This is a genomic window from Ottowia massiliensis, from assembly GCF_900240305.1.
In the GTDB taxonomy this organism is placed as follows: Bacteria; Pseudomonadota; Gammaproteobacteria; order Burkholderiales; family Burkholderiaceae_C; genus Ottowia; species Ottowia massiliensis.
Map to the genome: position 1 here is coordinate 1,317,607 of NZ_LT964854.1, position 56,649 is coordinate 1,374,255.

Below are 56,649 nucleotides of genomic sequence, written 5' to 3' on the forward strand. Positions count from 1 at the left end.
TGATGGAATCCTTGCTGCCCGTGGAAGTGGGCGACAAGCTGATCAATCCCACCGACATGGAAGGCGCCGACATCGTGAACTGATCCGGCGGGCGTGCCGCGCCGCATTCCTGCCGTAACCGGTTTTCCCAACCGTCTTTCCGCGCCCGCCGCCCGGCCCCTTCCGGACGGCGGGTTTTTTCATTCAGCTGCGCCATCTTTTGCCCCGCCATGCCTCCTGACGAACTCGCCGCCTGGCTGCGCCTGACGCTCACCCCTGGCGTTGGCAATGCCACGGCCCGCCGGCTGCTGGCCGCCTTTGGTCTGCCGCAGCGGGTGTTTGCGCAAAGCGCCAGCGCCTTGCGGCAAGTCGTCACGGCCGCCCAGGCTTCGGCGCTGCTCCAGGAGCCGCCCGGGCTGCCCGCCCAAATTGAAACCACCTGGCAATGGCTGATGCAGCCTGGCGAAGAAGCTGGCGGGCCGCAGGATGCCGCCGTCACGCGCAGCATCGTCACGCTGGGCGATGAGAACTATCCGCCCAGCCTGCTCGCCACGGAAGACCCGCCCCTGCTGCTGTATCTCATGGGCCGCTGCGACTGGCTCCAGGCCACGGGCTGGCCTGCCGCGCTCGCCATCGTCGGCAGCCGCAATCCCACGCCGCAAGGGCAAATCAACGCCCGCCAGTTTGCGCAGGCGCTGGCCGGGCAGATGTCCGTCGTCTCCGGCCTGGCCCTGGGCATCGACGGCGCGGCGCATGAAGGCGCGCTACAGGGCGCGCAACCGGAGCGGCTGGCCACCATTGCCGTCATCGGCACGGGGGCCGATCGCGTCTATCCGGCGCGCCACCGCGATCTGGCCCACCGCATCGCCCGGCAAGGCCTGCTGGTCAGCGAATACCCGCTTGGCACGCCGCCAGTGGCAGCCAACTTTCCCAAGCGCAACCGCATCATCTCCGGCCTTTCGCTGGGCGCGCTCGTGGTGGAGGCAGCGCTGCAATCGGGTTCGCTCATCACGGCGCGGCTGGCTGCGGAGCAGGGCAAAGAGGTCTTCGCCATCCCCGGCTCCATTCACGGCACGCAATCGCGCGGCTGCCACGCCCTCATCCGCCAGGGCGCCAAGCTGGTGGAAACCGCGCAAGACATTCTGGAAGAGCTGCGCCTGCCTGCCTCCCGGCCCGCGCCCGCTGCACCCGCCACGCCCGCCCCATCCACGGCGCCCACCGTCAGCGCCCCGCCGCCAGCCGGAGGGCCGCACGCCAGCCTGCTGACCGCCCTGGGCGCCGACCCGGCCAGCCTGGACGCTTTGCAGGCACGCACCGGCTGGCCCACGCCCCAGCTGCAAGCCGCCTTGCTGGAGCTGGAACTGGCCGGCCAGGTTGGCCGCCTGCCCGGCGGCTTGTTTCAGCGCTTGGGCGCGGCCTGAGAACCCCGGTTCGCAATCTGTCCGTGGCAGCAAAAGGCGCGAAGCCGGGCCGTCTCGAGCGTTGCGAAGCCGGGCCGCGCCAGCGTCAGAACCCGGTTGCAGCCTGGCTGCGAGCCTGGGCAGGCAGGCAAAAGGCTGCGCCCCGGAACGGGTTTCACAGGCTGAATGGCATCAAAAACAGGAGCAAATTTAGGGGATATAAAAATGCCTCTCGCGCAGTTTCCACTAGGACGTCATGCTATGGATAGAGAAGCAAATATCGCCCTCTACGCATGTCTGATCCTGCTCAAGCCGCCCTTTCACTCCTTCCACCCCTCCACAGTCAGCCTCTGAACAAGCTCCAGGGCCGCCGCACACCGGCCTGCGGCCCACCGCTACGGATGAAAACAGGCCCGGAGCAAGAAGCGAAGCAACAAAGCATTACATCCCGGCTGCCGCCACAGTCTTGCAAGCGGCCCAATGCGGGGCATCTGCGCAGGCGGCGCATGGCAGACATGCGCGCGGCCGGGCCGCCCGGCCCGGTCTTTTCCCCGCTTTTTCCCAACTGCAAACAAACCCTGAAAGGAAGCCGTCCCATGAACAAAATCCTGGTTGCCGTGTTTGACACCGAAACCGCCGCCTATGAAGGACTGAGCGCCCTCAAGGAGCTGAACGCCAGCGGCGACATCACCCTCAACGCCACGGCCGTCATCGCCAAAAGCGCCGACGGCGCGCTCGGCCTGCGCCAGGCCGCCGAACAAGGCCCCGGCAGCACGGCGCTGGGCCTGGTCACCGGATCGCTGATCGGGCTGCTGGCAGGCCCTCTGGGCTTGGCGCTGGGCGCCACCGCTGGCGGACTGACGGGGCTGCTGCTGGACTTGCGCCGCGCAGGCATGAGCGAGGAATTCGTGCAGGAAGTCAGTGAAAAACTGGCGCCCGGCAAATCCGCCGTGCTGGCCGACATGGATGAAACCTGGACCGTGCCCGTGGACACCCGCCTGGAGCCGCTGGGCGCCGTCGTCGTGCGCCACCTGCGCGCCGAAGTGGAAGAAGACCAGCTAAACCGCGAAGCCGCCCAGATCAAAGCCGAGCGCGCGCAGCTCAAGGCCGAACTGGCCGAAGCCAGCGACGAAGCCAAAACCAAAGTGCAGGCGCATTTGCACGCGCTGGAAAAAAAGGCCCAGGCCCTGCAAGCGCGCGCGCAAGCCGCCCTGGAAGACATACGCAAGGAAGCCGAACACAAAACCACCGCCATGCAGGCGCAAATCCAGACGGCCAGCGAACGCCAGAAAGCCAAGGTGGAACAACGCCTGAGCGCAGCCAAAGCCAGCTATGAAGCGCGCACCGCCAAACTGAAGCAGGCTTGGGAAAGCTTCAAACAGGCCCTTTCATGAGAGCAGGGAAGGTGCTAATTCAGCTCCCATTTCAATAGCGTGATGTCCTAGAGAAACGGGCGCAAACGGCATTTTCTTAACCTCAGAATTTGCTCCTGTTTTTGACATTCTCAGCCCGGTCCGCGTCCCGCCGCGCGCCGGGCTTTTTCTCGCCAGCCAGCCTGCGCCGCCTTGCGGACAGGCCATGAGAAAAGCCGCTTTCCCGCCGCTTTTGTGCGCGGCCCTGCGCCGCCCAGCAGCTTTGGGGCGGCGGCATCTTTGAGCAGCGGCATCCGGATCAGCCCGTCGAAAAAGCCCGACTGCCCCCCAAGGCGGGCTTGCTCCCTCGCTATCCATTCAAAAAAAGTACACCGCCTGCCCAAAAATGTGAAACATTTCAGCGCCAAGGCCTCTGTCGCAGCCGAACGCGATTAGCACACGCACTCGCACGCATTCATACGCATGCCGTAACGGCCTGCGCTGCTTTCAAACCATCTTTCCGCTGAGGCCCTTCATGAAGGTGGCCTCGCTCCAGCCGCTGCAACCACTGCCGCCACCGCCGCCGTCACCTGCCGCTCCCAGCGCCGCGCCCGCCCCGGCAGCGCCCCGGCGCGAGCCGCACGGCCATGAGCAGCCGCCTCATTCAAGCCCTGAACCTGCGCTCCAGCCTTGCCTTGCCGAGTCTGACGTACCGCTCACACCTGGCGCCACGCTGTCCGGGCTGATCTTCAATCACAAGGCTCCCGTGCAAGTGCCGCTGGATCTGGAGCCTATTGCCTACAAGCCTTCGCTCCCCATCATCGGCGGCGAGCAGCTGGCGCCCGTTTCGCCCGTCGGCGCTCCCGGCGCTGCTTCCAATTCGGCGCCCACGGCCAGCCGCGAGGAGATTGCGGCGCTGGAGCTGCTGCTGCGCTCGCCCGAGAGCCAGGCCATCGTGCGCGACTTTGGCAGCGCCAGCGCATCCGCGTCCGGCGTGCCCGGCGGCAATGCTGTGGCCGACAGCATCATTCAGCGCTACGGGCCTGATCTGGCCGCGCGGCTGAACCAGCTGCATCAGGCGCAAAACGCCGTGCGTCAGCAGTATCTGGATGCAATGAATGCCATGCGGCAGGCGCGGCTGCCCACGCAGAGAACGCCTGAGTGGTATGAGGCGGCAAATGGCAGAAGTCTGCCGGGCTGGCACTTTGTTGAAAACGGCGTCAGGTTCGCTGGCAGCCCCACGGATATTCCGACGGGGTTCAGGTTTGGCGACACGGGGCACTGGGAGTTTGACCCCATTGACTTCACCCGCCACTGGGCCGCAGGCGATAGCCCGGCGCAGCGCGCCTTTGCCAGCCTGTATGGCCCTGATCCGCTGGAGTTCCGCTACGAGCGCCGCGACAGCCTGAGTGCGGGCATGAATGTGCGGCAGCACTACTACCTGGGCGAGCAGCAGCTGGACATATCGGACGTGCGCAACCACGGGCGCGGAGAAACTTTCAGCGAGCCATGGCGGCATCTGCGCGATCCGGCCACGGGCCATGAATACATCGTCACCAACACCCGCCCTGACAGCCGCCTTGAGCCGCTCGGAGGCGCCATTGATCCGGCGCGCCCGCCCAATCTGTATCACCCCGAAGCGGTGTGGTTCGACCCCGTGCATGGCTGGGTGACCGACCCGGGCAACATCAAGGTCAAGCGCGACTGGTTTGACCGCCTTGTGGGCTTTGCCGCCACCTCCTTTTTTGCCGTGGTCAGCGGCGGCGTGGCCGGGGCGCTGACTTCCAGCCTCATCGGCCAGGCGGCCTTTACCGCAGCGGCCACGGGTCTGATGCAGCAAGGCACGAGCGGCGATGGCTTTAGCTTTCGCGACGTGCTGCGCGGCGCTGTGGGCGGGGCGCTGACGGCGGGGCTGACGCAAGCGGCCGGACTGGGCGGCGCGGCCAGCGCGGCCAGCGCAGGCGAGCGGCTGATGCGCATCACCGGGCAGGCCACCATCCAGGGCGCCATTCAGGATGTGCTGGGCGGCAACTTCCGAGACGGCTTTGTGCAAGGCATGCTCTCGGGCGCGGCAGGCGAAGTGCGCGCGCGCATTGACGCCAGCATTGCCAGCCAGCTGAACCTTTCGGCCAGCCAGCGCAGCATGATGCACCTGCTCTCGCGCGCCACAGGCAGCGCCTTGCAAGCGCTGGGCAATCCCAATGACCCGGCCGCCGCCTTCGCGCAGGACTTTCTGGGCAGCGTCATGAGCGGCCTGCCTATGCCGCAGGCGCAAAGCCGCGCGCCTCAGGCGCCGTCACAAGATGCCGCCGCGCAGGGGTCGCGCCAGGGCGCCAATGCACAAGAGCGCCCCGCCGCGCAAGCCGCGCAGCCGCAGACCAAACCAGCCGCGCAATCTGTCACCGTGGCCGCAGGCGACACGCTGGAGAGCCTGGCGCGGCAGCTCTACGGCAGCCGCTGGAGGGCGGGCCTGCCGGTGCTGATGGCCGACAACCAAATCACCACCAACGCCTGGGGCAGCCCGCTGATTCGCCCCGGGCAAAGCCTGCAAGCCAGGCCTCTGGATGGCTTGCGCGCCAGCCAGATCGAGCAACTCTCGCGCCTGGGCGGACAAGTCATAGGCCGCAACGCGCGCGGGCTGAACTTGAGAGAGCAGATCGAGCGCATCCGCGCGCAAGCGCCTGCTGCGCCTGCAACGCCCATGCGGCCCTCAAAGCCAGCGCTGCCAGAGTGGGCCAGGCCGCAGGATTTGGCTCCGACCGTGGAAAACGCCAGAAGGCTGGGGCTGCCGGAGACAACTCGGCCTGCAGCAAACCGCAGGCCTTCCGCTGAAAGGCCTGCAAACGAGCCGCCTGCCTTGACTCGCTATCTGGATCACGCAGGCCGGGCGGTCAATGCTGCTGTCAATGCCATTGCCGAGCCGGTGGCGATGGCCGTTGATCTGGGAATGGCTGGAGTGGGCGCTGCTTACACGGCAACTACGGGCAAGCCCGCAGACATGCCTTTCATCAGTTTCGCCAGCCAGGATGTCGCAGACGGAGCCACGGCGGCAGATTTGCTCAATGGCATGAATCCGGTCTATGGCCTGATGGTCACGGCGCATGAAATTGGGCGCGCCATTAGTTTCAATGACACCGGCGCTCTGGCGGAAATCGGCGGAGGAATGGTTGGGAGCATGGTTGGTCCTAATAGAACACCGAGACCCTTTACTCCCACAATGAGAGGAATTACATCTCTTTCTGCACATAACGTACGTTTTTCTCAAAGCACGATTTCGTATCACAGAATTGATCGCTCTACAAACTTGCCATATACTTATGACGATCTTGTCGATAATATGAGAAATTATGGTTGGAGAGGTGATCCAATAGATGTGGTTCATATGCCAGACGGCATTTTGACGAGTGTAGATAATACCCGTTTAGCCGCAGCCAGAGAAGCAGGGATCAATATTCAGGCAAATATTCATGGTTTTAATGATCCATTACCTGACGAGTTTTACCTGACCAGACGCTTTGGCGATGCGAGAACTTGGGGGGAGGCTGTCCTGTATAGAATCAGAAGGCAGCGTCCTCCTGTTTTTGAAATTGACAATCCGAATGGTGCAGTCAGACGCCCGGTACTAAATGGAGGAAAGAATGAATAATTCAATAATAGGCATGGATTTTTTTAAAACGGAGACATTGCCGGAATATTTTTCTTTTCCGCCTGATTTCGTTAATTTCATATCATTAAAAAAACCGCCTAATTTATTTCCATGGTGGCTTATGTGCCATTATCCAGGCACATCGGATGCTTGGCTCAAGCTACTCAGAAGAAGTTATCCGGCGCGGCAATTAATTCCTTTTGCCAAATATGATTATACAGATGACATTGCCTGCTTTGATGCAAGTTTACCTTCTAAAAATCCAAGCGTCTATTATATTCACATGTTTGCCACACCAGGCTGGGAAAATCGTGGAAATGTCATTGATTTTAATGCTTGGCTGCAAGCTGCTTTAGAAGATGCACGTCGCGATAAAGAAGACGTGCAATAAATAAATATGTATACATATTTGATCTGGGATCACTCTCATGTGACATATTTTAATAAATATTAGCTTTTAAGGAGTTTGTCGGACCGGAGGATGAGCTGTTCACCAGCCAAATGGAGTGCGCCCACATTGCCAGCCGGCTGAACCTTTCGTCCAGCCAGCGCAGCATGATGCGCCTGCTCTCGCGCGCCACAGGCAGCGCCTTGCAAGCGCTGGGCGACCCCAATGACCCGGCCACCGCCTTCGCGCAGGACTTTTTGGGCAGCGTCATGAGCGGCCTGCCCATGCCGCAGGCACGCCCTGCCGCCGCACGGGATGCGCGCGAAGCCACTCTGGCGCTGCTGGACGAGACCTTCGGCAACACCGCGCGCGATCCGCGCGACACCTTGCTGCTGGCTGCGGGGGCGGACGCTGGCGTCTGGACAGAATCGCTCAGCCGCAGCTTTGGCTTTGGCCGCGGCTACGCAGAAGGCCGTGGCATGAGCCTGCTGCAAACGGGCGATGCCGTCGTCAGCCGCATCAACTTTCCATTTTGGCCGCCTGAATTGCGAGCGGGCTTTGTTTGGCGGGATTGCTCCGCCGCCGTTTTGGATTCAGTCTCAGATGGGCGCGGGCGCTGCTGGCGGGGTTGTTTCTTCCTGCACCCATTGGGCGAAAGCGGGCAGGGCCGCCGCCAGAGGCCAGCCTACGATGGCGGGCAGTTCATACGGATGCCACTGTGCCAGCGCCGTCTGTAGCGCGGGCCAGGCGCGTGCCGTGGTTTTGAATAGCACGCGCCACTCGGCTTCTTGCAGCACCTCGCCTTGCCAGCGGTACACACTTTCGATGGCGCTGATTTGCACGCATGCCGCAAGCCGTGCCTGCACTGCGGCTTGCGCCAGTTCGCGTGCTTGGGCGGCGCTGCCTACGGTGGTCATGGCCAGCCAGAGGGCATGGGCGGGTTCTTGCGCGGAGCGGGGCATGACTGCGATGGTTTCCTGTAAACGCGCAGATCAGCGTTGTGGCGCGGCAGCGTGTGGGCATTGGGCCAGCAATGCTGGCAGTGTTTGCTGATCCAGCTGTCCTGCGTGGCGGGCGCAAGGCCGCCCGTTCGTCATGAGCACGGTAAATGGCAAGGTGCCACGGGTGTTGCCCGCCGCGCGCATGAGCGCCGTCAGGCCTTTGCCGCCGCGCGCGACGGGCAAAGTGCTGCCCACGCGCTGCATCGCGCGAGCTGCGGCGGCAGGCGTGTCTGCCGTGACCAGCAGCACGCGCCAGCCGCTGGGGCCGTCGGCCAGCTGTTGCAGCAGGGGCATTTCGGCCAGACACGGAGCGCAGTCCACGCTCCAGAAGTTGATGAGCAAAGGCCCCGGTTCCTGGGAGGCGGTGATGAAACGCCCGCCATCCAGCGAGGGCAGCGTGAAGTCCCAGTCATCTGGCAAAGGCTCAAGCGCTTGCGCGCGGGCGGTCAGAGCCGCGCTTAAAGCCAAGGCCGTGAACAAAAGGCGTATCAGGGCGCGTGTGAAAGGAAAAGGCATGCGGAGAAAAAGCATGAACGCAGTCTGTTATGTGGCAAATATGTTTTTGCGAATCGGCGTTGAATGCAGGATTTTCTTTCGCAAATCATACCCATTGAGGCGTATGGCGGCACGGCATGCTTTTGCGAGTTTTCAATATTCAGGAATTCCTAAAGCGGGGATTCATTTTCGCGATACGGGTCACTGATACTGTGTGGCTGTGATGCCGGGCATATTTGCTCAGACATGCCAATACGGCAATAAAAATATTGGCGTTTATGTTTGCTGTGAAACGACTGGCCGTTTTCGCTGGCAGCGTACATTGAACGGGCTGTCAGAGGCATCAGCAGCAGACGGTGCAGAGGCGAGATGCTTTCAATTCAAAGCACTGAAAAGGCATATCGCGCAGTATTGGCGCTGAGGTCTAGCTATTGAATAAGGAGCGGATTGAGATGCTGAGCTAAGCTTTGCGCCGGGCGCAGCTTTCGGGCTGCGCCCTGGAGCCGCCGTTCGCACTTTTTCATGTGAACGGTGGCTCTGAAAAGCATGGTCAGAAGTCCAGCTTCACCCCTGCGTAGATGTAGCGGCCCCGGTTCGGCCCCCACAGGTGGGTGACGTCCATTTCGCCGTCGCCGTTGATCCACAAAAAGCTCTCTTTGTCCACCTGGCGGTAGTTGAAAAGGTTGTCCACGCCCAGGTAGAGGGAGACGTTTTTGCTGATGCTGTATTGGCCGCGCACGTCCACGGTGGCGAAGGTGGGGCTTTTGTCGCGTTTTTTGGTGCCGTCGAAGTTGTAGCGGCCTTGCTCGCCGCTGCCGTCGCCGTGGAATTTTTTCAAGTCCATCGGGCCGGTGACATTGACTTTGGCGGTCAGCGTCCAGGGACCTTGCTCAAAGTCCACGCTGGCGAAAAAGCGCGATTTGGGGCGGGCAAAGACGAGGGTGCCGGGGTCGAACTTGTAGTGATACAGCTCGCCGCCCGCTGAAAGGGCCAGCGAGGGCGTGAGCTGGTAGCTGGCGTTCACATCCACGCCTTGCACGGTGACGGGGCGTTTGGCGCTGGTGAACAGGGTGATGGGGTTGCCCTGCGCGTCTTGCGCGCCCGAATCGAGCACGGCCATGTGCTTGATGCGGTTGTAGTTGTAGGAGGTGGTGACTGCAAAGCGGTCGTCGGCAAAGTTCAGGGCGTAGCTGAGGTTTTCGGAGACTTCGGGCTTGGTGACTTCGCGCACGATGCGCGTGGTGCTCAGGATGCCGTGGTCTTGCTCGAAAAAGCTGGTGGGCGCGCGAAAGCCCTTGCCCGCGCTCAAGCGGCTGGAGAGGTGCGCGGTGTGGTGGTAGAGCAAGTTGGCGCGCGGCGAGACGATGGTGCCGTATTCGTTGTGCCGGTCCACGCGCACGGAGGCGTTCAGCTCCAGCCGGTCGCCCAAAAAGGTGCGGTAGCCCTGCAAGTAAAGGGCGGGGGTGCGGAAGGTGTAGTTGTCCAGCCCCACAACGGGCGCACCGCCTTGCGCGCCCAGCGTGCCGTGGCTGCGCAGGTCTTCATAGCGCCAGCTCGCGCCAGCGGTGATCAGCCAGCCTGCCGCCGGGAACTGGTAGTTGCCGTCCAGGTAGTACTGGCGCTGCTTGGCAAAGTAGTAGTCGCCTTCGTAGAAGCTGTCTTGCTTGTGCTGGGCCGCGCCCATGGCCAGGCGCAGGCGGCCATCGCCCAGGCGGCGTTCGCCCTGGTGCACGATTTGCGCGCGCTTGGTGAAGATGATTTCCGAAAAGCCCCCGCGTCCGCTGTCGTAGGGCAGGAAGTCGCCCGAGTCGGGCGCGTACCAGCCATCGGGCCGCGGCGAGCCGCCCGCGCCCCGGCTGAAGTCGAAGGGGTTGCCGCTCATGTTGTCTTTGATGGCCTGGTAGTCGCGGCCCAGCGCGCCGCCGCCGCGCTTTTCGTCCACCAGGTCGAAGCGGCCGCGCATCTTGAAGCCGCCCACGTCATCCAGGAACCAGCCCATGCCGCCCATGCGGCGGTCGTATCCGGTGTATTCGGAAATGCCGTCGCCGTTGCCATCGACCGAGTTGTGGCGGTCGTAGTGCACGGCGGCCGTCACGGCGCCGCCTTGCAGGGGCTTGGCCAAAAACACGTCCAGCCGCCGGGCGCCGAAGTTGCCGCCTTGCACGCGCATTTGCGCCTCATCGCGCGTGGGGCGCTTGGTGACGATGTTCACCGTGCCGGCCAGCGCTTCGGGCGCAATCAGGCTGGCGCCCGCGCCGCGCGCAATGTCGATGCGCTCCACGCCATACAGGCCCACGCTGTCCAGCCCGTAGGCGGAAGACACGGAGGAATACATCGGAATGCCGTCAATCAGCAGCGTGGTGTAGCGCCCGGGCAGGTTGTTGAGCAGCACGTTGCGCACGTTGCAAATGGAGCATTCCACCTGCACGGCCACGCCGGGGTTTTTGTCCACGGCCTCGTTCACGTTGGTCGCGCCGGTTTTTTCGATGGCGCGGGCGCTCACGCTCTCGGTCATCACGATGTCATCGCGCAGCGCGCCGGGGCGCATCTGGCGCTGGGTGCTCGTGCCCAGGCTGTGCACCGTCACTTCGGGCAGCGTGCCGCCTTCTTTGGAGGCTGTGGTTTTGACGCGGGCCACGCGCTCCGGCTCATGGTGATGTCCGTCATGCGCCTGTGCGCACATGGCCCATGAAGCCAGCGCCAGCGCCGTGGGCGCAGCCATGAAAAAACGCCGCAGAGCGCGGCGGTCGGATGCAGACATGTGTGTACTCCTCTTATCCAGATGAAAGCAAAACGTTTGGGGCGGATTCTCAAGTTGCGAGCGCTTCGCATTTTTGAGAAATATCAAAGGAAGTTACGATATCACTTGCGTGGTATCGAGATTTTGCCAGCATCCGGCCCGAAGCGTTTTTTCTCCCTGGCGCAACCGGCCTCGTCCGCTCTCTTTTTGGGGCGCCTGCGTACGCCGCCGCGCGCGCCTTCAAACTCACCGCGACGGCAGTGGTGGCATTGCCGCGTGGTCAAAAATGGCTGCGTGTGTATCGCCAGGCCACATCAGGAAAGCCGCCCATGCGCCCTCCCAAAAACCGCCCCGCCAGCAACACCCAAGTGCTGCACTTGCGCCCCGCCGTCGCTTCCTCTCTGAGCTTGCAGCACGCCTTCAACTTCTTGCGCCAGGGGCAGGGCGAGCGCGCCATGCCCCTGCTGGAAAAGCTGCTGCAAAACGATCCGCAGAACTTTGACGCACTGCACCTGCTGGGCCAGCTGCACCTGCAACGGCGCGAGGCGGCGCAGGCTTTGCAGTGCCTTGAAAAAGCGCGCGCGCTCAAGCCCCCTGCGGCCGCATTGCTGAACAACCTGGGCATCGCCCTGCGCCTGCTGGGCCGCGCCAGCGAGGCGCTGGATTGCTACGCGCAGGCATTGGCGCAGCAGCCTGATTACGCCGAGGCGCTCGTCAATCAGGGCAACGCCCTGCGTGACCTGGGCCAGAGCGCCCAAGCGCTCGCCAGCTACGAAGCCGCGCTGGCCTTGCGGCCCGCGCACCCGCAGGCACTCAACAACCGCGCCCTCGCCCTGCGCGAACTGGGCCGCCTGCCCGAAGCGCTCGGCTGCGCCCGCCAAGCCGCCAGCCAGCACCCCGGCTACGCAGAAGCCCGCTACAGCCTGGGCCTGCTGCTGCAAGAAAGCGGCGACGGCCTTGCCGCCCTTCAGGCCTACGAGCAGGCGCTGGCGCTGGCGCCGGGCGACCCCGAAACGCTCAACGCCAAAGGCAGTGCGCTCGAAGCGCTGCAACGCCCGCAAGAGGCGCTGGACTGCTACGCGCAGGCCCTGCGGCAAGCGCCCGCCCACCCGGACGCGCTGGCCAACATCACCGCCTTGCTGGAGCGCCTGGGGCAGCCGCAGGAAGCGGCGCGCTACCGGCAAAAAGCGGCCCAGGCTGGCGGGCCGGCGTCAGGCTGAAACCGCTTGATTGATGCTCCTTCTTTTAGAGCATGATGTCCTAGTGGAAACTGCGCCAGACGGCATTTCACACCCCTTATATTTGCTCCTCTCTTTAATTCTTCCTGGCGGTTGAATGCGGGAAAAAAAGCGGGCGCGGATTGCTCCGCGCCCGCTGCCGTCATGCAAGCGTCAGGCTGAATCAGTCGTCCAGGCGCTCGCGCTCAATAGCGCCCGTGTAGGGGTTGATGTGCAGCTCCACGCGCTGGCCAGCAGCGTTCACGGCGTCAGCTTCCCAGCGGCCATGTTCAAACTCCAGGTCATGCACGTTGCGGTAGCCCGCAGCTTGCAGGGCCGCCACAACTTGCTGTGCCGTCAGAATGGGCGTGGGGTTGGGGTTGCCCGGCTGGGCCGCATTGCCGCCGCGAGACACCTGGGAGATGACTTCCAGCGTGACGGGGTGCAGATGCAGCTTCACCTTGGCGCCGCGCTCGTTCTGGCGAACCTTGGCTTCCCAGAGGCCGTCGTCAAACTCCACGTCGTTGATGACGGCGAATCCCAGCTGGCGCAGCTTCTCAATCACTTGGGAGATGCCCGGCAGGCGCGTGCCGATGTCGGCGCGCGTGAAAGCCAGGAATTCACCTGTGGCATCGTTGAGCAGCAGGTAGTGGCGCACGCCTTCCTTGGAGAGGGCCTTGGCTGTCCAGTAGCCATGCTCGCGGTCAAAGTCTTTCACGCCGTAAAAGCCGTGGGCCTGCATGGTCTGCAAGGCTTCGGGCGCCGTCAAGGCAAAGGCCGGGCTGGATGCCAGCGCGAGGGCGGCGGCGGCGGCGGCGATGAATTTCTTGGCTTTGGTCATTTGCTTGCTCCTTTCAGGTGCGGTTGAGAAAAAACATGGTTGAAAAACCATGGCTGAATGATGAATCGATGCATCTAAATGCAATATGAAGACGCCGTTCACGGGGCATTTAAAAACCGTCTCCACAATCAGGAAGAGGTCTGTATCCACATGAAACACACCAAACTTTTTCTTTCGTGCCTTGTTTTCAGCCTCTTTTTGGGCGCTTTGGGCGCGGTCCAGGCGCGCGGCAGCGACCAGGAGCAGGCGCGCCTGGGCGTTATCAGCGGCGCTTATCGTCCGCTGGCGGCCATCCTGGATGAGGTATCGGCCCAGCACGAGGCGCGCGTGGTGGATGTGGAGTCGCGCCAGGGCGCGCGCGGCGAGCTTCAATATGAAATCACGCTCATCACCCGGCGCGACGGCCAAAAGCGCGAGCTGCTGGTAGATGCCGCCACGGGCCGCGTGCTGGCGCAAGAGCAGGACTTCTCCCGCCAGGCGGCCTCCTTGTCGGCGCTGGCGGCCTGGCTGCGCCCGCTGGAGCAGCATGACCAGCGCGTGGTGGAAGCCGAATTCGAGCTTTCGCCGCAGGGCCTGCCCGCCTACCAGCTGCAAATCGCTCCGGCGGCGCAAGCCTCGCAGCGCATGCTGCTGGATGCGCGCAACGGCGCCGTGCTGGAGCGCGGCAATCAGTCCGCCGCTGGCGTCATCCGCCCCATGCATGAAATGCTGGAGACGCTGTCCCCGCGCTTTTCAGGCCTGGTTCGCGAGGTGGAGCTGGAGCACGACACGCGCAACCAGCCTTTCTACGAGCTGGAACTGCTCCAGCCGGACGGCAACACGCTGGAGCTGAAAGTGCACGCCCACACGCTGGAAGTGCTGCAACGCAAGATCAAGCGCGACTGAAACCGGCTTCACTCCTGCCAATTCACCTCTGCCAAAAAAAGACCTTTCCCATGCGAATCCTCATCGTGGAAGACGACGCGGCCCTGGCCGAGCAAATGCGCCAGGCCCTGGCCGAAGCGGGTTTTGTGCCGGATGTGGAGCACGACGGCGAATCCGCCTCCTTCGCAGGCAGCGTGGAGTCTTACGACGCGGCCGTGCTCGACTTGGGCCTGCCCGCCAAAGACGGCCTTTCCGTGCTGCGCGACTGGCGCGAGGGCAACTGCCACTGGCCCGTGCTCATCCTCACCGCCCGCAACCGCTGGAGCGACAAGGTGGCCGGCTTCAACGCAGGCGCTGACGACTACCTCACCAAGCCCTTCATGATGGAAGAAGTGGTGCTGCGCCTGCGCGCCATGCTGCGCCGCCAGACCGGCAGCGGCTCCACCGTGCTGCGCGCGGGCGGGCTGGAATACGACGTGAGCGCAGGGCGCTTCACCTGGCACGGCCAGCCCTTGGGCCTGACGGCGCAGGAGCACAAGATACTGGCCTATCTCATGCACCACCCGGGCCAGGTCATCACCCGCGCCCACATTGGCGAACACGTCTATGCCCGCGATCTCGATCCTGACTCCAACACCATCGACGTGCTCATTGGCCGCATCCGCCGCAAGCTGGGCGACCCCAGCCTGATCGTCACCGAGCGCGGCCAAGGCTTCCGGCTGGTTGCGCCATAGCCTCGTGCATTCCGCCGTTTCGCCTGATGGCGGGCAGCGCGCTCCGCTCTTTTATCCATAGCGGCTAGCGCCCGCTCCACAAGGGCTTGCGGCCAATTCGGCATCTGAATTCAGGGCACTGAAAGTGCCTGCCAGCAGCTGCGAGAGGAAGGGGCGGCTTTGTAAAATTTGAAGCTTTTCACTTCCCACACCTTGCTAGCGGAGCTGAATCTCATGGCAGACCCGACCCTCATGGCCAACGCCATCCGCGCCCTTTCGATGGACGCCGTTCAACAAGCCAAGTCGGGCCACCCCGGCGCGCCCATGGGCATGGCCGACATGGCCGTGGCGCTGTGGAGCCGCCACCTGCGCCACAACCCGGCCCATCCGCAATGGGCGGGGCGCGACCGCTTCGTGCTCTCCAACGGGCACGCTTCCATGCTGCTGTATGCCCTGCTGCACCTGACGGGCTATGACCTGCCGCTGCATGAGCTGAAAAACTTCCGCCAGCTGCACAGCAAAACGCCGGGCCACCCGGAGCACGGCGTCACCCCCGGCGTGGAAACCACCACCGGCCCGCTGGGGCAGGGCCTGGCCAATGCCGTGGGCATGGCGCTGGCCGAAAAGCTGCTGGCCGCCGAATTCAACCGCGAAGGCCACACCATCGTGGACCACCACACCTACGTCTTTCTGGGCGATGGCTGCCTGATGGAAGGCATCAGCCACGAAGCATGCAGCCTGGCGGGCGCGTGGAAGCTCGGCAAGCTCATCGCCCTGTATGACGACAACGGCATCAGCATCGACGGGCAAGTGGCCCCCTGGTTTGCAGACAACACGGCGGAGCGCTTCAAGGCCTACCACTGGAACGTGATCGGCCCGGTGGACGGGCATGACGCCGCCGCCATCGACAAGGCCATCGCCCAGGCCAAAAAAAGCGCCAGCCAGCCCACGCTCATCATCTGCAAGACACACATCGGCAAAGGCAGCCCCAACCGGCAGGGCACCTCCAAAGCGCACGGCGAGCCGCTGGGCGCGGACGAAATCGCGCTGACACGCCAGGCGCTGGGCTGGCAGCATGGCCCCTTTGAAATTCCGGACGAGGTCTATGCCGCCTGGGACGCCAAAGCCATCGGCGCCAAAGCCGAAGCGCAGTGGGACGCCGCCTTTGCCGCCTACGCCAAGGCTCACCCCGAACTGGCCGCCGAATTCACCCGCCGCATGGCCGGCGAGCTGCCCGCCAGCTTCCAGCAAGTGGCCGTCGATGCGGCCATGCACGCGCATGAAAGGGCCGAAACAGTGGCCAGCCGCAAGGCCAGCCAGCAGGCGCTGCAAGCCTTGACCGCCGCGCTGCCGGAGCTGCTGGGCGGCAGCGCCGACCTCACCGGCTCCAACCTCACCCAGACGGCCGCCACCGCGCCGCTGCGCATGAACGCCCAGGGCGAAGTCGAAAAAACGAAAGACGGCCAGATTGGCCGCCACATCAACTACGGCGTGCGCGAATTCGGCATGGCCGCCATCATGAACGGCGTGGCGCTGCACGGCGGCTTCATCCCCTACGGCGGCACCTTCCTCACCTTCAGCGACTACAGCCGCAACGCCATCCGCATGGCCGCGCTCATGAAGCAGCGCGTCATTCACGTGTTCACGCACGACAGCATCGGCCTGGGCGAAGACGGCCCCACGCACCAAAGCATCGAGCACGCCGCAAGCCTGCGCCTCATTCCCAACCTGGATGTCTGGCGCCCGGCCGACGCCGTGGAAACCGCCATCGCCTGGGCTGCGGCGCTGGCGAGCAAAGACCGGCCCACCGCCTTGCTGCTCTCGCGCCAGAACCTGCCCGCGCTGCCCAAGGGCGACATGGGCAACATCAGCCGTGGCGCCTACGTGCTCAGCGAACCGGTGGATGCGGGCCTGAACAAGCCCGCGCAAATCGTGCTGATTGCCACTGGCTCGGAAGTCGATCTGGCCCTGAAAGCGCAGGCGCTGCTGGCGCAAAGGAAAGTGGCCGCCCGCGTCGTCTCCATGCCCAGCGCCACCACGTTTGACCGGCAGGGCGACGCCTACAAGCGCGCCGTGCTGCTGCCGAGCAAACCCCGCGTGGCCGTGGAAATGGCCAGCACCGCCGCGTGGTGGAAATATGGCGTCAGCGCCGTCATCGGCATCGACGCCTTTGGCGAATCCGCCCCCGCCCCCGTGCTGTTCAGGCACTTTGGCTTCACGCCCGAAAACGTGGCGGCGCAAGCGCTGGCCGTGCTCAAAAAACGCTAATTTCCCTTTTCGACGCTTCAATTTCAGGAGAACGCAATGACCATCAGAATCGGCATCAACGGCTTTGGCCGCATCGGGCGCATGGTGTTCAGGGCGGCCGTCAAAAGCTGCCCCGACATCGAAATCGTCGGCATCAACGACCTGCTCGAGCCTGACTACCTGGCCTACATGCTCAAGTACGACAGCGTGCAAGGCCGCTTTGACGCCGACGTGCGCGCCGAAGGCAACACGCTCATCGTCAATGGCAAAAAAACCCGCCTCAGCGCCGAAAAAGCCCCCGCCGATCTCAAATGGGGCGATGTGGGCGCGCAAATCGTCATCGAATCCACCGGCCTGTTCCTGACCCAGGAAACCGCGCAAAAGCACCTGGACGCCGGCGCCGGCAAAGTCATGATGTCCGCCCCTTCCAAAGACGACACGCCCATGTTCGTCTACGGCGTCAATAGCGACGCCTACGCGGGCCAGCGCATCATCAGCAACGCCAGCTGCACCACCAACTGCCTCTCGCCCGTGGCCAAAGTGCTGCAAGACAAATGGGGCATCAAACGCGGCCTGATGACCACCGTGCACGCCGCCACCGCCACGCAAAAAACCGTGGACGGCCCCAGCAAAAAAGACTGGCGCGGCGGCCGGGGCATTCTGGAAAACATCATCCCCAGCAGCACCGGCGCGGCCAAGGCCGTGGGCGTTGTACTGCCCGCGCTCAAAGGCAAGCTCACCGGCATGTCCTTCCGCGTGCCCACCTCGGACGTCTCCGTCGTCGATCTCACTGTCGAGCTGGAAAAACCCGCTTCCTATGCCGACATCTGCGCCGAAATGAAAGCCCAAAGCGAAGGCAAGCTCAAAGGCATCCTCGGCTACACCGAAGACAAAGTCGTCGCCACCGACTTCCGGGGCGACGCGCACAGCTCCATCTTCGATGCGGGCGCCGGCATCGCGCTGGACGACACCTTCGTCAAACTCGTTGCCTGGTACGACAACGAATGGGGCTACTCCAACCGCTGCCTGGACATGGCGCGCGTCATGAGCCAGAAATAAGCCCGTCCCTGCCCCGGGAACCTGTCCGCAATCTTTCCGTGGGGGCGGGAAGCTCGCCCCTCAGGGCCAGGTTCTGAAAAGCCCATGCGCCGCTTTCGCACGCATGGGCTTTTTCACGTATGGCTCCAAGCGATGCCTGCGCGCCCTGCATCGCTCCGCGCTCCGGCGATGCGCAGCCCGTTTCATGCCCAAATCGGCCGCAAGTCCTAGTGGAATGGGCGCAGGCAGCTCCCTTTTTAATAGCGAATCAGGCTTTCAAGGCTCGAAAACCACCTTCAGCTGCGCCGTGGGCAGCGGTTGCAGCCGGCGGGCGTAAAGGCGTCCTTCGGCGACGCGGGAGAGATCGGCATGCCAATCGGCGCTGGCTTGGGGCTGGCCGCGCAGCCAGCTGAAAAGGGCGGCCACGGGCAGGGGCGCGCCAGTGGCGCGGGCCGTCATGTCTTGCAGGCTGGCGTAGGTTTCGGTTTGCGCGCCTTGCTGCAAGCTGGCCTGGCCAGGCTGCCAGCGCATGAGGGCAAGGGTGCTGCCGACGGGAGAAGTCAGGTGCAGCTCGCCCGCCTCGGGCGTGCCGGAGAGGGTGAAACTGGCTGCGTAAGACTGGGGCGGCTCGCTTTCCACTTGCAGGGCGAGGCGTCCTTGCCAAAAGCGGCGCCCGGCTTGCGCTGGCTGGCTGGCGGGCGGTTCAGGAGCGGAGGGCGCATGGGCGCATCCCGCCAGGGCGGCGAACAAGGCGGCGGCCAGCGCGGCGGCGGGCAAACGGCACGTCATGGCACAGCGGCTTTGCCCAGCGCGCCGGGCTGAACGCCCAGGCGCTTGAGCGTTTGCGCAAGCGTCTGGTTGCGGGGGTCAATGCGCAGAGCTTCGCGCCAGATGGCCTGCGCCCGCTCACGCTCGCCCTGCACCCAGAGCGCCTCGCCCAGGTGCGCGCCGATTTCGGCTTCGGGCTGGCGCTCGAAAGCGTCTTCGAGAATGCGGCGCGCTTCGTCCAGCCGCCCCTGGCGGAAGGCGATCCAGCCGAGGCTGTCTTGTATGAAGGGGTCGTGCGGAGCGAGGCTGACGGCTTTTTCAATGAGTTCGCGCGCTTCAGGCAGGCGCTGCTTGCGGTCGGCCAGCAGATAGCCCAGCGTGTTGTAGCCGGGGGCCGATTCGGGCCGCAGCTGGATGAGGCGGCGCAGCAGGCGCTCGGTTTCCACCATGTCGCCCGACTGCTCGGCGGCCAAGGCGGTTTCGTAAAGCAGGTCAGGGTCATCAGGCGCCTGGTCAAGCGCCGAGCGCAGCAGGGCGAACGCGGCGCGGGGCAGTCCCTCGCTGTGCAGCAGATTGCCTTCGGCCAGCACTTTGGCGCGGGCGTCTAGCGGGCCGTCTTCCGGCGCCTGGCGGATGAGACTGACGGCTTCATTCATGCGCCCCTGGCGGGCCAGCAGGCGCGCACGGGCGATGAGCACGGTGGCAGCGGCCTCGCCTTCGTCCAGCTCGATCTTGTCCAGCCACCGCGCGGCCTGGGCGTAGTCACCCTGGCGCTCGGCCAGTTGCGACAAGGCCAGGCAGGCGCTGGCGCGCTCCGGCTCGGTGGCTTCGCTTTCAGGCGCCAGCTCCAGATAGCGCCGCAGCGACTGGCGCGCGGCTTCGTCCTGATGCACGCCCGCCTGCGCCAGCCCCAGGGCCAGCCAGCTTTCCTCGCTTTGCGGGTGGCGCTGCGCCCAGTCGGCCAGGAACTGGCGGGAGGCGATGTCCTGCCCCAGTTCGCGCAAGGCGGCGGCGTAGGCCACGCCCATGCCGGGCGCGGCCTTTTCGCGCTCCAGGTAGCCGCGCGCCAGCGCCTGGGCCTCGTCCATGCCGGCATTCACCCACAAGTGCAAGGCCAGCCGGGCGGGCCATTCGGAATCGGGCGCCTGCCGCGCGCCTTCCTGCGCGGCTTGCAGCGCGCCTGCCGCATCGCCCGCCTGCAAGCGCATGCGGCCCAGGGTGGCCCAGGCGGGGCCGGCGGCGCCCGGCTCGTCAATCACGGAGGAAAGCGCCTTCGTGATGATTTCAAGCGCTTTTTGTTTGTCGGACATGCGGCCATAAATGGCCGGCAGGGCGTTGATGAGCGAAGCGCGCTCCTCGTCTTCCAGCAGCGGCAGCATGGCGCGCAGGGGTTCGGCGGTTTCGCTGGCGCGGCCCATGAGCAGCAGGGTCTGCAACTGGTAGCGCAGCGCCACGGGTGAATCGGGATGGGCGCGCAGCCAGGCCTCCACGGCTTCCAGCGCCGCTGTGCCAGCGCCCGCTTGCAGGGCCATGGCGGTGGCGCGCTCGTAGGCCGCTTCGTCGCCCGTGCGGCGGGCGGCGTCAAACATGAAGCTCACGCCCGTGCGCGCGTCGCCGCTTTGAAAACTCAGCTCGCCCACCAGCAGCCTGTAAAGCAGCGAGGCCGTAAGGGCGGATTGCGGCGGCGCGGTTTTTTCGGCCTGCGCGGGCGGCGGCTCCTCAGCCGAAGAGGCGTTTGGCTCCTGCCCCGAAGCGGGCGCGCTGCAAAGCGCGAAACAGGCCAAGGCAAGGGCAGAAGCGGCGGCGGAAATCGGGCGCCGCAAGGACGGGCGCGCTGGCGGGCGCAAGGGCTTATTCAGGGGCATCAACCCATAATAAGTCATGCCCGAACTGCCAGAAGTTGAAGTCACGCGGCGCGGCCTTGCCTGCCGCCTGCCGGGCGCGCGCATCGAGGCCGCACGGCCCGGCAAACCCTTGCGCTGGCCGCTGGGCATCGCCCCCGAAGCCTTGCGGGGCCGTACCGTGGCCAGCGTGGGGCGGCGCGGCAAATACCTGCTGCTGCGCCTGGCGCCGGACGGGCTGCTGCTGGTGCATCTGGGCATGTCGGGCAGCCTGGACTGGCAGGCCGCGCCGCCGCCGCCCGGCCCGCATGACCACTTTGATCTCGTGACCAGCCAGGGCGTTTTGCGCCTGCATGACCCGCGCCGCTTTGGCGCCGTTGTCTGGGCGCCCGACGAAAACTCCGGCATGGCCGCCAAGCTGCTGGGCGGCCTGGGCATGGAGCCGCTGGACGGGACGTTCGACGCCGCCGCCTTCCATCAGCGCCTGAAAAAGCGCCGCGCGCCCATCAAGCAAGTGCTGCTGGCGGGCGGCGTGGTGGTGGGCGTAGGCAACATTTACGCCAGCGAGGCGCTGTTTCACGCGGGCCTGCACCCCGCCGTGTCCGCTTGCCGCGTCTCGCGCCCGCGCGCTGACCGCCTGCATGCCGCCATCCGCCAGGTGCTGGCGCGCGCCGTGGAGCAAGGCGGCAGCACCCTGCGCGACTTTGCCGCCATTGACGGCCATGCGGGCCACTTTCAGCTGGAAGCGGCGGTTTATGGCCGCGAAGGCCAGCCCCGCCGCGCCTGCGGCACGCCCATCCGCCGCATCGCGCAAGGGCAGCGCTCCACCTGGTTCTGCCCGGCGTGCCAGAAGAGATGAAACGGCGAAGCGCTCGCTTCCCGAACAAGAGCCAATCCACCCCGCATCAATACGCTGATGTCTAGGGTTTGTTGAGAATTCCAGCTTCGGGCATGCTTTCCTTTTCCCTGCTCCGCTGGTTGCGGCTACTCCTTTTCTTCTTCCTGCTGCGCCTTGAGCGCCTGCTGGGTTTCGCGCAAGCGGGTGTCCACGATGGCCGCCTCGATATGGTCGGCCTGCGGATGCTGGCGCACCCAGTCCTGCGCGGCGCGAAAGCGCTGGGCCGCGCCAGCCAGGTCCTGCCAGGCCAGCTGCGCCTGCCCTTCGGCGCGCAAAGCGTGCAAGGGCTGCCCGCGCTCGCGCCAGGCGGCGGCCAGCAGCTGCCAGGCCGTGCCGTCATCGGCGTGCAGGCTGACCCAGCGTTGCAGGCGTTCGGCAGCTTGCTGCGCCTGGCCGCTGGCCGTTTCGGCCTGCGCCAGAAAAAGCTGCTCGGGGCGGCCTTCGGCGCCTTCGGGCACGTGCGCTTGCAGCAGGGTTTTGACTTGGGCGTAGTCCTTGGCGCGCAGGGCCAGATCGGCTTGCAGCAGGCGGGCCTGGCGCGCGGCGGCGGGCTGGCTTTGCACCAGCGCGGGCAGCTGGGCGGCCAGCGCTTGCGCCTGGCCCAGGTGGCGCAGCTCGGCTTGCGCCAGCGCGGCGGCGTAAAGGGAGGCGACGCGCCGCTGAAGCGGCAGGCCGCGCTCGCCCGTGCCTTGCGGCGCCTTGGCCCAGTCGCGCAGCTTGTCCACGCCGGGGCGCGAGAGCACGCGGGCGCGGGCGGAAATTTGCGCTTGCGCCAGATCAGGCTCGGCGCTGGCTTTGCCCGCTTCGCGCGGGGCGCGCAAGCGCGCTTCGGAGATGCGCTCGGCCGTGAGCGGGTGGCTGCGCAGCCAGGGCCAGTCGCCCCGGTCGCTCAGGCGCGTGGCGTTTTGCAGCTTTTCAAACATGCTGGCCATGCCTTGCGCCGAAAAACCGGCCTGCTGGTAGATGCCGTGGCCGATGCGGTCGGCCTCGCGCTCCATGTCGCGCGAGTAATTGAGCTGCTGCTGCAAGGCGGCGGCCTGCCCGCCGGTAATGAGGGCCGCGCCCGCTTGCGGGTTGCTGCCCGCCGCCAGCGCGCCCAGGATGAGGCTGGCCAGCAGCAAGGGCGCCTGGCGCGCCTGGCGGCTGGTCATGCGCGAGATGTGGCGCTGGGTGACGTGCGCCATTTCGTGCGCCATGACGGAGGCCAGCTCGTCGCGCGAGTCCACCACGCCAATCATGCCCAGATACAGGCCGAAGTAGCCGCCGGGCACGGCAAAGGCGTTGATTTCGCCCTCGCGCCCCAGCAGCACGCGCCAGGCGTAGGCCTCGTCCAGCTCCGGCGGCATGTCGCCGCGCTGGCGGGCGGCGGCGCGCAAAGGCTGCCAGATGCCGTCCACCCACTGGGTGAGCACCGGATCGTCAAAAAAGGAAGGGTCGCGAAACATCTCGCGCGCGATGCGGTCGCCCAGCTTGCGCTCTTGCAGCGGCGTCATCTCGCCCGCATCGCCCAGCGAAGGCAGCGCCGCCGGCGCGGCCTGGGCCACCTGCACGGCGTGCGGCCAGTGCGCCGCGCCGTCATGAACGCCATGCGCCCATGCCGCAGCGGGCAGCAACAAAGAAAAAGCAAGGGAGAAAGCGCCTGTTTTCATGGCATCTATGATGCCCCGCTTTTTTCAGCGCCCCTTGCGGCAATGGGGCCACGCCATGAAACACATTCCCCGCAAACGCTTCGGCCAGCATTTTTTGAGCGACGAAGCCGTGATTGACGCCATCGTCCGCGCCATCGCCCCCTGCCCGGGGCAGGCCGTGGTGGAAATCGGCCCCGGCCTGGCCGCGCTCACCCAGCCGCTGCTTCAGCGCCTGGGGCGGCTGACCGTCATCGAGCTGGACCGCGATCTGGCTGCGCGCCTTCGCGGCCAGCCCCATTTGCATGTCATCGAGTCGGATGTGCTGAAGGTGGACTTCGCGCAACTGGCGCGCGATCTGGCCGCGCAAGCCCTGGCCGAAACGCCTGCCCCGGCCAAGCTGCGCGTGTGCGGCAACCTGCCCTACAACATCTCCACGCCCATCCTCTTTCACCTGCTGCCCTTCGCGCCCGTCATTGAAGACCAGCACTTCATGCTGCAAAAAGAAGTGGTGGACCGCATGGTGGCCGCGCCTGCCACGGCCAGCTACGGGCGGCTTTCCGTCATGCTGCAATGGCGCTACGAAATGGAAAGCGTGCTGCACGTGCCGCCCGAAGCCTTCAGCCCGCCGCCCAAGGTGGAATCAGCCGTCGTACGCATGCTGCCCCTGCCCGCGCCCGCTGATGTGCCGCTAGCCGGTTTTTCCGAGCTGGTGCAAGTGGCCTTCAGCCAGCGCCGCAAGCTGCTGCGCCACACCCTGGGCCGCTGGCTGCAAGCGCGCGGCTTTGCCGGCGCGTTCGACGTGCAGCGCCGCGCCGAAGAAGTGCCCGTGCATGAATACATCGCCCTGGCGCAGCAGGCGCTGGGCCGCGCGCCCGCCGCCAGCCCATAGGCTGAACCGGATGCGGGAGAAAGCTGGATGAAAGCGTTATTTCGCTCCGCTATTCATAGCAAGAGGTCCTAGTGGAACCTGCGCGAGACGGTGCTTTCGCCCCCTTGAATTTGCTCCTGTTTCTGATGTCTTTCTTCAGGCGAAGCCGACCTGAAGGCGCTGCCTCATTCGTCGCGCAGGCTCGCCGCGCAGGCGGGCCGTGAACAGGTTTTCAGAAGGGAATGTCGTCGTCCATGTCGCCTAGGTCAGCCGCAGGCGGCTGCGCTGCGGCGGGCGCTGGCGCGGGAGCGGGGCGGGCGGGCGCGGCGGCGCGGGGGGCAGGCGCGGCGCGGCGCGGCGCATCGTAGCTGGCATCGTCGCCGCCAGCGGCGTTGCGGCTGCCCAGCATTTGCATGTTGTCTACGCGGATTTCGCTGGTGCTGCGTTCCTGGCCGCTTTGGTCCGTCCACTTGCGGGTGCGGATGCTGCCTTCCACGTAAATCTGCGAGCCTTTGCGCAGGTACTGTCCGGCAATTTCGGCCAGCCGGTCATTGAACACCAGGCGGTGCCACTCGGTGTGCTCGCGCATTTCGCCGCTTTGGCGGTCTTTCCAGCGCTCGGTGGTTGCCAAGGTGACGTTGGCCACCTGGCCGCCGCTGGGGAAGGTGCGCACTTCCGGGTCACGGCCCAGGTTGCCGACGAGGATGACTTTGTTCACGGCCATGATGAAGAACCTTTGCAAAAGCGGCAAATTATGCGGTGCCCGGCTCTTTGGCGGGCGCATGCACGGGCTGCTTCCAGCCCAGCGCCAGCCACAGCGCCGACAGCGCCGCGCCCGCCACGAAAACCGCTGCCGCGCCTTGCTCTTTCAGCAGCCAGCCGCCCAGCGCGCCGCCTGCGAACAAGCCCAGCGATTGCAAGGTGTTGAACACCCCCAGCGCCTGCCCGCGCACCGCCTGCGGCGCCAGGCGCGACACCAGGCTGGGCAGGCTGGCCTCGATGGCGTTGAAAGCCACGAAAAAGAGAAACAGCGCCACGCCCAGCGCCCACAGCCCCGGCTGGCGCGGCGCAATCCAGCAGAAGATGAGCTGCACCAGCAGATACAGCACGATGGAGCCGCGCAGCGCCAGCGCCAGATGCCCGCGCCGCTCCAGAGAAAACAGCCCGCCCAGCAGCACAAACGAGGCCAGCACCGCCGGCAGATACAAATGCCAGTGCTCGGCCTTGCCCAGCCCCGCGCCCACCAGCAGCCCCGGCACCACCACCCACATGGCCATTTGCACGGCCTGCAACACAAAAATGCCCAGGTTGAGCCGCCACAGCAGCGGATGCCGCCACACGCCCACGGGCGCGGCGGCGGGATGGCTTTCGGCCTCGTGCGCTTCATGCAGCTTGTGCGGCGGCTCGGCGGGCGTGACCCACAGCACCAGCCCCACACCCGCCAGCGACAGCGCGCCCGTCAGCCAGAACAGCCCGCTCAGGCCCCCCAGCCAGGCCGACAGCGGCGGCGCGGCCAGCAGCGACAGGGCAAACATCAGCCCGATGCTTGCGCCCACCAGCGCCATGGCCTTGATGCGCACCTCATCGCGCGTTTGATCGGCCAGCAGCGCCGTCACTGCCGCCGAAATGGCCCCGGCGCCTTGCAAGGCGCGCCCGGCCATCAGCCCATACACGCTGCCAGCCAGCGCGCCCACCAGCGAGCCGGCGGCAAAAACCAGCAGCCCCAGCACAATGACCCGCTTGCGCCCGAAGCGGTCCGAGGCCATGCCCAGCGGCGCCTGAAACACCGCCTGCACCAGCCCATACAGGCCCAGCGCCAGGCCCACAAGCACCGGATCGCCCCCTCCGGGGTAGTGCGCCGCCTCCAGAGCGAACACGGGCAGCACCAGAAACAGCCCCAGCATGCGCAGCGCGAAGATGGACGCCAGCGAAAAGCTGGCACGGCGCTCGTCATTCGTCATGGACGCGCGGCGGGATGGGGCAGATGGCGTGGCGGGCATGGGTAACAAGGCAAAACCAATGCGGGCGATTGTCATGGATGCGCTGGCGGCCACGCGAAAATGCCGCCCAGCCGGCCACCCGCAAAACGCCAGATGCCGCGCTTTACCCATCTTTACCCCTCATTCATTCCGGCGCAGCGCCCTGAGGGCACCATGCCCGGCATGAACGACACAGACATGCCCTTACGCCTTTTGATGATTGAAGACGATGCCCGCCTGGCCAGCATGGTGGGCGAATACCTGGAGCAGGCCGGCTTTGCCTTTGCCCACCAGGGCGACGGCGCCAGCGGCCTGGCTGCCGTGCAGGAAAGCGCGCCCGATCTGGTCATTCTCGATCTCATGCTCCCCGGCATGGACGGCCTGGAGGTGTGCCGCCGCATCCGCTCCCTGCCCGGCGCAGCCGCCAGCGTGCCGGTGCTCATGCTCACGGCCAAGGGCGACGCAATGGACCGCATCATCGGCCTGGAGCTGGGCGCGGATGACTACCTGCCCAAGCCCTTTGAGCCGCGCGAGCTGCTGGCGCGCATTCGCGCCGTGCTGCGCCGCCAGTCGCCCGGCGCTGCGCCCACGCAGCCCGTGCTGCGCTTTGGCTCGCTGGAAATCGACCGCGACGCGCGCACCGTCACCGTGGCGGGCAAGCCGGCGGAGCTGACCAGCTACCAGTTCGACCTGCTCGTCACGCTGGCCGAGCGCGCCGGGCGCGTGCTCTCGCGCGAGCAAATCATGGAAGCCGTGCGCGGCCGCGAGCTGGAAGCCTTTGACCGCTCCATCGACGTGCACATGGGCCGCATCCGCGCTGCCATCGAAACCGACGTGAAGCACCCCAAGCGCATCCTCACCGTGCGCGGCGTGGGCTACGTGTTCGCACGGCAGCAAGACTGAAAGCCCGCATCCCGCCCCGGCCCGCCCGCGCTCATGGCCTGATCTCACGGCCTGATTTCATGGCCAAATCGGCCGCAAGTCCTAGTGAAACCAGCGCAGGTCACTATCAAAACAAGAGCAAAACGGGCGCGCGCCCGCCACTTTCCGCCGCCTCCCCGCCATGCAAACCATCATCGCCCGCCACCTCTACGCCCGCATCTGGCTGGCCGCCGCTGCCTGCGTGACCGTGCTGGGCCTTCTCATCGCCTGGGGCTGGCACGCCGCCGAAGCCGAGCACGAGCGCGACCGCCAGCGCGAGCGGCAAAGCGCCACCGAACTGCGCCAGCACCCCATGCGCGAGCTGATCGTGCGCGACGCCGACGGCAGGCCCATTGGCCGGGGGCAGCTGCAATGGAAGCATGGGCGGGGGCATGAATTCGCCGTCGTGCTGACTGACGGGCGCATGCTGCTCATCCAGCGCGCGCCGCGCGTGCAGGAAGACGCCGCTGCGCTGCCGCCGCCCCCTCCTTCCCCATCCGGCGGCGGCCCCCATGCAGCGCCGGATGAGCCTGGAAAAAACACTGCGGGAAAAACCGCCCCCAGAAGCGCCGGCCCGCGCGGCGGCGAGGGCGACGGCCCGCCTTTCTGGCTGCGCCCGCCCTTCGGCTTTCTCTGGGTCATCGGCCTGGCCGGGCTGGCTGTCATGGCGGGCATCTACCCTGTGGCGCGGCGCCTCACCCAGCGGCTGGAGCGCCTGCAACGCGGCGTGCAGCAATGGGGCGAAGGCGATCTCGCCGTGCGCCTGCCCGAAGACGGCCACGACGAAGTCGCCGACCTCTCGCGCCGCTTCAACGCCGCCGCCGCGCGCATCCAGTCGCTCATGGCCGCGCAAAAGTCGCTGCTGGCCAACGCCTCGCACGAGCTGCGATCGCCGCTGGCGCGCATCCGCATGGCGCTCGAACTCATGGGCGAGCGCCCCAGCCCCGCCGTGCGCGCCGAAGTGACCCGCAACATCGCCGAGCTGGACCAGCTCATCGACGAAATCCTGCTGGCCAGCCGGCTGGATGCGCAAGAAGCCGATCTGGGCAGCATCGAATCCGTGGACCTGCTGGGCCTCATGGCCGAAGAATGCGCGCGCACCGGCGCGGACTTCGCCCCCGCCAGCGGCCTGCACGAAGCCGCCGTGCCCGGCGTCGCCAAGCTCCTGCGCCGCGCCGTGCGCAACCTGCTGGAAAACGCCGCCCGCTACGGCGGCGAGCAGCCCGCCAGCGCCACCCTTGCGCTGGAGGCCGCGCCCGCAGGCAAGCCGGGCCAGCCGGGCAAGGGGCTGGCCGTCATCCGCGTCAGCGACCACGGCCCCGGCGTGCCGCCCGAGTTGCGCGAGCGCATCTTCGAGCCGTTCTACCGCCTGCCCGGCGCCAGCGAGCGTGAAGGCGGCGTGGGCCTGGGCCTGGCGCTGGTGCGCTCCATCGCCCAGCGCCACGGCGGCAGCGTGCGCTGCCTGGCCAGCGAAGAGGGCGGCGCCTGCTTCGAGCTGCGCCTGCCCCTGGCCTGAGAACCTGTTCAAAGCCTGTCCGCAAGCAAACCCCAGCCGTCGAACGGCCCCAAAGGCGCTGCTTTCGCTGCCTTTTTAATAGCAACAAAGCCCGCCAGCAGTGCGACAAATGCGTTTTCAAGGGGCCTGAATTTGCTCTCAAACAAAGAGTCAAATGCGCCAAGGCCATGCCGTGCCTGGCTTGCGCTTTCGCGCCTGCGGCCAGACTTTGAACAGGCGCTGGAAAGCGCCCCCGGCCGCACGATGCCAATGGCGGGGGCTTTATTTCAGCCGCATTTCCGCTGCCCTGGCGTGGGCCTGCAAGCCTTCGCCGTGGGCCAGCACGCTGGCGATGCGGCCCAGCTTTTGCGCGCCGGCTTCGCTCACTTCAATCAGGCTGCTGCGCTTTTGAAAGTCGTACACCGACAGCGGCGACGAAAAACGCGCCGTGCCGCTGGTGGGCAGCACGTGGTTGGGGCCGGCGCAGTAGTCGCCCAGCGATTCGCTGGTGTATGCGCCCAGAAAGATGGCCCCGGCATGGCGCAGCAGCGGCTCCCAGCGGTGCGGCTCGCGGCTGGAGATTTCCAGATGCTCGGGCGCAATGCGGTTGGCGATTTCGCAGGCCTCTTGCATGCTGCGGGTGTGAATGAACGCGCCGCGCCCGGCCAGGCTTTTGGCGATGATGGCCGCGCGCGGCAAGGCGGGCAGCAGGCGCTGCATGGCCTCATGCACTTGCCGCATGTAGCTTTCATCCGGGGCAAGAAGAATGCTTTGCGCCAGCTCATCGTGCTCGGCCTGACTGAACAAGTCCATCGCCACCCAGTCCGGCGGCGTCGTGCCGTCGGCCAGCACGAGGATTTCGCTGGGGCCGGCAATCATGTCGATGCCCACTTGCCCGAACACGTGCTTTTTGGCGCTGGCCACGTAGGCGTTGCCGGGGCCGGTGATCTTGTCCACGCGCGGCACGCAGGCCGTGCCGTAAGCGAGCGCGGCAATGGCCTGCGCGCCGCCAATGGTGAAAGCGCGGCTCACGCCCGCCACGTGCGCGGCGGCCAGCACCAGCGCATTGCGCTCGCCGCCCGGCGTGGGCACGACCATGATGATTTCGCCCACGCCCGCCACGTGCGCGGGCACGGCGTTCATCAGCACGCTGGAAGGGTAGGCCGCCTTGCCGCCGGGCACGTAAATGCCCACGCGGTCCAGCGGCGTGACTTTCTGGCCCAGCAAAGTGCCGTCCTCGTCGCGGTACGAAGCGGTTTCGCCGCCCTGCTTTTTCTGCCACTCGTGATAGCGGCGAATGCGCGCGGCCGCCTGCTCCAGCGCCTGGCGCTGCGCGGCGGGCAGGCTCTCGAAGGCCGCCTGCAAGTCAGCCGCTTGCAGCTCCAGCGCGGCCATGCTGGCGGCGGGCAGCCGGTCAAACCGGGCCGTGAAGGCCAGCACGGCCTCGTCGCCGCGCGCGCGCACTTCGCGCAGGATGTCTTTGACGCGCTGCTCAATCGCCTCGTCCTGCTCGGCGCTCCAGTGCAGGCGTTCGGTGAAGCGCTCCTGGAAATCAGGCTGGGCCGTGGACAAAAACAAAGGCGAGGCAGTGGGTGACATGGCAGGCCGTATGAGGGTGAAAAGCAAAAGGCAATTGTCACACCCGGCCCAGGGAGCGGATTGCGGCCCGCCGCGAAAGGAGCGAATCGGAATAAAGCGGGGGCCATGAATGGAAGAAGCCGGGCGGGGAGCGCTATTTAGCTCCTTTATCCATAGCATTTCGTCCTAGTAGAACCTGCGCAGAAGGGTATTTATGCCCCTATCTATTTGCTCCTGTTTTTGTTATGAGTGACTGATTAAACCAAGCCGGACAAACCTGGGCGCACCATCCGATGGCGGAGGGGGCAAGATGAATGGCGTCAAGGCCGTTGCGAGCTGCTTTGGCGCGGCATGTCATAGGCCTTGTCGGCAATAACTGTTTTGCCCGGCAGGAATGCGTCGGCGCCTTTCCCTTTCAAGTCGTGCGCTGCCTGGGCGTGGTTTGCGCCTCGCGCCCATCCTGACCCGCGCTTTTGCCCCTCACAGCCAGGTTCTGAGCAGGGCCTGGACGAAGGCCGCTCTGCATCCGCCTGCCGTTCACTCAAATAGCCAGGGCGGCCAGATCGGGCGGGCCTTGCTCCAGTCTGGCCAGGGCGGCCAGCAGCTGTGCTTCGGTGCGGTAGTGGGCGGCCAGCGGCTTTTCGCCCAGCACGCCCGCCGCGCGCAGCGTCTGCCGCACGGGGCGCTTGCAGCCCACCAGATGCCAGCCTATGCCGTGCGAGCGCGCCTGCACGAGCAGGCGCGTGAGGGTTTCCGCGCCCGTGGCGTCGAGCCGGTTGATGGACTGCGCCAGCAGCACCACATGCTGCGTGCCCGGGCGCGCGGCCAGCATGGCGTCCACATACTGTTCAAATGAATTGGCGGTGGCGAAGTCCAGCGCTGCGTCCATGCGCAGCGCCAGGGTGTGCGGCGCCAGCAGGGGCAGGCCGTAGGGGTGGCGGTTGCGCAGGCTGCCGTCGGCATGCAGGCCCACTTCCACAATGCGCGGGTGCAGGCGCTGATAGACAAAGCGTGCCAGCGTCATCAGCACGCCGGCCAGCACGCCCCAGTAAAGCGCCGGGGCCGTGGCCACCGTCAGCGCCACCGTCAGCAGCGCCATCACGGCCTCCGCGCGCGAGACGCGCCACAGCCGCCGGTATTCGCGCGGCTTGATCAGGCCCGCCACCGCCGCCACGATGATGGCCGTGAGCACCGCCTGCGGCACGTGGCGCAGCACAGGCGTCAGCAGCATGAAAGCCGCCAGCACGGTCAATACCGTGAACACGGCGGCCCAGCCCGTTTGCGCGCCCGCATAAAGGTTGAGCGCCGAGCGCGTGAACGACGTGCTGGTGCTGAAGCCCCCTGAAAAAGCCGAAGCCAGCTTGGCCAGCCCCTGGCCGATCAGATCCTGATCGCGCTGCCAGCGCACGCCCTTGCGGGCGTTGTCCACGCGGGCGCTGGCCGCCGTTTCCAGAAAACTCACCAGCCCCAGCACGAACATGGGCAGTACCAGATGCGAGAGGGCCGCCAGGCCCGGCCACTCGGGCAGCGCCAGCGTGGGCAGGCTGCGCGGCAGCTCGCCAATCACCGCGCCGCCGCCGGCCTCAAAGCCCGTCAGCCACGACAGGGCCGACGTCAGCATCAGCAGCGCCAGCACACTGGGAAAAGCAGGCCGCCAGCGCCGCACCAGCAGCAAAGCCGCCAGCGACAGCACGCCATACACCGCCGATGCGCCATGCCAGCCGCGCGCACTCAAACTGCCCCAATCCCAGCCCTCAAGCCCCAGCAAATGGGGCGCTTGCGTGGCAATGATGAGCGCCGCCGTGCCATGCGTGAAAGCCATGAGCACCGGCGTGCTCACCAGATTGAGCAGCCAGCCAAAGCGCGCCAGCCCCAGCGCCAGTTGCAGCGCCCCTGCCATGAGCGCCAGCCACACGGCCAGCAACACCCACTGCGCGCTGCCCGGCGCAGCCAGCCCTGTGAGCGAGGCCGACACCAGCAGCGACGACAGCGCCGTCGGCCCCACCGACAGCCGGGTAGATGCGGAAAACAGCGCTCCTGCCAGCGCGGGCAGCAAGCTGGCATACACCCCGGCGGCCGGGGGCATGCCCGCCAGCTGCGCATAGGCCACAGCCTGCGGCAACATCATCATGCCCACGGTCAGGCCCACCAGCGCCTCGCTGCGCAACAGGGCAGGCGTAGGGCGCGGCCAGGCCAGAAAAGGCAGCAAACGTTGCAAGCGGAGTGGGTCAGACGCGGCGCTGGCGCTGGGGCCGGACGCCAAGCCGCCTGCCGCTGGCCCGGCAGGCGGATCGTCTGGAGGGGATGCAGGCGCGGATGACATGGCGGGCCGTATGGTAGGGGCGCTTCAGAACCTGTTCGGGGTCTGGCCGTGAGAGGGGCGAAAAGCGCCGCCCCGGCGCCGCGCCAGTCAGCGATTACTGCTCTTCCAATAGCGAGCGCAGCATCCATGCCGTTTGCTCGTGCAGGGTCAGGCGCTGCGTGAGCAAATCGGCTGTCGGCTCGTCGCCCGCCTTGTCGGCCAGCGGGAACAGATCGCGCGCCGTGCGGGCCACGCCCTCGTGGCCTTCCACCAGGATGCGCACCATCTCCAGGGCCTTGGGCGGATGCGCGGGCGCGTCTTTCAGGCTGGCGAGCTTGCCGAACTGGGCGTAGGAGCCGGGCGCCACATGGCCCAGCGAGCGAATGCGCTCGGCAATCGGATCCACCGCGTTCCACAGTTCCGTGTACTGCGCCATGAACATGTCATGCAGGGAATTGAACAGGGGGCCCGTCACGTTCCAGTGGAAGTTGTGCGTGGTCAGATACAGCGTGTAGGTGTCGGCCAGTAAATGCGACAGGCCGCTGGCGATGGCGGCGCGGTCTCTTTCCGAAATGCCGATATTCACGGCAGGCGCGCCGCTTGCTTTTCTGACGGCCTTGTCTGTGCTGGCCGAAGCGCTCTTGACGGTTTTCTTGACCATGAGAAATCTCCTGGAATGAAGGGGAAAAGAAGAAAGAAAAAGCCCGTTCTGAATAACAGGCATTCTCACTATATCCATCTCCTCTCCACCTCCTGGCAGCGCCTTGCCGCCGCGCCATCCCCGGGTTTCGTTACGGTCTGTTCACCCTGCCGCCTTACCATCGCCATTCCTGAAAAACTGCACGTGCTTGCCTGATGAAACTCTCTTGCCTGACATGGGGGCGGCGCCTGCCGGGGCGCCTTGCTGGCGTGGCGGCCAGCGCCTGGCTCGTAGCCGGGTGCGCTGGCGTCTCCGGCTCGCCCCCGGCGCTGCTGGACTACCAGCCCGAAGACTTCAGCGCCAACACCCATTCGCATCTGTTCGCCGCCACGCCCCAGCACACCTGCGAAGCTGCGCGTCGCGCCCTGCTCAGCCAGGGCTACGTGCTGGAAGAAGGCAAGGGCGGCAACGCCCAGCAGGTGGTGGGCCGCAAATTCTTCCAGCCAGACGCCAACTACCACGCCCAGCTTGAATTCCGCGTGGTCTGCGCCGCCTTGCAAGACAAAGACGGCCAGCCGCAGACCATGGCCTTCGCCAGCGGCCTGCAAGAGCAATACGGCCTGCGGCGCGTCAAGGACTCCGCCTCGCTGGGCGTGGGCGTGGCCTCGCTGTCGGTGCCGCTGGAAGGCGGGCACGACTCGATGGTCAAGATTTCCAGCCGCACCGTCACCCGCGCCCATCTGTACGAGCAGTTTTTCGATCTCATTGGCCGCTATCTGCCCACCGTGGCCGCTCCCGCGCCAGCCACGGCCATCGCGCCCGCCGCGCCCGTCGCTCCGGCGCAGCCGCCCGCCGCGCCCGAAGTGACCAAGCCAGCCGCCGCCGCTGGCCCGGCGCAAGCCAGCCAGTGATGCGGCACTGATTGCGCACGTCAGGCGGCATCAAAAAAAAGAGCAAATTCAAAGGCATAGAAATGCCAGTTCGCGCAAGCTCCACTAGGACATGTAGCTATCAATAAAAGAGCAGAATTAACCTGCTTGCCCGCTATCTTCACCTTGGCTATTTCGGTCCGGTCTTTCTGCCTGTCAGGCGGCCCCCTCGGGGGAGCCCGTTCCGCCTGCGTCTGAAGGCGGCCAGCGGAGCAAGTTTGAGTTTGGATTTGGGGCCTGGCCGCCTGGCAAGGCTTCACAATTCGCGCTTTCGCCCTGCTTGGAAGGAAAACACCCGTGATCACCCTGGCGCTGTCCAAAGGCCGCATCTTCGACGAAACCCTGCCGCTGCTGGCTGCTGCGGGCATTGAAGTGCTGGAAGACCCCGAGACTTCACGCAAGCTCATCCTGCCAACCAGCCGTGATGACGTGCGCGTCATCCTCGTGCGCGCCAGCGACGTGCCCACTTACGTGACCTACGGCGGCGCCGACTTGGGCGTGGCCGGGCTGGATGTGCTGGCCGAGCAAGGCGCGCCGGGCCTGTACCAGCCGCTGGACTTGGGCATCGCCTGCTGCCACATGGCCGTGGCCGTGCCTGCGGGCTTTGACTACGCCAGCGCCACCCGCGCGGGCGGGCGCATCACCGTAGCCACCAAATATCCGGCCATTGCGCGCGAGTTTTTTGCCCGCAAGGGTGTGCACGTGGATCTCATCAAGCTCTACGGCAGCATGGAACTGGCGCCGCTGACGGGCCTGGCGCAAGCCATCGTCGATCTGGTCAGCAGCGGCCAGACGCTCAAGGCCAACCGGCTGGTGGAAGTCGAGCGCGTCATGGACGTCAGCTCCCGCCTCGTCGTCAATCAGGCCGCGCTCAAGCTGCACACCGCGCCGCTGCGCCGCATCATCGACGCCTTCGCGCAAGCCGTACACGAGCAGGCCTGAGAGCTTGTTTGCAATCTGGCCGCAGGGGCAAAAAGCCGGCTCTGGGCGGTCTGTGGCGTTGAATAATCTCCGCTTGATCTGGGCCTGCGCGCGGCGCGGGCTTTGTCCTTTTGTCTTTCTGCCCGGGCCGCTTGTGCCACGCGTGCCAGGGCGGTTTTTCTGACCAGACACCGCCATGACGACCACCCCGCCCCCTCCTTTCGCGCTGGCTTCGCAGGCGCTTGAAAAGCTCTCATCGCTGGCCTCGGGCTTGCCCCGCCCTCCCGCGCCGCCGGCCTGGCTGACGGATGAGGCAGCGCGCCGCGTGGTGCTGCTGCTCAATCACGTGCTGATGCAAGAGCCTGAGGCGCGTGCGCGGCTGGCGCGGCAAAAGGGCCGCGTGGTGCGCGTGCAGTGGCGCGGCTGGGGCGCGCAGCTGGCGGCCACGCCAGCGGGCTTGTGCGAGCTGGCCGCTGCGGACGGGCTGCCCGATCTGGTGCTGACGCTGGCCGATGAGTCGCCCCTGGCGCTGGCGCAAGCGGCCCTGAAAGGGGCTTTGCACGGCGAAAAGCCGGCGGTGCGCATTGAAGGCGACGTGCAATTGGCTGCCGAGGTGAACTGGCTGGCCGACCACGTGCGCTGGGATGTGGAGGAAGACCTGGCGCGCCTGCTGGGCGACGCGCCCGCGCACGCGCTGGCCCAGGCGGGCCGCGCGCTGGCGCAGGGGTTGCGCCAGATTGCCGCCGGGCTGCCGGGCGGCGCGGGCCGTGCGGGTTGTTCAGGCGGCGCAGCTGATGTTTCCATGAACGCAGGCGCGCCACGGCCATGAAAAAACTCTTTCGCGCCTGCTTCATCGCCTGGACGGCGCTGCGCTACGGGCTGGACGAAATGGCTCTTTCCTGCCTGCCGCGCCCGTGGCTGCGCGCGCTGGGGCGGCTGACGCGGCGCGGCCGGCGGCTGACGGCGCCGCGCGGCCAGCGCCTGCGCATGGCGCTGGAGCGGCTGGGGCCGATCTTCGTGAAATTCGGCCAGGTGCTCTCCACCCGGCGCGATTTGCTGCCGCCTGACGTGGCCGATGAACTCGCCTTGCTGCAAGACCGCGTGCCGCCTTTTGCGACGAGTGAGGCCATTGCCATCATCGAAAAAGCCTTTGGCCGCCCGCTGGGGGCCATCTTCACCAGCTTCGAGCGCGAGCCGGTGGCCAGCGCCTCCATCGCGCAAGTGCACTTCGCCACGCTGACAGACCGCGAGGGCAAGGCGCGCGATGTGGCCGTGAAGGTGCTGCGGCCCGGCATGCTCAAGGTGATTGACCAGGACCTGGCGCTCATCCACATGCTGGCTGGCTGGGTAGAGCGCCTGTTTGCCGACGGCAAGCGCCTGCGCCCGCGCGAAGTGGCCGAAGAATTCGACAAATACCTGCACGACGAGCTGGATTTGACGCGCGAAGCCGCCAGCGCCGCCCAGCTGCGCCGCAACATGGCCGGGCTGGACCTGGTGCTGGTGCCCGAAATGTTCTGGGACTACATCCGCGACAACGTGCTGGTGATGGAGCGCATGAGCGGCATCCCCATCAGCCAGACGCAGCGCTTGCGCGAGGCGGGGGTGGACATCCACCAGCTCGCGCGCGACGGCGTCACCATCTTCTTCACGCAGGTGTTTCGCGACGGCTTCTTTCACGCCGACATGCACCCGGGCAACATCATGGTCAGCGTCGCGCCCGGAACCTTTGGCCGCTACATCTCGCTGGACTTCGGCATCGTCGGCACCCTCACCGAGTACGACAAGGAATACCTGGCGCAGAACTTCACCGCCTTTTTCCGGCGCGACTACAAGCGCGTGGCCGAGCTGCACGTGGAAAGCGGCTGGGTGCCCGCCGACACCCGCATCGACGAGCTGGAAGCGGCCATCCGCAGCGTGTGCGAGCCTTACTTTGACCGCCCGCTCAAGGAAATTTCGCTGGGCATGGTGCTGATGCGGCTGTTTCAGACCTCGCGGCGCTTCAACGTCGTCATCCAGCCGCAGCTGGTGCTGCTGCAAAAAACCCTGCTCAACATCGAGGGCCTGGGCCGCCAGCTCGACCCGGACCTGGATTTGTGGAGCACGGCCAAGCCGTTTCTGGAGCGCTGGATGAACGAGCAAATCGGCCCGCGCCGCCTGCTGCGCGAACTCAAGGCGCAAGCGCCCTACTACGCCAAGCTTCTGCCCGAGCTGCCGCGTCTGCTGCACGCCCATCTGCAACATTCGGCCGGCCTGCCGCAGCTGCAACAGCAGGTGCGCGATCTGGCCCAGGCGCAGCGCAAAGGCCGCCGCCTGGCCGCGCTGGCCTGGTGCGCCGCAGGCTTTGCCCTGGGCCTGCTGGCCATGCTGGCGGCGCAGCGCGCTGGGTGGTGGCACGCTTGATCAGGCTTTCCGCGCCGCTTGCCTGAAGCGGCCCAGGATGCTTTGAAAAGAGAAGCAAATTCAGAGCTTGAAAAAGTGCTCTTGCGCCTGTTCCACTAGAACATCATGCTCTGAATAAAGGAGCGAAATCGCGCCTTTTGCCGTCTGTTCAGGCTTGCTGCTGTTGCAGCAGGCGGCGCATGGGCGCGGGCAGGCCCAGGTCAGGCCAATCGCGCCGCCATTGGCCGGCAATGGGCAGGCGGGCCGTGGCGGGCAGGTGAACGCGGGCGGTGTGCAAGGTGAGGTCTCTGTGCGTGAGCGCGTGCGCCAGCGGCGGCAGCCACGCCACGCTGGCGCTGGCGGGCAGCGCGTCGAGCAGGGCCTCGCGGCTGTCGAACACGGGCAAGGCGTGCAGGCCCGCCCAGATGCCTTTGGCGGGGCGCTTTTCCAGCCAGCACGCGCTTTGCGCTTCGGGCAGCGTTTGCGCCAGCAGCAGCCACAAGGTTTGGGCGCTGCGGCGCAGCTTGCGGGTTTTGACGGGGTAGCTTTCCGGGCGGCCTTGCTGGCGGGCGGTGCAGTCGGCGGCAACGGGGCAGCGGCCGCACTGGGGCTGGCGCGGCGTGCAGACGGTGGCGCCCAGGTCCATCAGGCCTTGCGTGTAGGCGGGCATGTCGGCGCTGTTGGCGGGCAGCAGGGCCAGGGCGCGGGCGTGCAGGGCGCGGGCGTTGGCGGCCACGGCCAGGTCGCTGGCGTCTCCCAGATGGCGGGTGAGCACGCGCTTGACGTTGCCGTCCAGTATGGCGGCGCGCTCGCCAAAGCAGAAGGCGGCGATGGCGGCAGCTGTTGAGGGGCCGATGCCCGGCAGCGTTTGCAGCAGGGCGGCGCTGCGGGGAAATTGGCCGCCGAAGCGCTCCATCACCTGCCGCGCGCACTGGTGCAGGTTGCGGGCGCGGCTGTAGTAGCCCAGGCCGCTCCAGAGGGCCATGACTTCGTCAGACGAGGCGGCAGCCAGCGCAGCTACATCAGGAAAGCGCTGAATGAAGCGCGCGAAGTAGCCCAGCACGGTGGCTACTTGCGTTTGCTGGAGCATGATTTCCGACAGCCACACGCGGTAAGGATCGCGCGTGCCCTGCCAGAGCAGGCCGTGGCGGCCATGCTGGCGCTGCCAGTGAAGGAGGCGGGCGGCGAAGCTGGCGGGCGGTTCGCTCGCGCCGCTCACGAAAGGGCGGGCAGCATGTCGGCCACCGTGGTCTGGTAGGCGGCAGAAGGCCGGGGCGACACGGAGGCCGGGCTTTGCGCGCGGATGTCGTGCATGTGCGCGGCCAGCCCTTTTTCGGTTTCGTCCAGCAGGGCCATCTGCTCGTCGATTTCGCTCAGGCGCTGCTCCAGGTTGCCGGCGGCTTCTTCAATGCGGATGATGGCTTCCATGCGGCGGTTGAAGGCGCGGCGGCGCTCGCGAAGCTGCGTGTCCACCTGCGAGGAGGAGGTTTTGTTCCACAGCTCGATATCGCCCAGAGCGGTTTCAAAGATGGAGCGGATGCGCGAGGCCAGCGCGCGCACGAGCTTTTCGGTGAATTCGGGACGGGCGAGCTGGAAGATGTTGCCCATGCCCAGGTACTGCAAATGGCTGCGCTCGACGGCGCCCAGGTCGTCGATGAAGCGCGACATGTCGGGCGCGGGCGGCGGCTGGAGCGTGAAGCCGTATTCGGCGTTGAGCTGGCGGAAGGTGGCGTTGAGCATGGTCTCGATTTCCATCTCCATCGTCTGCACTTGCCTGACGATGTCGCGCAGGTTGTCAAACGCCTTGCCGTAGGCTTTTTTCAGGCCGAACTTGATGCCCGGCTCGCGCAGCGAGGTGCTCAGCTCCAGCAGCTCGCGCTTGATGCTGGAGGCGCCCAGCAGCTTGATGATTTCGCGCAGCAGCTTCATGTGCACGGCGCGCACGGCCTGCACATTGGCGCCGCTGCGGTCGAATTCGCCTTTGTCCATGTCCACGCGCATGCGCATCTGGCGGATGACGGTCTGGTTCTTGCCGCGCAGGCCCTGCAATTCCTGCTTTTGCTCGGCCAGCTCGCGCTTGCGCACGGCCAGCACGCGGTGGCAGGCGGCTTCCACGTTGCCCAGCGCCGCGCGCAGGGCAGATTCAAGCACGGCCTCGCGCTCGCCCAGCATGCGGCGGCCCAGCAGGTCTTCAAAGCGGGGCAGGCGGCTTTCCTGAAGCAGCTGCTCGTCGCCGCGCACCTTGGCCAGCAGGCCCTTCTGGGCGGACAGTGCGATCACCTGGTCTTTGTCCAGCGAGAGGATTTCGGCCGTCTGCTCGCATTGGCTGGTGATTTGCTGCTCGATGCGCGCGGGGCTGCTCAGGGCGTCCCACAGCGTGTCGATCTTGTTGAGCACCACAAAGTGCGAGCTGGCGCCCGCCGTCATGGGCGAGAGGTGCTCGCGCCAGATGGTCTGGTCGGACTTGGTCACGCCCGTGTCGGCGGCCAGGATGAACACCACGGCCTGCGCCTGCGGAATCAGGTTCACCGTCAGCTCAGGCTCCGCGCCAATCGCGTTCAGGCCGGGCGTGTCCAGCACCACCAGCCCCTGCTTGAGCAGCGGATGCGCCATGTTGATGAGCGCGTGCCGCCAGCGCGGCACTTCCACCAGGCCCTGGGCGTTGGTGGGCGGGTTGTCGTCGGGCTGCTCGTCGTGCCAGAAGCCCAGCGCGCGCGCCTGCTCCACGGGCACGTGCAGGGTTTCGGAGACTTTTTCCATCACGCTGGCCAGCTGCTCGGCGTCGTTCACGTCCAGATCAAAGCGCGTCCATTTTTCGGGCGCCATGCGCCAGTCGGTGAGCGACTGCGGCTGCAAGCGCGTTTCAATGGGCAGCAGGCGCAGGCAAGGGGGCACGCTGGCGTCCCAGCCCAGCTCGGTGGGGCACATGGTGGTGCGCCCGGCGCTGGCGGGCATGATGCGGCGGCCATATCCGGCGAAAAACACGGCGTTGATCAGCTCCGACTTGCCGCGCGAGAACTCGGCCACGAAAGCGACGGTGACTTTTTCGGAGCGCAGCTGGTCCTGCACCTGCTGAAGGCGCTCGACGGCGGCATCGTCCAGCAAGTCGCGCGCGCCCAGCCATTCGGTGAGCGTGCGCAGGCGGCGGGACATGGCGTCGCGCCAGACATGGTGTTGGTCAAATTGTTGGTTGAAAGCGGTCATCGTCATCGCTGCGGCCTTGCCCCTGGGCAGTTGTTTGCCAAACGTAAGCTCAGGGATATTACCTGCTGCCTGCCGCCGCGCTCTTCCGTTTGGCGGACGCCAGACGCCTTTCCTGCCCCCGGCCAGCCGCCTGAGCCGCACCCGGCGCATCAGACCGCAAGAACGGGAGCTATTCTGCTTCTGTATCCATAGAAGACTCTCCAGGTTTGGCTAAGGCCTGTTGAGAATTGCTGAAATTGAATCACAACCGAAGCCAGATAGATCACCGCCTTGAAGCTGGCGTCGGTCTTGTCACTGTGTATGGCACAAAGCGTTTGAACTCCTTGAGCTTGCCAAAGAAGTTTTCAATGAGGTGAGGCCAGAGGTACATGTGCTCGTCAATGGACAAAGGCTGGTCTTTGTGAGATCACGATTGGCACGCCTTGCGCTTGCAATAGCTCTATCAGCCATTGGACATCAAACGCCTTGGAGCCGCTGACGTTGGTGCGCTCGCCCACATTCACGAACAGCGAGTGTTCATCAATTACCAGCGGCTCAAGGCCAGACAGACGCAGCGGCGGGATGGGCGGTTGGGGGGCGTCGGCGGAAGCGGCAGAAGCAGACATGAGATTCACTGGAAACCGGAAAACGCAGCCAGGAGGGCAGGCACGAGACTCGTTTTCGCCCAGGGCATCCGCCAAGCCAGACAGGGCAGCGCACACGGCCATTCGATGCACCGCCCTGCTGCAACGCTCCTTGGCGAGTCGGGTGTGATTTCGGGATCAGCCCCGCGCTTCAAGAACCGCTGCGGGGCGGCTTCAGCCCCGCCCCCAGCGGCCATACATCCACCAGGCCCAGGGCAGGTAGTGGATGAAGCCGTGTTGATCTGAGCGGTGATATGAGTTTGCTTTGATCCACTGGATGACTTGACGCCACCAGACATCAAATCTCTCCGGGTCGTAGGCATAACGGCTGACCTTGTCTTCGCCGAGATATGGCCCATCAATAGTCACGCCGCGCGACCAGAACAGCCGCCCGGCTTCGCGCGAAGGCACAAAAAAGGGGTGGCGCAAGTACTCGATGACCGGCGCACGGTGCGCGTTGATCACGCTTGCGCCGTGCTGGAAGGTTTGGATTTCCGGCTCCCAGTCGAAGGCGCGGTTCCAGAGCACGAAACCTCGGCTCAGCCTGTCTTGGCTGCGCCGGGGCGGAAAGGCGTTTAGCCACACGCGATCAGCACTGGGGCTATTGAGCGCCAGGATCTGCACATCCGCCGTCGTGCGCAAAAAGGCCAGAAACCTGCGCTCGTCCCGCATGGTCATGGCCACGGCGATTTGTTTTCCACTTCTGGCACCCATCAGAACGATCTCGCAGACAGTCTCTCTGTGCGTTTCCAATGCGCAGTTTCAGAACAAACTCCAGATGCCATCAAACAACCTCTTGCCTGCAAAGCTCCGGCAATGCCTCCCACAAGTACTCCCCCAGACACCAGCCGCACCACTACCGGTCAAACTGCCGGTGGCACGGCCGGAGCGGTTTTTCATCTTCTCGGAACGCCTGCGCAACATTGATGGAATCCAGCATGATGCCCAAAGGACGCACGATGCGCCCCGCTTTGCCTAGCCGCTGCCCGATGCGGCGGGCGGCCCGGTTGTCTGCAAGCTGCTGAGCGCCTTTTAAAACCTGCTCATAGGCGCCGTTCTTCATGCAAAAACCCTGAATTTGAGCTTGCGCCTTGTTCAGTGAGCAGGGCGGCGACAAATCCGCTCCTGACACACGCTCAATTCCATGCTGGTGCATTAGCGCTTCCAAAGCGACCCTAGACCTGCCTTTGTTCGTTCAAGCACTTTGCGTGAATGCCCAACGCTTCACCCAATGGGGTTTTGAGCGCCTGTCCCCAGAGAGGAAATCTGCAGCAAACAATCGTCATGTATCCAAGTGACATGAGCGATGAACAGTGGGGCACAACGCCTGGGACATGATTAAGTCATCTTTTTCGTAGCAGGCTCTTACAGGTTGAGATTGGGCGCGAGGATGCGGCGCATCTGCTCGGGGGCAATGCCCCGGCGGCGGGCCATGTCGCCGGCCTGCTCTTCGTTGATCTTGCCGACGCTGAAGTAGGTGGATTCGGGGTGGCTGAAGTAAAAGCCGCTGACGCTGGAGGCGGGCATCATGGCCATTTGGTCGGTCACGCACATGCCGATTTCGCCCGCGCCCAGCAGCTCGAACAGGGGCTGCTTGACGGTGTGGTCGGGGCAGGCGGGGTAGCCGGGCGCGGGGCGGATGCCCTGGTACTTTTCGGCAATCAGTTCGGCGTTGTCCAGCGCCTCGTCAGCGGCGTAGCCCCACCAGTCGGTGCGCACGCGGCGGTGCAGCCATTCGGCGCCGGCTTCGGCCAGGCGGTCGGCCAGGGATTTGAAGAGGATGGCGTTGTAGTCGTCGTGGCGGGCCAGGAATTGGGCGGCTTTTTCTTCCACGCCGATGCCGGCGGTGACGGCGAATGCGCCGATGTAGTCCTTGAGCACGGGGCCATCGTGGCTGTCCTCGGGCCAGTGGCGCGGGGCGATGAAGTCGGCCAGGCAGCGGCTGGGGCGGTGCAGGCCGGTTTTCGCGTCTTTGGGGCGCTCGGTTTGCTGGCGCAGGCCGTGCCAGGTGAGCAGCACGCGATCGCGGTTTTCGTCGGCGTAGAGGGCGATGTCGTCGTCGTGCACGCGGTTGGCGGGCCAAAAGCCCACCACGGCGTGGGCGGTCAGCCAGCGGCCTTCGATGATGTGGCGCAGCATCTTCTGGCCGTCTTCATACACCTTCGTGGCTTCCGCGCCCACGATTTCGTCTTGCAAGATGGCCGGGAATTTGCCCGCCAGGTCCCAGGTCTGGAAAAACGGCCCCCAGTCCATGAAGGCGGCCAGCTCGGCCAGCGGCAGGTTGCGGATGACGCGGCGGCCCAGAAAGTGCGGCGCGGGCGGCTGGTAGCGGCCCCAGTCTATGGGCGTTTTGTTGGCGCGTGCCTGCGCCAGGCTCCACATTGCGGCGGGCTTTTTGCGCGCGTGCAGCTGGCGCACGTTTTCATAGTCGGCCTGCACTTCGGCCACGTATTGCGCCGCGCCTTCGCCCAGCAGGCCCTGGGCCACGCCCACGCTGCGCGAGGCGTCGGGCACGTAAACCACGGGGCCGTCGTAGTGCGGGGCGATTTTTACGGCGGTGTGCACGCGGCTGGTGGTGGCGCCGCCGATGAGCAGCGGAATCTTGCGCAAGCGGAAATAGTCGTCCTTTTGCATTTCGCCAGCGACGTATTGCATTTCTTCCAGGCTGGGGGTGATCAGGCCCGACAGGCCGATGATGTCGGCCCCCTCGCACTTGGCGCGCGCCAGGATTTCGTGGCAGGGAATCATCACGCCCATGTTCACCACTTCAAAGTTGTTGCATTGCAAAACGACGGTGACGATGTTCTTGCCGATGTCGTGCACATCGCCCTTGACGGTGGCGACGATGATTTTTCCCTTGCTTTTCACGTCTTTGCCGGCGGCTTCGTCGCGGCGCTTTTCTTCTTCGATGTAGGGCACCAGGTGGGCCACGGCCTGCTTCATCACGCGCGCGCTTTTGACCACTTGCGGCAAAAACATCTTGCCCTGCCCGAACAAGTCGCCCACCACGTTCATGCCGTCCATCAGCGGGCCTTCAATCACGTGCAGCGGGCGGCCGCCCTTGGCGATGGTTTCCTGATACGCCTCTTCGGTGTCTTGCGTAATGAAGTCGGTGATGCCATGCACCAGCGCGTGCGAGAGGCGCTCGGCCACGGGCGCGGGGTTTTCGGGCGTGCCGCGCCAGGCGAGTTTCTGGCTGTCGTCGCGGGCTGCGCCTTTGGCGGTTTCGGCAATCTCCAGCAGGCGCTCGGCGGCGTCGGGGCGGCGGTTGAGCACCACGTCTTCCACGCGCTCGCGCAAGACGGGTTCCAGCTCGTCATACACGCCGATCATTCCGGCATTGACAATGCCCATGTCCAGCCCCGCGCGTATGGCGTGGTAGAGAAACACGGTGTGAATGGCCTCGCGCACGGGGTCATTGCCCCGGAAGCTGAAGCTCACGTTGCTGATGCCGCCCGAAACCTTTGCGCCCGGCAGGTTCTGCTTGATCCAGCGCACCGATTCGATGAAGTCCACCGCGTAGTTGTCGTGCTCGGGCATGCCCGTGGCAATGGTCAGCACATTGGGGTCAAAGATGATGTCTTCGGGCGCAAAGCCCACCTCATCGACCAGCACGCGCCAAGCGCGCAAGCAAATTTCAATGCGCCGCTCCAATGAATCGGCCTGGCCTTTTTCGTCAAACGCCATCACCACCACCGCCGCGCCGTAGCGCTTGATGAGCGTGGCCTGGCGCTTGAACTCGTCTTCGCCCTCTTTCAGCGAAATGGAATTGACGATGCCCTTGCCTTGCAGGCAGCGCAGGCCCGCTTCCAGCACGCTCCACTTGCTGGAGTCCAGCATCACCGGCACGCGGGCGATATCCGGCTCGCTGGCCATCAGGTTCAGAAAGCGCACCATCGCCACTTCGGCATCGAGCATCGGCTCGTCCATGTTCACGTCGATGATCTGCGCGCCGTTTTCCACCTGCTGGCGCGCCACGGCCAGCGCCTCTTCGTACTGCTCGGCCAGGATAAGCCGCGCAAACGCCTTGGAGCCGCTGACGTTGGTGCGCTCGCCCACGTTCACGAACAGCGAGTTTTCGTCAATTCTCAAAGGCTCCAGCCCCGACAGGCGCAGCGGCGGGATGGGCGGTTGGGGGGCGTCGGCGGAAGCGGCAGAAGCAGACATGGGATTCACTGAAGACCGGAAAACGCAGCCAGGAGGGCAGGCACGAGCCTCGTTTTCGCGCGGAACATCCGCCAAGCCTGGCGGAAAAAAGCTCCGTTGCGACGCCCCTTGGCAAGAGGGCGCGCATTCTAGGCAGCCGCCACGCGCCATGCCGCCGAAGCCGCCCAAAACAGGCTCGCACAAGCGGTCTTTCACCGCCGTCGAGCGTAGCGCTGCAAGCCTTGGGCCGCGCTTGTCTGGTTTTATAGAAAAGGGAGCAAAAATGAAGGGCCAATAATGCCGCTTAACGCTGTTTTTATCGGGGTTTATAGCTACAGATTCAAGAGCAAAAAATAGTTTATCTATTTCATGCTCTTACGGCCAGGCTTTGAACAGGCGCTTACGGCCTGCCGTCTGCCGCGTTGCGGGCGAAGACGAGCAGCGTGTCGCCCTTGTCCGTGGGGCGGGGCACTTCCAGGCGCTGCGCCCATTGCTGTTGCGAGGGGCTGGCTGTCAGCGGGGCAATCAGCCACGGGCAGGTGGCGGGCGCGTCAAAGCGCGGCAGCGGCTCCAGCTGCCAGCCGCCATGAAAGCGCAGGGCCGCCAGCTGGGTGGCGTTGAGCGCAAACGTATTGACGCACGCGCCCTGGCCGACGATGGCCGCCACGCTGCGCACCTGCGCGGCCAGGCTGCGGCCATAGTCCAGCGCGGGTAGCCACAGCGTCATCAGCAGCAGCCAGCACAGCGTGGCGCCGGCGGCGGGCAGCACCAGGCTTTTCCACAGCGCGGCGCGGTGGCGGCCCGTGCGCCAGCGCGCCAGCCAGGCCCAGGCCAGCGTGGCCGCCAGCGCCGCCAGCAGCGCGGGCCACTGGAAAACCGGCTCAAAGCCCGGCGCCAGCCGCGCCACATTGGCCGCCGGTTTGGCGGGCACGCCCGTTTGCAGCGAAATCCAAACCACCCAGATCACGATGGCCCAGCCGCTGAAAAACAGCACGGTGAACCAGTCAATGAGCGCTGCCATGCCGCGCCGCAGCGTGGGCAGCGCCAGCGCCGCCAGCGCCGCCAGCGGCGGCAGCGCCGCCAGCAGCGAGCGGTCACGCGCGGGCGTGAACACCGCCGCCAGCATGGCCATGCCGGCCATCATCAGCGGCAGGCCCAGGTGGCGCTGCTGGCGCGGGCGCGGCAGCTGGGCGCGCCAGCGCCACAGCGTCCACAGCGCCAGCGGCCAAATGGGCCAGGTGAACCAGGCAAACAGCCGCGCCAGAGAGCGCCACTGCGCCGCCGCCAGCGGCCACGTGATTTGCCAGCGCCACAAGCCCAGCCGCCAGCCCAAGGCCGCGCTGGCCAGCATGGCCGCCAGCGTGGCCAGCAGCAGGCGGCGGCGCGCGCCTGCCTGCAAGGCGTTGGCAGGCGCGGCGGCCTGCCAGCCCGGCCACAGTTGCGCCAGCACCGCTGCCGCGCCATATGCCAGCGCCAGCGTGGGCGCGCCCGACAGCGCCAGCGCAGGCAGCCCCAGCAGCGTGGCCGCCACCGCCGCGCGCGGCTGAAAAGGCATGGCCGCAAAGCCAAAAAACACCAGCGCCGTAAAACACAGCTGCGCCAGCGCAGGCGTGGTCTCGTGCGCCAGCTGCGCCATGCCCAGCGTGGCAATGAGCGCCAGCAGGCTGCCATCGGCCAGCGCACGGGCGTAATCGCGCGGCTGCGCCTCGCCGCCAAACGCCAGCGCCACGGGCTGCGCGCCGGGCAGGCGGGTCAGGTTATAGGTGGCGTACCAAGTGGCCGCCAGCGTGCCCGCCAGCATCAGTGCAAACGGCAAACGCACGGCCACATCAGGCGCCAGCCAGCCGGCCGTGGCTTTGAGCGCGAGCGCGCCCAGCCAGTAAGGCAGCAGCGCGGCCACATCGGGCGACAGGCCGTCGAGCTGCGGCGCCAGCCAGCCCGAGCGCCCTTCGGCCATGGCCTGCATGAACCCGAAAGAAGCCAGGTCATCGCCTTTCCACGGCTGCCGCCCCACAAAGCCCGGCAGCACATAGGCCAGACACAGCAGCCACAAGGCCAGCCTGGGCAGCCGGCGGGCCGCTTCTTGCGTAACGAGGGCGGGGCGGGGGGTATTCACGTGCGAAAAGGCGGGGAAAGTGACGGACGAAAGGCCGGGATTGTCGCCGCGCCCGCGCTTGGCTCATGGCTGCGCCTTTGCATTCAAGAAGCTGTTCAAGGCGCTTCGATGATGCAAAGACAGGAGCAATTCAAATGGGCCGGAAATGCCTTCTGCGCTGCATGCACCAGGACATCATGCTATGGATAGAGGAGCGTGCCAGTCTGCTTTCTCCCCTCGCCTGCCGCCCTTTCGCGGCCCAGGCCGTGCATGGCTCGATTCACAACCTCGCGCGGCTATCATCCTTGCGCCATTCATAAGTGGCTCTGCTTATTCTGAAAGGAGGCCTTCAATGTTTCGCCGGATGATTTCGCCCAACTGGAAAACCCTGGCCGTGTGCTGCGGCGCATGGGCGGCTTGCGCCAGCATGGCCCAGCCCGTGCAGATGACGCCGCAGGCTGCGCCTGTGCGCCAGCAGGCGGCTGAACTGCTGGCGCCCGGGCAGCAGGCGCTCACGGCCTGGCGCTGGCGCTTGCAGGCCGTGCGCGGCAAGGATCGCGCCTGGTTCACGCGCGCTGCCGCCGCCCTGTCTGAACCGGTGGTGCTGCGCTTTGACGAGGCTGCCGTGAGCGTGGCCGCTCCCTGCAACCAGTTGCGCGGGCGCTATCTGCTTTCAGGCGAACGCATGCTGATTGAGCCGCTGATGGGCACCAAAAAGGGCTGTGCCGACGCCCGCTTGATGGCGCTGGAAGACCGTCTGGAGCAAATCCTGCCCACCGTGAAGGATTGGCGGCTGCAAACCGCACGCCAGCAGAGCGGCCAGCCTGCGGCGAGCTTGCGCCTGCGCTTTATCAACGGCAGCGAGTGGCTGCTGCAAGGCGAGCCTGCTGGCGCGCCAGGTTCGCTTTGACGCCAGCGGCGCGCGCACCGTTTTGCGCGTGCGCCGCCAGCCCTTGGGAGCTGGCTATGTGCGGCAAGAGCGCATCAGCTACGGGATGGAGCCATAGGGAGCCATAGGGAGCCACAAGCCGGAAGCGGCGGGCCGCCTTGTTGATGGCAACGGTGCTTTGGATTTGCTCCTTTATCCGTAGCATGACGTCCTAGTGGAATCTGCGCGAGGCGGCATTTCGATACCCCTGAATCCGCTCTTGTTTTTGATGCCGCTCGCCCCTTCGGGCGGATGGCGGGGCGCAGCCGGGCCGGTTTTCAGCCGCGCGCGATTTTGAAAACCGCCGTGCCCGCCAGCAGGTTGGGCAGGCGGCGCACGGGGCGGCCCTGATGCAGGCCGAAGGCGTCGAGGATTTGCAGGCCGTTTTTGCGGGCGAGGATTTCAAAGTCCTTGAAGGTGCCTACGCGGATGTTGGGCGTGTCGTACCACTGGTAGGGCAGGCGGCGGGTGACGGGCATGCGCCCGCGCAGCACGGCCAGGCGGTTGGGCCAGTGGGCGAAGTTGGGAAAGGCGATGATGCCCACGCGGCCCACGCGGGCGGTTTCGCACAGCATGGTTTCGGCGTTGCGCAGGTGCTGGAGGGTGTCGATTTGCAGCACGGCGTCAAAGCTCTGGTCGCCAAAGTCGGCCAGGCCTTCGTGCAAGTTGAGCTGGAGCACGTTCACGCCGCGCTGCACGCAGGAGAGCACCTTGGCGTCGTCGATTTCAATGCCGTAGCCCGTGCAGCCGCGCTCGCGCATGAGGCGCTGCATGAGCGCGCCGTCGCCGCAGCCCAGATCGAGCACGCGCGCGCCTTCGGGCACGAGGCTGGCGATGACTTGCTGAATGGCGGCGTCGCTCATGCCGTGCCTCCTTGGGCTTGCGCCGGGGTGTCGATGCGGTTTTCAAAATACGAGCGGATGAGGCGCATGTAGCGCGCGTCGTCCAGCAAGAAGGCGTCGTGGCCGTGGGGGGCGTTGATTTCGGCGTAGGCCACGTCGCGGCGGTTGTCCAGCAGCGCCCGCACGATTTCGCGGCTGCGGGCGGGGGCAAAGCGCCAGTCGGTGGAAAAGCTCACGAGCAAAAAGCGCGCTTGCGTGCCCGCCAGCGCAGCGGCCAGGCTGCCGCCGTGGGCGCGGGCGGGGTCGAAGTAATCCAGCGCGCGGGTGATGAGCAGGTAGGTGTTGGCGTCGAAGTAATCGCTGAATTTTTCGCTCTGGTGGCGCAGGTAGCTTTCAATCTGGAATTCCACGTCTTGCGTGGAGTAGCGGTAGCCGCTGGCGTGGCCGGCCACGGCCTGGCGCAGCTGGCGGCCAAATTTGGCGTTCATCACGTCGTCGCTCAAATAGGTGATGTGGCCGATCATGCGGGCGATGCGCAGGCCGCGCTGCGGCACCACGCCGTGGCGGTAGAAGTGGCCGCCGTGAAAGTCGGGGTCGGTGATGATGGCGCGGCGCGCCACTTCGTTGAAGGCCAGGTTTTCGGCGGTGAGGTTGGGCGCGCTGGCAATCACCACGGCGTGGCGCACGCGCTGCGGGTATTGCAGCGTCCAGCTGAGCGCCTGCATGCCGCCCAGGCTGCCGCCCATGACAGCGGCCAGCTGCTCGATGCCCAGCGCGTCCAGCAGGCGGGCTTGCGCGGCCACCCAGTCTTCCACGGTGATGACGGGAAAGTCCGCCCCCCAGGCCTGGCCCGTGGCCGGGTTGATGTCTTTCGGGCCGGTGGAGCCAAAGCACGAGCCGAGGTTGTTGATGCCGATGACGAAAAAGCGGTTGGTATCCACCGGCTTGCCGGGGCCGACCATGTTGTCCCACCAGCCCAGGCTGCGCGGCTGGCCCGCGTATTCGCCCGCCACGTGGTGCGAGGCATTGAGCGCATGGCACACCAGCACGGCATTGCTGCGGCTGGCGTTGAGCTGGCCGTAGGTTTCGTAGGCCAGCTGATAGCCGCCCAGGCTGGCGCCGCTTTGCAGCGCCAGGGGCGCGTCAAAGCGCATGGTCTGCGGCGTGGCAATGAAAGTCATGAGGCAAGAAAAAAACCCGGTTGCGCCAAAAGGCGGAACCGGGCCGGATTTCCGTCATTTAGCAGCATTTGTCAGAACTGGTTCAAAGCCTGTTTGTGAGGGCAGACTCTGAACCGGTTCTCGGAAGCGCCCGCAAGCAGGAAAGCAAATCGGCGCGTGAAAACGAAAGGGCGGCCAGTATAGCCAGCCGCCAGACGGCCCGGCCCAGCCGGATTCACTCTGAAAAAAGGAGCGAATTCAAGCGGCCTTTTTGGCCTGAGGTCCTAGAGAAACGAGCGCAGGCAGCTATCGTAAAAAGAGCGAAATCTTGCTATTCCAGCCCCATGCGCCAGCCCAGCAGGGCAGCCAGGCCCAGCGCCGCGAAGACGGCGGCGCACGCCAGGTGCACGGCGCGCAGGGGCAGTTTCTTCATCAGCCGCTCGCCAAAGCACACCACGGGCGCATTGGCCAGCATCATGCCCAGCGTGGTGCCGGCAATGACGGCCAGCGCTGCATCCGGGTGCTGCGCGGCCAGGGCCACGGTGGCCAGCTGGGTTTTGTCGCCCATTTCGGCCATGAAGAACACGGCCAGCGTGGCGCCGAACACGCCCCAGACGCCCCAGCGCGCGGCCCGCGCGGGCTGCTGGTCGTCATCGAGCTGGTCAGGCGCCATCATCCAGCCCGCCATCATGATGAAAGACAGGCCCAGCGCCCAGCGCAGCGCATCGGGCGCAAGCTGCGTGGTCACCCATGCGCCCAGCGCTCCAGCCAGCGCGTGATTGGCCAAGGTGGCGGCAAAAATGCCCAGCGCGATGGGCCAGGGCTTGCGAAAGCGCGCGGCCAGCAGCAGCGACAAAAGCTGGGTTTTATCGCCCATTTCGGCCAGCGCGACGATGCCGGTGGAAAGGAAAAAAACGCTCACGGAAGACGGTGCGAAACGCAGGGCCGCGCGATTGTAAAAATATTCGTTTGACGTGGATATTTGAAATATATGCAGGGGCATAATGCCCGCCGCGCGCGAGAGCGCGTGCGTTTTCCCGGTGTTTCTTCTTGGCCCTCGGGGGCGTTGGCAGACTCCATCCGGTTTTTTTCTTTTTCACCTTGTGTATTTCGAGGAGCGCCTTCGATGGGCAACAAACTTTATGTCGGCAATCTGCCGTATTCCGTGCGCGACGCCGAGCTGGGCCAGGCTTTTGCCGCGTTTGGTTCCGTGGTCAGCGCCAAAGTGATGATGGAGCGCGATTCCGGCCGCTCCAAAGGCTTTGGTTTTGTGGAAATGGGCAGCGACGCCGAGGCGCAAGCCGCCATTGAAGGCATGCACGACAAACCCCTGCAAGGCCGCAATCTGGTCGTGAACGAGGCCCGCCCGATGGAGCCGCGCCCGCCGCGCGCCAGCTTTGGCGGCGGGCGGCGCGATGACCGTGGCGGCTACGGCGGCTTTGGCGGCGGCAATGACGGGCGCTTCCGCAGCCCCTATGGCCCCGGCCCGCGCGGCAATGGCGGCTTTGGCGGCCGGCGCGACGATCGCGGCTTTGACCGTGGCGATCGCGGCGAATACTGATCGGGCCAAGTTCCCGGCAAAGGCCGGCGCGGTTTTCGCGTCCGGCCTTTTTTGCGCCTGCGATAGCGGCGCAAGCCATGAAGCCGCGCAAGGCGGGGCATGTGAAAATCCCGCGCCATGACCGCCCCGAATGCCGCTCTGAACGCCGGATCCAACGCCACTTTGAACGCAGATGCCGCCGAGCTGGACAAATTTGCCGCCCTGGCCCACCACTGGTGGGACGCCGGGGGCGAATTGGCCACGCTGCACCACATCAACCCCTTGCGGCTGAACTGGATTGACGCGCAGCGCCCGCTGCAAGGCGCGCGCGTGCTCGATGTGGGCTGCGGCGGCGGCATTCTGGCCGACGCCATGGCCCGCAAGGGCGCTGAAGTGCTGGGCATCGATCTGGCCGAAAAATCCTTGCAGGCCGCCCGGTTGCACGCGCTGGAGGCCGAAACGCCGCGCGTGAGCTACCGCGCCGTGGCCGCCGAGGCGCTGGCCGCCCAGGAGCCCGCTTCGTTCGACGTGGTCACGTGCATGGAAATGCTGGAGCACGTGCCTGATCCGGCCGCCATCGTGGCCGCCTGCGCCGCGCTGGTCAAACCCGGCGGGCAGGTGTTTTTTTCCACGCTCAACCGCAACCCCAAATCGTGGCTGATGGCCATTGCCGGCGCGGAATACGCGCTGCGCCTGCTGCCGCAGGGCACGCATGACTACACCCGCTTCATCCGCCCCAGCGAGCTGGCGGCCTTTTGCCGCGCTGCCGGGCTGAGCGTGCAGCGCGTCTCGGGCCTGCACTACAACCCGCTCACGCGCCGCTGCTGGCTCACGCCCGATGCCAGCGTGAACTACATGCTCTCGGCGCTGCGCCCTGCGTGAAAAGCGCTTTTTTGCCTTACCAGCCCCTCATCCCACAAAAAAACATGCAAACCGTCAAAACCGAACTGCTGGACGCCCTCAAAGCCGCGCTGGAGGCGCTGCTGCCCGGCGCAGGCGACAAAGCCGCGTTTGAATCGCCCCGGCAGGCCGCACATGGCGATCTGGCTTGCACCGCCGCCATGCAGCTGGCCAAGCCGCTCAAAAGCAACCCGCGCGCCGTGGCCGAACAGCTCAAGGCCGCGCTGCTGGCCACGCCCGCCTTTGCGCGGTGGGTGGATGCGCTGGAAATCGCCGGCCCCGGCTTCATCAACATCCGCCTCAAGCCCGCCGCCAAGCAGCAAACCGTGCGCGAAGTGCTGGCGCTGAAAGAAAACTACGGCCAGCAAGCGCAAACCAAAGGCCGCGTGCTGGTGGAATTCGTCAGCGCCAACCCCACCGGCCCGCTGCACGTGGGCCACGGGCGGCAGGCCGCGCTGGGCGACGCCATCTGCAACCTGCTGGCCTCGCAAGGCTGGCAAGTCACGCGCGAGTTCTATTACAACGACGCGGGCGTGCAAATCGACACCCTCACCACTTCCGTGCAACTGCGCGCGCAGGGCATCAAGCCCGGCGATGCCAACTGGCCCGAAGCCGCCTACAACGGCGACTACATTCAGGACATTGCCAACGACTTTCTGGCCCGCAAAACCGTGCAGGCCGATGACCGCAGCTTCACCGCCAGCGGCGACGCCAGCGACCGCGAAGGCATCCGCCAGTTCGCCGTGGCCTACCTGCGCCGCGAGCAAGACCTGGACCTCAAAGCCTTTGACGTGCGCTTTGACAACTACTACCTCGAATCCAGCCTCTACAGCAGCGGCCGCGTGCAAGCCACGGTGCAAAAGCTCATCGCCAGCGGCCACACCTACGAAGAAGGCGGCGCCCTGTGGCTGCGCACCACCGACTTTGGCGACGACAAAGACCGCGTCATGCGCAAGCAAGACGGCACCTACACCTACTTCCTGCCCGATGTGGCCTACCACATCGCCAAATGGGAGCGGGGCTTTCACAAGGCCATCAACATCCAGGGCACCGACCACCACGGCACCATCGCCCGCGTGCGCGCGGGCCTGCAAGCGGCGGGCGTGGGCATACCCCAGGGCTACCCCGACTACGTGCTGCACACCATGGTTCGCGTCATGCGCGGCGGCCAGGAAGTCAAGATCAGCAAACGCGCGGGCAGCTACGTCACCTTGCGCGACCTGATCGAGTGGACCAGCAAAGACGCCGTGCGCTTTTTCCTGCTCTCGCGCAAGCCCGACACCGAATACACCTTCGATGTCGATCTGGCCATCCAGAAAAACAACGACAACCCCGTTTACTACGTGCAATACGCCCACGCGCGCATCTGCTCCGTGCTGGACGCCTGGGGCGGCGAGCGCGCCGCGCTGGCGCAAGCCGATCTGGCTGCGCTCGACACCGCCGCCGCGCAAGCGCTCATGCTCAAACTGGCCGAATACCCGGCCATGCTTGCCGCCGCCGCGCAAGACTTCGCCCCGCACGATGTCACCTTTTATTTGCGCGAACTGGCCGCCAGCTACCACAGCTACTACGACGCCGAGCGCATCCTGGTCGATGACCAGGCCGTCAAAACCGCCCGCCTGGCGCTGGTAGCCGCCTGCGCGCAAGTGCTGCGCAACGGCCTGCAACTGCTGGGCGTATCCGCCCCGGAGCGCATGTGATGCACGCCCAACCCGCCTTCTTCGCCCCCTCGCCTTCACCCTCGCGCCAGCTTGGCGGCACGCTGCTGGGCCTGATTCTGGGCATCGTCATCGGCCTGGGCATCGCCCTGGGCGTGGCCCTTTACATGGCCAAAGTGCCCGTGCCCTTCATCCACAAAGCCTCCTCGCGCAGCACCGAACAAGACGCCGCCGAAGCCGAACGCAACCGCGACTGGGACCCCAACACGCCCCTGCACAGCCGCTCGGCGGGCGGCGCTGTCACGCCCATGCCAGCCGCGCGCTCCGGCAACAACGCGCCTTCGCGCCCCGTGCCCGCGCCAGCGGAAGTCAGCCGCCCGGCCACGCAGACGGCGCCTGCGCCCACCCAGGCGCAGCAAACCACTTCGTCCGACCCGCTGGGCGACTTCATCGCCGCACGCGCCGCGCGGCAAAGCCAGCAGCGAGCCGGGCAAGAGCAGACCGTGGCTTCCGCCTCGCCCATCATGGCGGGCGAGCCTTTCATCTACTTCGTGCAGGCAGGCGCCTTCCGCGACCAGGACGAGGCCGAAGCCCAGCGCGCGCGCCTCACGCTGGCAGGCATACAGGCGCGCGTGACCAGCCACGAGCAGGCGGGCCGCACGGTTTACCGCGTGCGCATCGGCCCCTTCCAGAAGAAAGACGAAGCCGACAGCGCCAAGGAGCGCGTGGTCAGCAGCGGCTTTGACGCCGCGCTGGTGCGCGTGCAGCGGTAAGCGCCTGCCCCTGCGCTGCTCCTGATACAGAAGCGAATTCAGGCCCCCGAAAAATACGTTTGCCGCTTATTTGACGGGGAGGTCATGCTATTGATACAGAAGCAAGAATACCGGCGCATCTTCACCAGAAAAGCGGCCTGTCCTAATGGCCGTCCCGCATGCCGGGAACTTGCCGCCCGCTCCTGCTTCTCAGCCCCCCTTTCAACCCGCCCAAAAAAGGAAAAACAGACCATGAAACGCCGTGATTTCGCGCTCACTGCCGCAGCTGCCGCCACGCTGGCCGCGCTGCCCGCCGCCTTCGCGCAAGGCCAGCCCTTCACGCCCAAGGAAGGCGAGAACTACCTCGTCGTCAATCCCGCCGCTCCGGTGGATACGTCCGCTGGCAAAGTGGAAGTCGTCGAATTCTTCTCCTACGGCTGCCCCCACTGCCGCGACTTCGAGCCGATATTTGACAAATGGGCCGCCGCCCAGCCGCAGGATGTGGTGGTGCGCCGCATGCACGTGGGCTTTTCCAATGCCTTTGAGCCGCTGCAGCGCATCTTCTTCGCGCTGGAGGCCATGGGCCTGAATGAAAAAGTCCACACCGAAGTCTTCAACGCCATCCTCAACGAGAAAAAGCGCCTGAACACACTGGAAGAGGTGCAGCCCTGGATGACCGAGCGCGGCGTGGATGGCGCCAAATTCGCCGCCGCCTACAAATCCTTTGGCGTGGCCAGCAAGATCAGGCGCGCCATCGAGCTGCAAGACGCTTACCACGTGGAGGCCACCCCCAGTTTCGGCATCGCCGGGCGCTACTACATGGACCCCGGCATGACCAAGGGCTTTGACGGCATGCTGAAAACAGCCGACGCGCTCATTGCCAAGCTGCGCAAATCCGGCGGCCAGTAAGAGCCTGCGAGCTGCTCGCCTGCGGCCTGCGGCAGCCGCTGCGGGATGATAAAAAAAGGAGCGAATCAAGAGGGTCAAAATGGCCTTTCGCGCAGTATCCACTAGGACATCTTGCTCCCAATACAGGAGCAAAAACAAGGCTGTGTGCCCCGCTCCTTGAACAGGCTCGCGACGCCGCTTCAGCATTCGCCTCGGCGGTTTTTGGGCCTCTGCCGCAAGCGGGCGCGGCCAGGCAATCCTTGAGGGCGCGGCCCCTACAATTTGTGTCAGCCCTCAACCCGCTCCTTCATTCCTGCTTTCATGCCGCGCCTGTCTGTTTTTTCTTCTCCCTTTTCGCGCCTGGCCCCGCTGGCGCTTGCCGCCTTGCTGGCTTGCGCGGGCGCGCAGGCTGAAAAGGCCGATCGCGACCAGCCCATGAACATCGAGGCCGACGCCTTGAGGCATGAAGAAAAAAGCCAGACCAGCACCTTCACCGGCCATGTCGTGCTCACCAAGGGCAGCATCCTCATGCGCGGCGCGCGCCTGCAAGTGCAGCAGGCCGGCGATGGCCAGCAAAGCGGCACGCTCACGGCGGAAAAAGGCGAGCGCGCGTTCTTTCGCCAAAAGCGCGACGGCGCAGATGAATACATTGAAGGCGAAGCCGAAACCATTGAATACGACAGCCGCGCCGACACCGTGCGGCTTCAGGGCCGCGCGCGCATGCGCCGCCTCGAAGGCGCAAAGCTGGCCGATGAAGTGACGGGCGCGCGCATCACCTACAACAGCGCCTCGGGCGTTTACACCGTCGATGGCGCGCCGCAAGGCAAGGCTGGCAAGGGCGAGCG

At 65.7% G+C, this 56,649-nt stretch carries 47 protein-coding genes and 1 riboswitch (2 of these 48 cut by a window edge); of the genes, 25 read left to right on the top strand and 22 right to left on the bottom strand.

Translation table 11 applies throughout. From position 1 onward, the window contains the following. The 5 genes from C1720_RS06040 to C1720_RS12890 all read left to right on the top strand — a co-directional run. On the top strand, positions 1–83 hold the end of the coding sequence (locus C1720_RS06040; RefSeq protein ID WP_102283576.1) for a LysM peptidoglycan-binding domain-containing protein. The gene continues 1,279 nt to the left of window position 1, outside the view; 83 of the gene's 1,362 nt are visible here — the last part of the coding sequence; its start codon lies beyond the left edge, outside the window; it ends in the stop codon at positions 81–83. A gap of 126 nt (positions 84–209) precedes the next feature. Then, complete coding sequence (gene dprA, locus C1720_RS06045) at positions 210–1,400, top strand: DNA-processing protein DprA (protein ID WP_102283577.1); 1,191 nt, start codon at positions 210–212, stop codon at positions 1,398–1,400. Positions 1,401–1,975: 575 nt separating this feature from the next. Beyond that, positions 1,976–2,773 carry a DUF1269 domain-containing protein gene (locus C1720_RS06050; RefSeq protein WP_158241650.1) on the top strand — a complete coding sequence of 266 codons (798 nt, stop codon included), beginning with the start codon at positions 1,976–1,978 and terminating at the stop codon, positions 2,771–2,773. A 493-nt stretch (positions 2,774–3,266) separates the two neighbouring features. Continuing rightward, a complete protein-coding gene (locus C1720_RS06055) occupies positions 3,267–6,377 on the top strand; it encodes a LysM peptidoglycan-binding domain-containing protein (protein ID WP_102283579.1) in 3,111 nt (1,036 codons plus the stop codon). Next, complete coding sequence (locus C1720_RS12890; RefSeq protein ID WP_146006894.1) at positions 6,370–6,768, top strand: SMI1/KNR4 family protein; 399 nt, start codon at positions 6,370–6,372, stop codon at positions 6,766–6,768. Before C1720_RS06055 ends, C1720_RS12890 begins: the two co-directional genes overlap by 8 nt. A 596-nt stretch (positions 6,769–7,364) precedes the next feature. Here C1720_RS12890 and cutA read toward each other — a convergent pair. The 3 genes from cutA to C1720_RS06070 form a co-directional block, all read right to left on the bottom strand. Continuing rightward, complete coding sequence (gene cutA / locus C1720_RS06060) at positions 7,365–7,727, bottom strand: divalent-cation tolerance protein CutA (RefSeq protein ID WP_369406061.1); 363 nt, start codon at positions 7,725–7,727, stop codon at positions 7,365–7,367. Between the two features lie 30 nt (positions 7,728–7,757). After that, positions 7,758–8,282: a TlpA family protein disulfide reductase gene (locus tag C1720_RS06065; RefSeq protein ID WP_102283580.1), complete on the bottom strand. Its 525-nt coding sequence runs from the start codon at positions 8,280–8,282 to the stop codon at positions 7,758–7,760. A 529-nt stretch (positions 8,283–8,811) separates the two neighbouring features. Then, positions 8,812–11,022: a TonB-dependent receptor plug domain-containing protein gene (locus C1720_RS06070; RefSeq protein ID WP_233199826.1), complete on the bottom strand. Its 2,211-nt coding sequence runs from the start codon at positions 11,020–11,022 to the stop codon at positions 8,812–8,814. A 308-nt stretch (positions 11,023–11,330) separates the two neighbouring features. Here C1720_RS06070 and C1720_RS06075 point away from each other — a divergent pair, with 308 nt between their 5' ends. Beyond that, positions 11,331–12,221, top strand: coding sequence for a tetratricopeptide repeat protein (locus C1720_RS06075; protein ID WP_102283581.1), 891 nt, complete (start codon positions 11,331–11,333; stop codon positions 12,219–12,221). Positions 12,222–12,402: 181 nt separating this feature from the next. Here C1720_RS06075 and C1720_RS06080 read toward each other — a convergent pair whose 3' ends face one another. Next, on the bottom strand, positions 12,403–13,059 hold the full coding sequence (locus C1720_RS06080; RefSeq protein WP_102283582.1) for a PepSY domain-containing protein: 657 nt from the start codon (positions 13,057–13,059) through the stop codon (positions 12,403–12,405). A gap of 150 nt (positions 13,060–13,209) precedes the next feature. On the opposite strand from C1720_RS06080, the gene C1720_RS06085 reads away from it, so the two are divergent. The 4 genes from C1720_RS06085 (at position 13,210) to gap (ending at position 17,942) form a co-directional block, all read left to right on the top strand. Then, the gene (locus tag C1720_RS06085) at positions 13,210–13,944 is read left to right on the top strand and encodes a PepSY domain-containing protein (RefSeq protein ID WP_050715088.1); all 735 of its coding nucleotides are present in this window, start codon (positions 13,210–13,212) and stop codon (positions 13,942–13,944) included. Positions 13,945–13,994: 50 nt separating this feature from the next. Then, entirely contained in the window at positions 13,995–14,657 is a 663-nt protein-coding gene (locus C1720_RS06090; RefSeq protein WP_050715089.1) for a response regulator transcription factor, read from the top strand. Between the two features lie 213 nt (positions 14,658–14,870). Continuing rightward, positions 14,871–16,904 carry a transketolase gene (gene tkt / locus C1720_RS06095; RefSeq protein WP_102283584.1) on the top strand — a complete coding sequence of 678 codons (2,034 nt, stop codon included), beginning with the start codon at positions 14,871–14,873 and terminating at the stop codon, positions 16,902–16,904. Positions 16,905–16,940: 36 nt separating this feature from the next. Further along, entirely contained in the window at positions 16,941–17,942 is a 1,002-nt protein-coding gene (gap, locus tag C1720_RS06100) for a type I glyceraldehyde-3-phosphate dehydrogenase (RefSeq protein ID WP_102283585.1), read from the top strand. A gap of 255 nt (positions 17,943–18,197) precedes the next feature. Here the strand turns inward: gap and C1720_RS06105 are convergent, their stop codons facing one another. After that, positions 18,198–18,710, bottom strand: a complete 513-nt coding sequence (locus C1720_RS06105; RefSeq protein WP_050715092.1) for a lipoprotein insertase outer membrane protein LolB — start codon at positions 18,708–18,710, stop codon at positions 18,198–18,200. Beyond that, entirely contained in the window at positions 18,707–20,473 is a 1,767-nt protein-coding gene (locus C1720_RS06110) for a tetratricopeptide repeat protein (protein WP_102283586.1), read from the bottom strand. Before C1720_RS06110 ends, C1720_RS06105 begins: the two co-directional genes overlap by 4 nt. 97 nt (positions 20,474–20,570) lie before the next feature. On the opposite strand from C1720_RS06110, the gene mutM reads away from it, so the two are divergent. Continuing rightward, complete coding sequence (gene mutM, locus C1720_RS06115) at positions 20,571–21,389, top strand: bifunctional DNA-formamidopyrimidine glycosylase/DNA-(apurinic or apyrimidinic site) lyase (RefSeq protein WP_102283587.1); 819 nt, start codon at positions 20,571–20,573, stop codon at positions 21,387–21,389. A gap of 125 nt (positions 21,390–21,514) precedes the next feature. Here the strand turns inward: mutM and C1720_RS06120 are convergent, their stop codons facing one another. Then, positions 21,515–23,077 (bottom strand): M48 family metalloprotease, encoded by a 1,563-nt coding sequence (locus C1720_RS06120; RefSeq protein WP_102283588.1) that lies wholly within the window; start codon positions 23,075–23,077, stop codon positions 21,515–21,517. A gap of 55 nt (positions 23,078–23,132) precedes the next feature. Here C1720_RS06120 and rsmA point away from each other — a divergent pair, with 55 nt between their 5' ends. Next, positions 23,133–23,945 (top strand): 16S rRNA (adenine(1518)-N(6)/adenine(1519)-N(6))-dimethyltransferase RsmA, encoded by an 813-nt coding sequence (gene rsmA, locus C1720_RS06125; RefSeq protein WP_102284537.1) that lies wholly within the window; start codon positions 23,133–23,135, stop codon positions 23,943–23,945. 211 nt (positions 23,946–24,156) lie between these two features. Here the strand turns inward: rsmA and ssb are convergent, their stop codons facing one another. Both ssb and C1720_RS06135 read right to left on the bottom strand, forming a co-directional pair. Further along, positions 24,157–24,651 carry a single-stranded DNA-binding protein gene (gene ssb, locus C1720_RS06130; RefSeq protein ID WP_102284538.1) on the bottom strand — a complete coding sequence of 165 codons (495 nt, stop codon included), beginning with the start codon at positions 24,649–24,651 and terminating at the stop codon, positions 24,157–24,159. A gap of 25 nt (positions 24,652–24,676) precedes the next feature. Beyond that, on the bottom strand, positions 24,677–25,885 hold the full coding sequence (locus C1720_RS06135) for an MFS transporter (protein WP_102284539.1): 1,209 nt from the start codon (positions 25,883–25,885) through the stop codon (positions 24,677–24,679). Between the two features lie 216 nt (positions 25,886–26,101). Between C1720_RS06135 and C1720_RS06140 the strand changes: the two genes are divergently transcribed. Together C1720_RS06140 and C1720_RS06145 are read left to right on the top strand one after the other, a co-directional pair. After that, a complete protein-coding gene (locus tag C1720_RS06140; protein WP_102284540.1) occupies positions 26,102–26,806 on the top strand; it encodes a response regulator in 705 nt (234 codons plus the stop codon). Positions 26,807–26,966: 160 nt separating this feature from the next. Beyond that, the gene (locus tag C1720_RS06145; protein ID WP_102283589.1) at positions 26,967–28,340 is read left to right on the top strand and encodes an ATP-binding protein; all 1,374 of its coding nucleotides are present in this window, start codon (positions 26,967–26,969) and stop codon (positions 28,338–28,340) included. A 261-nt stretch (positions 28,341–28,601) separates the two neighbouring features. Here the strand turns inward: C1720_RS06145 and hisD are convergent, their stop codons facing one another. From hisD to C1720_RS06160, 3 genes are all read right to left on the bottom strand, one after another. Next, positions 28,602–29,918, bottom strand: a complete 1,317-nt coding sequence (gene hisD, locus C1720_RS06150; protein ID WP_102283590.1) for a histidinol dehydrogenase — start codon at positions 29,916–29,918, stop codon at positions 28,602–28,604. A gap of 520 nt (positions 29,919–30,438) precedes the next feature. After that, entirely contained in the window at positions 30,439–32,220 is a 1,782-nt protein-coding gene (locus C1720_RS06155) for a SulP family inorganic anion transporter (RefSeq protein WP_102283591.1), read from the bottom strand. A gap of 94 nt (positions 32,221–32,314) precedes the next feature. After that, positions 32,315–32,860 carry a Dps family protein gene (locus C1720_RS06160; protein WP_102283592.1) on the bottom strand — a complete coding sequence of 182 codons (546 nt, stop codon included), beginning with the start codon at positions 32,858–32,860 and terminating at the stop codon, positions 32,315–32,317. Between the two features lie 194 nt (positions 32,861–33,054). Between C1720_RS06160 and C1720_RS06165 the strand changes: the two genes are divergently transcribed. The 4 genes from C1720_RS06165 to ubiB all read left to right on the top strand — a co-directional run bounded on the left by C1720_RS06165 (position 33,055) and on the right by ubiB (position 37,089). After that, the gene (locus C1720_RS06165) at positions 33,055–33,750 is read left to right on the top strand and encodes a DUF2242 domain-containing protein (RefSeq protein ID WP_102283593.1); all 696 of its coding nucleotides are present in this window, start codon (positions 33,055–33,057) and stop codon (positions 33,748–33,750) included. Between the two features lie 315 nt (positions 33,751–34,065). Then, positions 34,066–34,710, top strand: a complete 645-nt coding sequence (hisG, locus tag C1720_RS06170) for an ATP phosphoribosyltransferase (protein WP_102283594.1) — start codon at positions 34,066–34,068, stop codon at positions 34,708–34,710. Between the two features lie 175 nt (positions 34,711–34,885). Next, entirely contained in the window at positions 34,886–35,518 is a 633-nt protein-coding gene (locus C1720_RS06175; protein ID WP_102283595.1) for a ubiquinone biosynthesis accessory factor UbiJ, read from the top strand. Then, positions 35,515–37,089, top strand: a complete 1,575-nt coding sequence (gene ubiB / locus C1720_RS06180) for a ubiquinone biosynthesis regulatory protein kinase UbiB (protein WP_102283596.1) — start codon at positions 35,515–35,517, stop codon at positions 37,087–37,089. The genes C1720_RS06175 and ubiB overlap by 4 nt, the downstream gene beginning before the upstream one ends. Before the next feature lie 148 nt (positions 37,090–37,237). On the opposite strand, the gene mutY is transcribed toward ubiB, so the two are convergent. The 7 genes from mutY to C1720_RS06215 form a co-directional block, all read right to left on the bottom strand. Beyond that, positions 37,238–38,287: an A/G-specific adenine glycosylase gene (gene mutY / locus C1720_RS06185; RefSeq protein WP_102283597.1), complete on the bottom strand. Its 1,050-nt coding sequence runs from the start codon at positions 38,285–38,287 to the stop codon at positions 37,238–37,240. Continuing rightward, the gene (locus C1720_RS06190) at positions 38,284–40,272 is read right to left on the bottom strand and encodes a dynamin family protein (protein WP_050716446.1); all 1,989 of its coding nucleotides are present in this window, start codon (positions 40,270–40,272) and stop codon (positions 38,284–38,286) included. The genes mutY and C1720_RS06190 overlap by 4 nt, the downstream gene beginning before the upstream one ends. A gap of 377 nt (positions 40,273–40,649) precedes the next feature. After that, a complete protein-coding gene (locus tag C1720_RS06195; RefSeq protein WP_102283598.1) occupies positions 40,650–40,877 on the bottom strand; it encodes a hypothetical protein in 228 nt (75 codons plus the stop codon). Between the two features lie 192 nt (positions 40,878–41,069). Then, positions 41,070–41,573 (bottom strand): hypothetical protein, encoded by a 504-nt coding sequence (locus C1720_RS06200; RefSeq protein WP_146006895.1) that lies wholly within the window; start codon positions 41,571–41,573, stop codon positions 41,070–41,072. A 178-nt stretch (positions 41,574–41,751) separates the two neighbouring features. After that, entirely contained in the window at positions 41,752–42,012 is a 261-nt protein-coding gene (locus C1720_RS06205) for a hypothetical protein (RefSeq protein ID WP_199170962.1), read from the bottom strand. A gap of 248 nt (positions 42,013–42,260) precedes the next feature. Then, a complete protein-coding gene (gene metH / locus C1720_RS06210; RefSeq protein ID WP_102283601.1) occupies positions 42,261–45,062 on the bottom strand; it encodes a methionine synthase in 2,802 nt (933 codons plus the stop codon). A 37-nt stretch (positions 45,063–45,099) separates the two neighbouring features. Then, positions 45,100–45,178: riboswitch (S-adenosyl-L-homocysteine riboswitch) on the bottom strand. Positions 45,179–45,441: 263 nt separating this feature from the next. After that, positions 45,442–47,157 carry a glycosyltransferase family protein gene (locus tag C1720_RS06215; protein WP_102283602.1) on the bottom strand — a complete coding sequence of 572 codons (1,716 nt, stop codon included), beginning with the start codon at positions 47,155–47,157 and terminating at the stop codon, positions 45,442–45,444. Between the two features lie 331 nt (positions 47,158–47,488). On the opposite strand from C1720_RS06215, the gene C1720_RS06220 reads away from it, so the two are divergent. After that, positions 47,489–48,046 carry an META domain-containing protein gene (locus C1720_RS06220; protein WP_158241651.1) on the top strand — a complete coding sequence of 186 codons (558 nt, stop codon included), beginning with the start codon at positions 47,489–47,491 and terminating at the stop codon, positions 48,044–48,046. Positions 48,047–48,342: 296 nt separating this feature from the next. Here C1720_RS06220 and metW read toward each other — a convergent pair whose 3' ends face one another. The 3 genes from metW to C1720_RS06235 form a co-directional block, all read right to left on the bottom strand. Continuing rightward, the gene (gene metW / locus C1720_RS06225; RefSeq protein WP_050715145.1) at positions 48,343–48,927 is read right to left on the bottom strand and encodes a methionine biosynthesis protein MetW; all 585 of its coding nucleotides are present in this window, start codon (positions 48,925–48,927) and stop codon (positions 48,343–48,345) included. After that, positions 48,924–50,087: a homoserine O-succinyltransferase MetX gene (gene metX / locus C1720_RS06230; protein WP_102283604.1), complete on the bottom strand. Its 1,164-nt coding sequence runs from the start codon at positions 50,085–50,087 to the stop codon at positions 48,924–48,926. The genes metW and metX overlap by 4 nt, the downstream gene beginning before the upstream one ends. 310 nt (positions 50,088–50,397) lie before the next feature. Continuing rightward, on the bottom strand, positions 50,398–50,988 hold the full coding sequence (locus tag C1720_RS06235; RefSeq protein WP_102283605.1) for a TMEM165/GDT1 family protein: 591 nt from the start codon (positions 50,986–50,988) through the stop codon (positions 50,398–50,400). A gap of 204 nt (positions 50,989–51,192) precedes the next feature. Here C1720_RS06235 and rbp point away from each other — a divergent pair, with 204 nt between their 5' ends. The 6 genes from rbp to lptA all read left to right on the top strand — a co-directional run. Then, positions 51,193–51,627, top strand: coding sequence for an RNA-binding regulator (gene rbp, locus C1720_RS06240; protein WP_050715143.1), 435 nt, complete (start codon positions 51,193–51,195; stop codon positions 51,625–51,627). Between the two features lie 117 nt (positions 51,628–51,744). Further along, positions 51,745–52,488, top strand: coding sequence for a bifunctional 2-polyprenyl-6-hydroxyphenol methylase/3-demethylubiquinol 3-O-methyltransferase UbiG (gene ubiG, locus C1720_RS06245; RefSeq protein ID WP_050715142.1), 744 nt, complete (start codon positions 51,745–51,747; stop codon positions 52,486–52,488). Positions 52,489–52,532: 44 nt separating this feature from the next. After that, on the top strand, positions 52,533–54,206 hold the full coding sequence (gene argS / locus C1720_RS06250; protein WP_102284541.1) for an arginine--tRNA ligase: 1,674 nt from the start codon (positions 52,533–52,535) through the stop codon (positions 54,204–54,206). Next, the gene (locus C1720_RS06255) at positions 54,206–54,937 is read left to right on the top strand and encodes an SPOR domain-containing protein (protein ID WP_102283606.1); all 732 of its coding nucleotides are present in this window, start codon (positions 54,206–54,208) and stop codon (positions 54,935–54,937) included. Before argS ends, C1720_RS06255 begins: the two co-directional genes overlap by 1 nt. Positions 54,938–55,168: 231 nt before the next feature. Beyond that, positions 55,169–55,825 (top strand): thiol:disulfide interchange protein DsbA/DsbL, encoded by a 657-nt coding sequence (locus tag C1720_RS06260; RefSeq protein ID WP_050715140.1) that lies wholly within the window; start codon positions 55,169–55,171, stop codon positions 55,823–55,825. A gap of 300 nt (positions 55,826–56,125) precedes the next feature. Further along, on the top strand, positions 56,126–56,649 hold the 5' portion of the coding sequence (lptA, locus tag C1720_RS06265; RefSeq protein WP_102283608.1) for a lipopolysaccharide transport periplasmic protein LptA. It continues 94 nt past the right edge of the window; only the first 524 of its 618 coding nucleotides appear in the window; its start codon is at positions 56,126–56,128; its stop codon lies beyond the right edge, outside the window.

What these genes read in the sequence shown, in the direction of transcription:
- C1720_RS06140 (WP_102284540.1), top strand. Translation starts at nt 26,102, where the DNA reads ATGCCCTTACGCCTTTTGATGATTGAAGACGATGCCCGCCTGGCCAGC.
- C1720_RS06105 (WP_050715092.1), bottom strand. Translation starts at nt 18,710, where the DNA reads ATGACGTGCCGTTTGCCCGCCGCCGCGCTGGCCGCCGCCTTGTTCGCC.
- ubiG (WP_050715142.1), top strand. Translation starts at nt 51,745, where the DNA reads ATGACCGCCCCGAATGCCGCTCTGAACGCCGGATCCAACGCCACTTTG.
- mutM (WP_102283587.1), top strand. Translation starts at nt 20,571, where the DNA reads ATGCCCGAACTGCCAGAAGTTGAAGTCACGCGGCGCGGCCTTGCCTGC.
- C1720_RS06255 (WP_102283606.1), top strand. Translation starts at nt 54,206, where the DNA reads ATGCACGCCCAACCCGCCTTCTTCGCCCCCTCGCCTTCACCCTCGCGC.
- metX (WP_102283604.1), bottom strand. Translation starts at nt 50,087, where the DNA reads ATGACTTTCATTGCCACGCCGCAGACCATGCGCTTTGACGCGCCCCTG.
- C1720_RS06155 (WP_102283591.1), bottom strand. Translation starts at nt 32,220, where the DNA reads ATGTCATCCGCGCCTGCATCCCCTCCAGACGATCCGCCTGCCGGGCCA.
- metH (WP_102283601.1), bottom strand. Translation starts at nt 45,062, where the DNA reads ATGTCTGCTTCTGCCGCTTCCGCCGACGCCCCCCAACCGCCCATCCCG.
- C1720_RS06135 (WP_102284539.1), bottom strand. Translation starts at nt 25,885, where the DNA reads ATGACGAATGACGAGCGCCGTGCCAGCTTTTCGCTGGCGTCCATCTTC.
- C1720_RS12890 (WP_146006894.1), top strand. Translation starts at nt 6,370, where the DNA reads ATGAATAATTCAATAATAGGCATGGATTTTTTTAAAACGGAGACATTG.
- C1720_RS06200 (WP_146006895.1), bottom strand. Translation starts at nt 41,573, where the DNA reads ATGACCATGCGGGACGAGCGCAGGTTTCTGGCCTTTTTGCGCACGACG.
- C1720_RS06220 (WP_158241651.1), top strand. Translation starts at nt 47,489, where the DNA reads ATGTTTCGCCGGATGATTTCGCCCAACTGGAAAACCCTGGCCGTGTGC.
- C1720_RS06070 (WP_233199826.1), bottom strand. Translation starts at nt 11,022, where the DNA reads ATGTCTGCATCCGACCGCCGCGCTCTGCGGCGTTTTTTCATGGCTGCG.
- argS (WP_102284541.1), top strand. Translation starts at nt 52,533, where the DNA reads ATGCAAACCGTCAAAACCGAACTGCTGGACGCCCTCAAAGCCGCGCTG.
- ubiB (WP_102283596.1), top strand. Translation starts at nt 35,515, where the DNA reads ATGAAAAAACTCTTTCGCGCCTGCTTCATCGCCTGGACGGCGCTGCGC.
- C1720_RS06260 (WP_050715140.1), top strand. Translation starts at nt 55,169, where the DNA reads ATGAAACGCCGTGATTTCGCGCTCACTGCCGCAGCTGCCGCCACGCTG.
- C1720_RS06145 (WP_102283589.1), top strand. Translation starts at nt 26,967, where the DNA reads ATGCAAACCATCATCGCCCGCCACCTCTACGCCCGCATCTGGCTGGCC.
- C1720_RS06160 (WP_102283592.1), bottom strand. Translation starts at nt 32,860, where the DNA reads ATGGTCAAGAAAACCGTCAAGAGCGCTTCGGCCAGCACAGACAAGGCC.
- C1720_RS06090 (WP_050715089.1), top strand. Translation starts at nt 13,995, where the DNA reads ATGCGAATCCTCATCGTGGAAGACGACGCGGCCCTGGCCGAGCAAATG.
- C1720_RS06080 (WP_102283582.1), bottom strand. Translation starts at nt 13,059, where the DNA reads ATGACCAAAGCCAAGAAATTCATCGCCGCCGCCGCCGCCGCCCTCGCG.
- C1720_RS06165 (WP_102283593.1), top strand. Translation starts at nt 33,055, where the DNA reads ATGAAACTCTCTTGCCTGACATGGGGGCGGCGCCTGCCGGGGCGCCTT.
- C1720_RS06055 (WP_102283579.1), top strand. Translation starts at nt 3,267, where the DNA reads ATGAAGGTGGCCTCGCTCCAGCCGCTGCAACCACTGCCGCCACCGCCG.
- C1720_RS06120 (WP_102283588.1), bottom strand. Translation starts at nt 23,077, where the DNA reads ATGAAAACAGGCGCTTTCTCCCTTGCTTTTTCTTTGTTGCTGCCCGCT.
- hisD (WP_102283590.1), bottom strand. Translation starts at nt 29,918, where the DNA reads ATGTCACCCACTGCCTCGCCTTTGTTTTTGTCCACGGCCCAGCCTGAT.
- metW (WP_050715145.1), bottom strand. Translation starts at nt 48,927, where the DNA reads ATGAGCGACGCCGCCATTCAGCAAGTCATCGCCAGCCTCGTGCCCGAA.
- rbp (WP_050715143.1), top strand. Translation starts at nt 51,193, where the DNA reads ATGGGCAACAAACTTTATGTCGGCAATCTGCCGTATTCCGTGCGCGAC.
- C1720_RS06175 (WP_102283595.1), top strand. Translation starts at nt 34,886, where the DNA reads ATGACGACCACCCCGCCCCCTCCTTTCGCGCTGGCTTCGCAGGCGCTT.
- C1720_RS06085 (WP_050715088.1), top strand. Translation starts at nt 13,210, where the DNA reads ATGAAACACACCAAACTTTTTCTTTCGTGCCTTGTTTTCAGCCTCTTT.
- rsmA (WP_102284537.1), top strand. Translation starts at nt 23,133, where the DNA reads ATGAAACACATTCCCCGCAAACGCTTCGGCCAGCATTTTTTGAGCGAC.
- C1720_RS06075 (WP_102283581.1), top strand. Translation starts at nt 11,331, where the DNA reads ATGCGCCCTCCCAAAAACCGCCCCGCCAGCAACACCCAAGTGCTGCAC.
- C1720_RS06065 (WP_102283580.1), bottom strand. Translation starts at nt 8,282, where the DNA reads ATGCCTTTTCCTTTCACACGCGCCCTGATACGCCTTTTGTTCACGGCC.
- C1720_RS06050 (WP_158241650.1), top strand. Translation starts at nt 1,976, where the DNA reads ATGAACAAAATCCTGGTTGCCGTGTTTGACACCGAAACCGCCGCCTAT.
- tkt (WP_102283584.1), top strand. Translation starts at nt 14,871, where the DNA reads ATGGCAGACCCGACCCTCATGGCCAACGCCATCCGCGCCCTTTCGATG.
- gap (WP_102283585.1), top strand. Translation starts at nt 16,941, where the DNA reads ATGACCATCAGAATCGGCATCAACGGCTTTGGCCGCATCGGGCGCATG.
- dprA (WP_102283577.1), top strand. Translation starts at nt 210, where the DNA reads ATGCCTCCTGACGAACTCGCCGCCTGGCTGCGCCTGACGCTCACCCCT.
- C1720_RS06195 (WP_102283598.1), bottom strand. Translation starts at nt 40,877, where the DNA reads ATGTCTGCTTCTGCCGCTTCCGCCGACGCCCCCCAACCGCCCATCCCG.
- C1720_RS06190 (WP_050716446.1), bottom strand. Translation starts at nt 40,272, where the DNA reads ATGACCGCTTTCAACCAACAATTTGACCAACACCATGTCTGGCGCGAC.
- cutA (WP_369406061.1), bottom strand. Translation starts at nt 7,727, where the DNA reads ATGCCCCGCTCCGCGCAAGAACCCGCCCATGCCCTCTGGCTGGCCATG.